At 61.1% G+C, this 43,117-nt stretch carries 36 protein-coding genes, 1 tRNA gene and 7 pseudogenes; 30 read left to right on the top strand and 14 right to left on the bottom strand.

Translation table 11 applies throughout. The annotated features are described in order from the left end of the window. The 6 genes and pseudogenes from NKI41_RS33385 to NKI41_RS28445 form a co-directional block, all read right to left on the bottom strand. On the bottom strand, nt 1-119 hold a 119-nt coding region (locus tag NKI41_RS33385; protein WP_502901252.1), incomplete at its 3' end, for a toxin-antitoxin system HicB family antitoxin. Continuing rightward, complete coding sequence (locus NKI41_RS28465) at nt 116-544, bottom strand: putative toxin-antitoxin system toxin component, PIN family (RefSeq protein ID WP_352686055.1); 429 nt, start codon at nt 542-544, stop codon at nt 116-118. The genes NKI41_RS33385 and NKI41_RS28465, both read right to left, overlap by 4 nt. A gap of 493 nt (nt 545-1,037) precedes the next feature. Continuing rightward, nucleotides 1,038-1,304: a hypothetical protein gene (locus NKI41_RS28460; RefSeq protein ID WP_352474562.1), complete on the bottom strand. Its 267-nt coding sequence runs from the start codon at nt 1,302-1,304 to the stop codon at nt 1,038-1,040. 121 nt (nt 1,305-1,425) lie between these two features. Then, nucleotides 1,426-1,677: a type II toxin-antitoxin system Phd/YefM family antitoxin gene (locus NKI41_RS28455; RefSeq protein ID WP_352474563.1), complete on the bottom strand. Its 252-nt coding sequence runs from the start codon at nt 1,675-1,677 to the stop codon at nt 1,426-1,428. A 245-nt stretch (nt 1,678-1,922) separates the two neighbouring features. After that, nucleotides 1,923-2,166, bottom strand: a pseudogene (locus tag NKI41_RS28450) (Tn3 family transposase); the annotation flags it as partial. Nucleotides 2,167-3,470: 1,304 nt separating this feature from the next. Further along, on the bottom strand, nt 3,471-3,752 hold the full coding sequence (locus NKI41_RS28445; protein WP_352503771.1) for a VanZ family protein: 282 nt from the start codon (nt 3,750-3,752) through the stop codon (nt 3,471-3,473). Between the two features lie 656 nt (nt 3,753-4,408). Between NKI41_RS28445 and NKI41_RS28440 the strand changes: the two genes are divergently transcribed. The 7 genes from NKI41_RS28440 (at nt 4,409) to NKI41_RS28410 (ending at nt 10,601) form a co-directional block, all read left to right on the top strand. Continuing rightward, on the top strand, nt 4,409-5,611 hold the full coding sequence (locus tag NKI41_RS28440) for an ABC transporter substrate-binding protein (RefSeq protein ID WP_352474565.1): 1,203 nt from the start codon (nt 4,409-4,411) through the stop codon (nt 5,609-5,611). 78 nt (nt 5,612-5,689) lie between these two features. After that, on the top strand, nt 5,690-6,556 hold the full coding sequence (locus NKI41_RS28435; RefSeq protein ID WP_352474566.1) for a branched-chain amino acid ABC transporter permease: 867 nt from the start codon (nt 5,690-5,692) through the stop codon (nt 6,554-6,556). A 5-nt stretch (nt 6,557-6,561) separates the two neighbouring features. Continuing rightward, the gene (locus NKI41_RS28430) at nt 6,562-7,536 is read left to right on the top strand and encodes a branched-chain amino acid ABC transporter permease (RefSeq protein WP_352618545.1); all 975 of its coding nucleotides are present in this window, start codon (nt 6,562-6,564) and stop codon (nt 7,534-7,536) included. A 4-nt stretch (nt 7,537-7,540) separates the two neighbouring features. Beyond that, complete coding sequence (locus NKI41_RS28425; RefSeq protein WP_352686053.1) at nt 7,541-8,320, top strand: ABC transporter ATP-binding protein; 780 nt, start codon at nt 7,541-7,543, stop codon at nt 8,318-8,320. 2 nt (nt 8,321-8,322) lie between these two features. Continuing rightward, entirely contained in the window at nt 8,323-9,045 is a 723-nt protein-coding gene (locus tag NKI41_RS28420; RefSeq protein WP_352686051.1) for an ABC transporter ATP-binding protein, read from the top strand. An 8-nt stretch (nt 9,046-9,053) separates the two neighbouring features. Next, nucleotides 9,054-9,794: an aspartate/glutamate racemase family protein gene (locus tag NKI41_RS28415; protein WP_352618539.1), complete on the top strand. Its 741-nt coding sequence runs from the start codon at nt 9,054-9,056 to the stop codon at nt 9,792-9,794. 102 nt (nt 9,795-9,896) lie between these two features. Further along, nucleotides 9,897-10,601, top strand: coding sequence for a GntR family transcriptional regulator (locus NKI41_RS28410; protein ID WP_352618571.1), 705 nt, complete (start codon nt 9,897-9,899; stop codon nt 10,599-10,601). A 221-nt stretch (nt 10,602-10,822) separates the two neighbouring features. Here the strand turns inward: NKI41_RS28410 and selD are convergent, their stop codons facing one another. Continuing rightward, on the bottom strand, nt 10,823-11,899 hold the full coding sequence (gene selD / locus NKI41_RS28405; RefSeq protein ID WP_352686049.1) for a selenide, water dikinase SelD: 1,077 nt from the start codon (nt 11,897-11,899) through the stop codon (nt 10,823-10,825). A 479-nt stretch (nt 11,900-12,378) separates the two neighbouring features. On the opposite strand from selD, the gene fdnG reads away from it, so the two are divergent. The 18 genes and pseudogenes from fdnG to NKI41_RS28315 all read left to right on the top strand — a co-directional run bounded on the left by fdnG (nt 12,379) and on the right by NKI41_RS28315 (nt 31,243). Next, on the top strand, nt 12,379-15,465 hold the full coding sequence (gene fdnG, locus NKI41_RS28400) for a formate dehydrogenase-N subunit alpha (protein ID WP_352686047.1): 3,087 nt from the start codon (nt 12,379-12,381) through the stop codon (nt 15,463-15,465). A gap of 12 nt (nt 15,466-15,477) precedes the next feature. After that, nucleotides 15,478-16,406, top strand: a pseudogene (gene fdxH / locus NKI41_RS28395) (formate dehydrogenase subunit beta). Next, entirely contained in the window at nt 16,393-17,091 is a 699-nt protein-coding gene (locus NKI41_RS28390) for a formate dehydrogenase subunit gamma (RefSeq protein ID WP_352451684.1), read from the top strand. Before fdxH ends, NKI41_RS28390 begins: the two are co-directional and overlap by 14 nt. Nucleotides 17,092-17,205: 114 nt before the next feature. Continuing rightward, the gene (gene fdhE, locus NKI41_RS28385) at nt 17,206-18,126 is read left to right on the top strand and encodes a formate dehydrogenase accessory protein FdhE (RefSeq protein WP_352686045.1); all 921 of its coding nucleotides are present in this window, start codon (nt 17,206-17,208) and stop codon (nt 18,124-18,126) included. A 4-nt stretch (nt 18,127-18,130) separates the two neighbouring features. Continuing rightward, nucleotides 18,131-19,552, top strand: coding sequence for an L-seryl-tRNA(Sec) selenium transferase (gene selA, locus NKI41_RS28380; RefSeq protein WP_352686043.1), 1,422 nt, complete (start codon nt 18,131-18,133; stop codon nt 19,550-19,552). Next, nucleotides 19,539-20,324: a tetratricopeptide repeat protein gene (locus tag NKI41_RS28375; protein ID WP_352686041.1), complete on the top strand. Its 786-nt coding sequence runs from the start codon at nt 19,539-19,541 to the stop codon at nt 20,322-20,324. The genes selA and NKI41_RS28375 overlap by 14 nt, the downstream gene beginning before the upstream one ends. After that, nucleotides 20,321-22,156, top strand: a pseudogene (gene selB / locus NKI41_RS28370) (selenocysteine-specific translation elongation factor); the annotation flags it as partial. The gene NKI41_RS28375 and the pseudogene selB, both read left to right, overlap by 4 nt. Nucleotides 22,157-22,279: 123 nt before the next feature. Then, nucleotides 22,280-22,375, top strand: a tRNA-Sec gene (locus NKI41_RS28365). Between the two features lie 15 nt (nt 22,376-22,390). Then, nucleotides 22,391-22,846 (top strand): hypothetical protein, encoded by a 456-nt coding sequence (locus tag NKI41_RS28360; protein WP_352686039.1) that lies wholly within the window; start codon nt 22,391-22,393, stop codon nt 22,844-22,846. A gap of 161 nt (nt 22,847-23,007) precedes the next feature. Then, nucleotides 23,008-23,232, top strand: a pseudogene (locus tag NKI41_RS28355) (aldo/keto reductase); the annotation flags it as partial. Nucleotides 23,233-23,273: 41 nt separating this feature from the next. Further along, nucleotides 23,274-23,483 carry an NADPH-dependent FMN reductase family protein gene (locus NKI41_RS28350; protein ID WP_352686038.1) on the top strand — a complete coding sequence of 70 codons (210 nt, stop codon included), beginning with the start codon at nt 23,274-23,276 and terminating at the stop codon, nt 23,481-23,483. Nucleotides 23,484-23,705: 222 nt separating this feature from the next. Then, nucleotides 23,706-24,668 (top strand): LysR family transcriptional regulator, encoded by a 963-nt coding sequence (locus NKI41_RS28345; RefSeq protein ID WP_352686037.1) that lies wholly within the window; start codon nt 23,706-23,708, stop codon nt 24,666-24,668. A 196-nt stretch (nt 24,669-24,864) separates the two neighbouring features. Then, nucleotides 24,865-25,878: an amino acid ABC transporter substrate-binding protein gene (locus tag NKI41_RS28340; protein ID WP_352686036.1), complete on the top strand. Its 1,014-nt coding sequence runs from the start codon at nt 24,865-24,867 to the stop codon at nt 25,876-25,878. Nucleotides 25,879-25,948: 70 nt separating this feature from the next. Then, nucleotides 25,949-27,136 (top strand): amino acid ABC transporter permease, encoded by a 1,188-nt coding sequence (locus NKI41_RS28335; protein WP_352686035.1) that lies wholly within the window; start codon nt 25,949-25,951, stop codon nt 27,134-27,136. A gap of 18 nt (nt 27,137-27,154) precedes the next feature. Then, the gene (locus NKI41_RS28330; RefSeq protein WP_502901251.1) at nt 27,155-28,279 is read left to right on the top strand and encodes an amino acid ABC transporter permease; all 1,125 of its coding nucleotides are present in this window, start codon (nt 27,155-27,157) and stop codon (nt 28,277-28,279) included. Nucleotides 28,280-28,342: 63 nt separating this feature from the next. Then, the gene (locus NKI41_RS28325; protein WP_502901250.1) at nt 28,343-29,071 is read left to right on the top strand and encodes an amino acid ABC transporter ATP-binding protein; all 729 of its coding nucleotides are present in this window, start codon (nt 28,343-28,345) and stop codon (nt 29,069-29,071) included. Between the two features lie 61 nt (nt 29,072-29,132). Beyond that, on the top strand, nt 29,133-30,365 hold the full coding sequence (locus NKI41_RS28320) for a MalY/PatB family protein (RefSeq protein WP_352686032.1): 1,233 nt from the start codon (nt 29,133-29,135) through the stop codon (nt 30,363-30,365). A 29-nt stretch (nt 30,366-30,394) separates the two neighbouring features. Beyond that, nucleotides 30,395-31,243 (top strand): annotated as a pseudogene (locus tag NKI41_RS28315) (aspartate/glutamate racemase family protein). 185 nt (nt 31,244-31,428) lie between these two features. Here NKI41_RS28315 and NKI41_RS28310 read toward each other — a convergent pair. Together NKI41_RS28310 and NKI41_RS28305 are read right to left on the bottom strand one after the other, a co-directional pair. After that, entirely contained in the window at nt 31,429-31,851 is a 423-nt protein-coding gene (locus NKI41_RS28310; protein WP_352686030.1) for a RidA family protein, read from the bottom strand. A 58-nt stretch (nt 31,852-31,909) separates the two neighbouring features. After that, on the bottom strand, nt 31,910-32,758 hold the full coding sequence (locus NKI41_RS28305; protein WP_352686028.1) for an SDR family oxidoreductase: 849 nt from the start codon (nt 32,756-32,758) through the stop codon (nt 31,910-31,912). Between the two features lie 97 nt (nt 32,759-32,855). Between NKI41_RS28305 and NKI41_RS28300 the strand changes: the two genes are divergently transcribed. After that, nucleotides 32,856-33,758 (top strand): LysR family transcriptional regulator, encoded by a 903-nt coding sequence (locus tag NKI41_RS28300; RefSeq protein WP_352686059.1) that lies wholly within the window; start codon nt 32,856-32,858, stop codon nt 33,756-33,758. Nucleotides 33,759-34,217: 459 nt separating this feature from the next. Here the strand turns inward: NKI41_RS28300 and NKI41_RS28295 are convergent, their stop codons facing one another. From NKI41_RS28295 to NKI41_RS28285, 3 genes are read right to left on the bottom strand one after another with little or no spacing between them, the layout of a single operon-like run. Then, nucleotides 34,218-35,090, bottom strand: coding sequence for a carbohydrate ABC transporter permease (locus tag NKI41_RS28295; protein ID WP_352686026.1), 873 nt, complete (start codon nt 35,088-35,090; stop codon nt 34,218-34,220). Next, nucleotides 35,087-35,977, bottom strand: a complete 891-nt coding sequence (locus tag NKI41_RS28290; RefSeq protein ID WP_352617927.1) for a carbohydrate ABC transporter permease — start codon at nt 35,975-35,977, stop codon at nt 35,087-35,089. The genes NKI41_RS28295 and NKI41_RS28290 overlap by 4 nt, the downstream gene beginning before the upstream one ends. A gap of 43 nt (nt 35,978-36,020) precedes the next feature. Next, nucleotides 36,021-37,313 carry an ABC transporter substrate-binding protein gene (locus NKI41_RS28285; protein WP_352686024.1) on the bottom strand — a complete coding sequence of 431 codons (1,293 nt, stop codon included), beginning with the start codon at nt 37,311-37,313 and terminating at the stop codon, nt 36,021-36,023. A 434-nt stretch (nt 37,314-37,747) separates the two neighbouring features. On the opposite strand from NKI41_RS28285, the gene NKI41_RS28280 reads away from it, so the two are divergent. From NKI41_RS28280 to NKI41_RS28270, 3 genes are read left to right on the top strand one after another with little or no spacing between them, the layout of a single operon-like run. After that, on the top strand, nt 37,748-38,623 hold the full coding sequence (locus NKI41_RS28280; protein ID WP_352686022.1) for an ROK family protein: 876 nt from the start codon (nt 37,748-37,750) through the stop codon (nt 38,621-38,623). Next, on the top strand, nt 38,620-39,390 hold the full coding sequence (locus NKI41_RS28275; RefSeq protein WP_352686020.1) for a GntR family transcriptional regulator: 771 nt from the start codon (nt 38,620-38,622) through the stop codon (nt 39,388-39,390). The genes NKI41_RS28280 and NKI41_RS28275 overlap by 4 nt, the downstream gene beginning before the upstream one ends. 37 nt (nt 39,391-39,427) lie before the next feature. Further along, nucleotides 39,428-40,219 (top strand): sugar isomerase domain-containing protein, encoded by a 792-nt coding sequence (locus NKI41_RS28270; protein WP_352617938.1) that lies wholly within the window; start codon nt 39,428-39,430, stop codon nt 40,217-40,219. A 258-nt stretch (nt 40,220-40,477) separates the two neighbouring features. On the opposite strand, the gene NKI41_RS28265 is transcribed toward NKI41_RS28270, so the two are convergent. Then, nucleotides 40,478-42,229, bottom strand: a complete 1,752-nt coding sequence (locus tag NKI41_RS28265; protein ID WP_352686018.1) for an adenylate/guanylate cyclase domain-containing protein — start codon at nt 42,227-42,229, stop codon at nt 40,478-40,480. A 138-nt stretch (nt 42,230-42,367) separates the two neighbouring features. Here NKI41_RS28265 and NKI41_RS28260 point away from each other — a divergent pair. After that, nucleotides 42,368-42,514, top strand: a pseudogene (locus NKI41_RS28260) (IS5/IS1182 family transposase); the annotation flags it as partial. 463 nt (nt 42,515-42,977) lie between these two features. On the opposite strand, the pseudogene NKI41_RS28255 reads toward NKI41_RS28260, so the two are convergent. Further along, nucleotides 42,978-43,117 (bottom strand): annotated as a pseudogene (locus NKI41_RS28255) (type II toxin-antitoxin system VapC family toxin); the annotation flags it as partial.

The raw sequence follows: 43,117 nt of genomic DNA, 5'->3' as shown, positions 1-43,117 counted from the left end.
TTTTCAGCGACTGCCACGTTAATGAACTGGTTGAGCGGCACGCCTTCGCTCTCCGCCACCTTGCGCGCCTCATCCAGAAGCGAGACCTGAAGTCGCAGTGCGAAATTGCTTCTTCTCATGTCTTTTTCTCCAATCCTCTCAGCGCCTCACTTGGCGACAGGACCATGATACCGAAGCGCTCGGCCAGCTTGCCGAAGTCGCGTAGGTTGAACGTCACTATAGCATCCGCCCGTCCGTTTACCGCCGCTTCCAGCACCATGTCGTCGTCAGGGTCGCGCACGGCGGGCCGCCAGAGAAAGAGAAGGCGAACCGGCTCGGCGACGGACGCCACGGCATCTAGCAACGCGTTCACATCCTCAGCCGACAGGCCGGAAGCCTCAAGGTGCTCGGGCCTCGTCATGACCGCCTCGTACTCGATCATCACCGGCACCGAAGCAATGAGCGTCAGCCGGCGTTCCAAAGCCGCCACCAACAGTTGGCGCGAGGCACCAGCGTCACTTCGGATCGCCGCCACCATGGTCGCCGTATCGACAAGCAGTCTCATGCAGGCATATTGGATATCGCGTGCGATATTGCAAGAGGACCGAGCTTTTGGTAATTTGGCCCGGCTTCGGGATCCCAAATCGCAGCGCGCAAGTATTTGCACGCCACACTACGGCCGCGCGGCAACTGAACTTGTCTTGCCGATCATCACGCCGCTCAATGCCCTCGATCTATACAGAAGAGCGGGCATGCCATGGTGGACGAGGCCAAACCTGGGAACGACAGCGCAAGTCACGATTACAGGGCTGACATGTCGGCACGAGATATGGTTGAACGAGCCGTCCTGTCGATCGCCCGTTTGTTGGGTCGGCGGGCTGCTCGGGAGCATTTCGAGGAATTGCAGGCGGCCAACGACAACAATGTCCACCTCTTGAGAAAACACCGTCAGAAGGGGAGGGTGGGGCGCGAGGAGAGGGCGTAGGGGCGCCCCGCGCTCCGGTGCTGGCCCGTTCGATGCGGGTAAGGACCGGAGGCCCGCCAAGAAATCAGTCCGGCTATTTGCGAACGATGCCGCGCAATCGACGCTGCGCCGCCGTCTCTTTGATCACGCCAGCAATTTTGCGGACAAATGCGGGGCTGAACGCGCCGATCGGCGTCGTCGTCACCAGATCATAGGCTTCATCGACCGGCACCCGGTTAAATTCGTCCAGGATCAGCCATGACGGATAGTCGAGGCCGCCGCGGCGGCATTCGATTTCGCTGATGGCGAGATGCGGGCGCGACCGGTCGGGTTTTTGCGAAGTCAGCGGAAAGAGAAACAAGGCTGCGGGCGTTGCTAGCGTCCGGACAACGATGCAAACCGGCCTCTCCTTGCGTCCGGATTCCTCGCCGGCGTCTGCTTCCCGCGCCCATAGGTAATAATATCGGAGCAGATCGCCAGCTTTAAGCATCGGGCGTGTCGCCGGAAATTATGGCATCCAGTCCTGTCATGAGTTCATTGTGGACATCATCCGGTGCGTCCTCGATCGTATAGGCGACCGAATGCGGCTGGCCGACGAGCTGGTGGTACTGAGCAGCGGACAGGATGACGAGCTTTTCCTTGCCGCGCTTGGTCAGGGCCACCGGCTCGATCAATGCCGTTTCGAGGATTTCGCCTGACACGCGATTCATGTCGGAGAATGTGAATTGCTTCATCGCCGTACTTCCTTTTAAAGTACCTATAATAGGTAATTCACGTAAGAAAAGCAAGAATGGTGGCGCCCACGCGCCACCTTTCCTATCAGCATCGACCCGCTCGAAAGAGCGGCATTGTCCGTTCATTGCTGAGTGCGGCGCGGTTGGTCTGGAACGTGTGGCCGTCCCAATCCTTCCATGCCTCCCAGCCTGGGGTCGGAGCAAGAACAGTTCCCAGCGACACGAGGTTGAACGGAGCATGAACGTCATGCGGCGTGGCGTAACCGAGCCGGAAGTCTGAGCGACCGGAAGCTTTCACGCATCTGATGTTCTGTATCCCAGGTATAGATGCCGGTCAGATTGATGTGTTCCCAGCTCAGCGGCGAGACGTGCTTGAGCGGATGATCCGGGATCTCGCGGTTGCATTTTGCGCAAGTGGGTGACGGCCCGTTCGATATAGACCGTATTCCAATGCACGATCGCGCTAACGATGAGGTTGAGGCCGGAGGCGCCGCCGTCGCCGCGCCGGTCGCGCCAGCCATCGATCGTATCGGAGCGGCTGACCGCCGTGACGTGCGCTGGCAGCGATGTAGATGAGCCTAAGGACCGATTAACCATAGACACAACTTCTGCTATTGCCGAACAAGAGGATATTCCTCCGGAAGCTCATCATCCATGGCTATCGTTCAGTGCACGGCAGCCGGGGCTTTAATACCTGCAGCGCATGGCCGAATCTGCTCGCGTTCGCCCTATTTCACGGCTTTCACTTCCACGCGCCGGTTGAGAGCGCGCCCCGAATCCGTGGCATTGTCAGCGGTCGGTCCATTAGCCCGCGGCCGTCACCACTATAAACGAGGTTGACAAAACAGATGGCTACACCGGGCTCAACGAGGCTATGTTGGGTCCCGCGGGCATGGTGGCTGATCAGGTACGCCATAGCTGCGAGTAAATGCGGCACCGCGGGCTCGGCCCGACCGGTGCAGGCCGATATTCCCAAAAACCTGCGTATGAAGTTACTCGGTCTTTCCACTTCCGCGCTGCTAACCACGATGAATTCCGCGGCCGCCCTGTCGTACTGCGCGCCAGATGACGAACCTTGTCGGCAATCTACCGATTTTCCGATTCTTATTCTATTCGGAGTTCTGGTTGTGATGGCGATGGTCTCCAAAGTCATCACATATTTCCGGCAGAAACAGGGGCGAAAATAACGGAGTGGGCGGCTGCGCATAACGGGCGGCGCGCTATAAACTTGGAGCCAATGTTTAATCACTGGGCTGCCTATGCAGCGTTTGAGGGCAACTGTGAAGCGGCTTTTTATCGCGGTTCTGGTCGCATCTGCGGTTCTTAGTTCTCAGGCTAGGTCCGCAGTCGATCCAATGATCAAGGCCGAACAGAGCGCGCTAATCAGATGTAATTTGGGGTGGGCCGCAAAACTAGCGGTCCAGCCTGGCGCCCCGAGTACCTTAGCAAGAAAAGCGCAGCAATTGTGCGCGGGAGAAGACGCAACGTACGACCGCGTGGTGCGATTGTCCCTTCGTTACAAGGTGATCGCCGACAGATACATGCGCAAAATACATGCCTCTCAATTGAGGTCTAATGCAGCGATGATTGTTAAAGTCCGCGCTCTGATGAAAAAGAGAAGGCCATAACTCCCCTCGGCTGCTATGCGCAGATCGGCTTGCGGATGATAGTCTCAGTGATCGCTGCGGCCTTACTCAATGCTCTCTGAAGTCCTGCAGCGAAGCGTGACGTAGATCCTCTTCGCCGCGCATATGCTTCACGCGGCCGATTAGCCCAGCTTGACGGGTCGTGACCTAGGAGAATCCGCTGACTAATTTCTTTGTCCAGCTTGCAATTGCGAGCCCGCAAGCGACGCCGACACAATCGGCAAACCAGTCGAACATATCCATGTCGCGGCCTATCATTTGCATGCCCTGGAGGATCTCGATCGCGGCGCCGGTAAGAGCAAGAAAAATGGTCAGTCTTGCCCTGTGCTCTGGCCAACCGAGACTGCCGATAGCCGTCAACACGACGAAAGCTGCGGCGTGATTGAGCTTGTCATCATGAGAGGTGAAGCCGAAGCCAAAATTCTGCAAAAGCCACTCCGGTGAGAGTGCGAGCACGAGGACACCGGCCAGTGTGACCAGAAAAGCAGTCCTTGCCGCGATGGGAAAAGATCTTGCACGCAAAAAAATGGGGTCACTCCTTTTCCGACGTTACAGGCCGGTACTTCGAACATAGCCGTCCGCACCTAGCGGCACATTGGAACAGAGTCCACTGCCGCGGGAGGGCTAGGCAAAAGCCATTAGCTGGCATTCCGCGTTCAATGCGGCAGGATCAGGGCGGGCGTCAACCACCCGAGAACCGAGCCGCTCATGCTTCAGCATTTTCGGCACGCGCCGTCTGCACCATTTGCGAAGTTCGTCGCGGGAGCCCGAGAGCTGCTCTCGTTGGCGACCGGGTGGGCATCATCGGCGGAATGAACTCGGGACGGCCGGCGCCGGTACTACAACTTTACGCACCCAGTCAATACTAGGCACAAAGCTTATATTAGCCAGAGCGAACGGAACGTGATTCTGGAAGGGAAGCCGCGATGCTGCGGACCGCGTCCTTCATCTACGACCGCACAAGATTGTCAACAATCTGTAAAAGTTTTGTTGACAGATAATAGATTTGAGCCCTCACTCACAAAACTCCGCGTATCGGTCGAGTTCTGTCGCAACAATGCGCGGCCTCCAAAGGGGAAAGAACAATGATCAATAGACGTTCAATAATCACATTCGCCGCGCTCGGCACCGTCTCTGCGCTGGCAATCATGGCCGGCGGCACAATCACGGTGCACGCCGCCAACAAGGAACTCAAGATCGGCTTTGTCGGCGTGACGAGTGGCGCGGCCGCTGCGTGGGGCACATCCAACGTCCGCTCGATGCAGACGCGCGCCGCCTGGATCAACGAAACCGGCGGTGTGAAGATTGGTGACGAGACCTATGACATCAAAATCGTCACCTTCGACGATCAGAAGGACCCCAAGCGGGCGATCGCCGGCATGGAGAAGATGGCCCAGGAGGGCATCCACTATGTCGTCGGTCCGAATGTTGACGATGGCGCGGCGGCGGTGCGTCCCGTGGCAGAATCCAAGGGCATCATCTATTTTCCCTACGCATTCCCGAAGGAACTCTACACCCCACCGGCGTCCAACGCTGTGCTCGGCATGATCGCCAACTACCAGTCAGCTCCGGCGATCTACAAATATCTCATGGAAAACAGGGGCGTGAGAAAAGTTGCCTTTGTCGCCGCCAACGAATCCGATCCGCTGAGCCAGCGGGATGGCGGTGTTGCCGCGGCAAAGGCGCTCGGACTTGAGGTTGTGGCTGCCACGGACGTCTACCAAAACGATACCCGCGATTTCACACCGGTACTGACGCCGATCGTTCTGCAAAAACCGGACCTGCTGGTGCTTTCGGGTGTCGCGCCCGGCAATGCGCCGCTGCTGATCCGCGCCGCGCGCGAGCTCGGCTACGAAGGTCTGATCTCCACCGAAACGGCCCAGGATGCCAAGGTGCTGGAAGAGGGCGCGGGTGAGTTGGCCAACGGCTTCATCTCAGTCGGCGGCGCATCGACGCCCGAAATCGCGTCCGACATGATGAAGGAGTTCGTCGACCGCTATACGAAAATGTTCGGTGAATACAATGACGAATCCAACACCAAGGTCTACGCGCTCGAATACATCATCGAGACGCTGAAGGCGAACCCGGCCGCGATCGACAATGTCGAGGAGTTCAAGAAGACGATCGACACTTTCTCGGCGCCCAATCCCTATCTGAAGGGCGATGCCAAGCTGACCTATGTCGGAATGACGTCGTTTGGCCAGAAGCGCCAGCTTTCGGTCCCGATGGTGGTCACGGAATACCGCGACGGCAAGTTCGAGACGCTCTTCGTCGCTCAAGTCGATTGACGCAACTGCACTGAAGCGGATTGCCGCAGAGGCTCGTGCATTCGTCTTGAGCCTCTGAATGGCCGGGGAACCATCCTGATGGAACAAGTCATCGCCAACGGGCTCTATCTTGGCGCGCAATACGCCTTGATCGCGCTCGGTCTGACCCTGATCTTCGCGCTGATGAACGTGCTTAACTTTGCCCATGGGCAGATGTACGTTCTCGGCGGCTTCATCACCTACACCGTCTATGGCCAGCTCGGCATGCCTTTCGTCGTCGCGCTCGTTGCGTCCGGGATCACGCTGCTGGTTATTGGAGCGCTGGTCGAGAAATTCCTTTTCAGAACGGTGATCAAGCGAAGCGTGCGGGAGGAAAGTACGATGCTTCTCGCGGCGGCGGTCGCATTCTTCCTCGACGCCGTGATCCTCCTCCTGTTCGGTGAAAAGCAGCGCGGCGTGCCGAAGATCGTCAAAGGCGTCTTCGTCTCCGACAGCCTCATAATGCCTTACGACCGGCTGCTGGTCGGCGCACTCGCCATACTGTTCATCGCCTCCTTCGTGCTTTTCATGCAGTACAGCAAGCCGGGACGCGCCATGCGGGCGCTGGCGCAGGACCGGGTCGCGGCGCAGCTTATGGGCGTCGAGGTCGACCGCTATTCGATGATCGGCTTTGCGCTCGGCGCCATGCTTGCCGGCATCGTCGGCGGGCTGCTGGTCGCCATCACCGGCGTCAATTCGGGCATCGGCGGGCCGATCTCGATCAAGGCGTTCTTGATGGTGATGATCGGCGGGGCCGGCGTGGTCAGCGGAGCGATCGCCGGCGGCTTCATCCTCGGCATGATGGAATCGGTCGGCCTGACGGTGCTACGCCAATATGGCGACGTCACTTATCTAGTCATCTTCGCCGCGCTGATGGTGTTCCTGAGCATCCGCCCGAACGGGCTCATGGGCAAGCCGTGGGGGTGATCGACATGAAGCGTACACGCAACATCCTCGGCGTCGCTGTCTTCCTGCTGGTCGTACTCATCGGCGTGCCCTGGCTGATCGAGGCGACCGGTCGGCTCGACCTCTACTACACGCTGACTTCGGTCGCGCTGCTCAGCATCGCCAGCGCCGGGGTGTGGGTGACTTTCTACATCGGCCGCATCAATATCGGCCAGGGCGCCTTCGCGCTTATGGGCGGCTATGTTTCGGCCATCCTTGTCGTCCAGTATGGTGTGTCGTTCTGGCTGACACTGCCGCTGGCTGGGCTGTTCTGCGCCGCTGCAAGCGTGCTGATCGGGCTGCCCATCCTCAGGCTTCGCGGCGTCTATTTCGCCATGGTCACGCTGGTTTTGACCGAAGTGGCGCGGCTGCTCGCGCTGGCACTGCCGATCACCAACGGAGCCAAGGGCATGGTCAGCATTCCGCTCCCCGGCGGCATCTCGATCTTCGGGCTGAGCATCCTTCCGGATTTCGCGACGCTCGCCAATCCGCGTCCCGCCTTCTATCTGGTGTCGGTTGCGCTGATGGTGCTGTGCTTTGCCGGGCTTTACCGCCTTGTCCATTCGCGCATCGGCAAACTCTGCCAGTCGTTGCAGCAGAACGAGGAACTGGCCTCCTCGATCGGCGTCAACATCGCCTATTTGCGCGTCATCGCCTATGCCATCTCCTCATTCCTCGGCGGTCTCGGCGGTGCGATGTTCGTCGCCATCTCGCAATCGATCTATCCGTCGAGCTTCACCGTCACCGACTCGGTGAACTTCATGCTGAACTGCTTCCTCGGCGGGCTCGGCCACGTCTTCGGGCCGATGATCGGCACCTTCGTGCTCTATTTCGGCTGGGATTTCCTGTTCGAGACCGGCGAGTTCCAGTTGCTGATCTTCTCTTCGGTGCTGATCGCGCTGATGCTGTTCCTTCCCAACGGCCTGCTCAGCCTCAGGCTGTTCGGCAAGAAGCAGGGCTAGGACCATGACTGAGCTTCTCCAGATCAAGGCAGTGATCAAACGCTTCGGCGGGCTGGTCGCGGTCAACAATGTTTCCTTCGCGGTCCGCGAACGCGAGATCCTTTCCGTCATCGGCCCCAACGGCGCCGGCAAGTCGACGCTGTTCAAGCTGATTTCCTCTTTCCTCAATCCGACCTCGGGCGAAGTGCTGTTCCGGGGAGAGCGGATTTCAGGCCTGGCGCCGCATATCGTCGCCCGGAAGGGCGTCGTGCGCACGTTCCAGGAGACGACGATCTTCAAGGGCATGACGGTGCGCGACAATGTCATAATCGCGCATCACCTGCGTTCCAATGCCAGCCTTGCCGGCTTCTATCTCGGCACGAATACCGCACGACGCGACGAGGATGAATTCGGCCGCTCGGCCGACGAGATCATCGACTTCCTCGGTCTCGGCGCGCAACGGCATGAGATCGCCAGCACGCTGCCGCACGGCCATCTGCGCGCCCTCGGGATTGCCATCGGGCTCGCCACGAACCCGACCGTGCTTCTGCTCGACGAGCCCTTCGCCGGCATGAACCATGACGAAACCGTGCGCGCGGTGGAGATGGTGCGCGGCGTGCGGAAGCGCGGCGTGACTGTCCTGCTGGTCGAGCACGATATGCCCGCCGTCATGAACATTTCCGACCGCATCGTCGTCCTGAACTTCGGTGTGAAAATCGCCGAGGGAACGCCGAAGGAAATCCAGGAGAACGAAAAGGTCATCGAGGCCTATCTCGGCGCCGAAGATGAGACGATCGGATTTTAGCCATGAGCGAACTGCTGAAGGTCTCGGACGTCGAACTCTACTACGAGCATGTCTATGCACTGAAGGGTGTGTCGCTGAGCGTCAACGAGGGCGAGACGGTAGCGCTGATCGGCGCGAACGGCGCGGGAAAATCTTCGATCCTGCGCGCCATCACCGGCCTGAAGAAGGTCCGCAGCGGCCAGATTGATTTCCAGGGCCACCGCATCGACGGAACGCGCCCGGACGAGCTGGTCAGGATGGGCATCGCCATGGTACCTGAGGGTCGGCGCGTCTTTTCCTACATGACGGTGCGCGACAATCTGATGATGGGCGCCTTCACCCGAACCGACAAGGCCGAAATCGCAAGGACGCTGGACATGGTGCTCGGGCGCTTCCCGCGCCTGAAGGAACGCTATTCCCAGACGGCGGGTACGATGAGCGGCGGCGAACAGCAGATGCTGGTGATCGGGCGGGCGCTGATGGCCAAACCGAAGCTTCTGCTGCTCGATGAACCCTCGCTCGGCGTCGCGCCGAAGCTCGTTCAGGACATCGCCCGCTCGATCGTCGCGATCAACCGCGATGAAAAGGTCAGCGTGCTGCTGGTCGAGCAGAATTCGCGCATGGCGCTGCGCATCTCGCAGCGTGCCTACGCACTGACCACCGGAAAGATCGCGCTGGCCGGACATTCGGCTGAGCTGCTTGGCGACGACCGGGTCAAGAAACTCTATCTCGGCGGCGAAATATGAAAGCGCAAATGGACGTACTCGTCGTCAATCCCAACACCACCGCGTCCATGACCGAAAAGATCGGCGAGGCGGCGCGCCGCGCGGCTTCGGCCGGCACCAGGATCATCGCCGTCAATCCGAAGGACGGGCCGCCGAGCGTCGAAGGCTATTTCGACGAGGTCTTCGCCATCCCGGGAATGATCGGCGAGATCCAAAAACATCCGGCGGCGAGCGCCTGCGTCATCGCCTGCTTCGACGACACCGGCCTCGACGCAGTACGCTGCGTCGGCGAGATGCCGGTGGTCGGTATCGGCGAAGCGGCGTTTCACATGGCGAGCTTGATTGCCGGCAAGTTCAGCGTGGTGACGACACTGTCGCGTTCGGTGCCGGCGATCGAGCACAATCTGGTGCGGTACGGCCTCGCCAGCCGCTGCGCCAGGGTGCGGGCCAGCGACGTTCCCGTTCTGGAGCTCGAAGTGCCTGGCTCCAACGCCCGCCATCGAATTTCGGAGGAGATCGAGCGCGCCATCCGCGACGACCGGGCCGAAGCGATTGTGCTGGGATGCGCCGGCATGGCCGACCTCGCCGCCGCGCTCAGCCGCGAACATAGGCTTCCCGTGCTCGACGGCGTCGCCTGCGCAGTAAAACTCTGTGAGAGCCTCGTCGGCCTTGGCCTGTCGACCTCAAAGCGCGGCGGCTACCAGGTTCCACTCGAAAAATCCTTCGCCGGAATCTTTGCGTCCTTTTCGCCCTCCGGCCGTGTATCCTGATGCGTGCAAAATTGTTGACATTCCCACACAGGATGTTCGATGTCCGGCCGGAAACGCGGTGTTCGCGCCGCTAAGCGATCCGGCCGCCGGGACAATGAGACGATGGACCTGCTTGGGCCAAAGCCACGGGATGGCGACAAGCCGACGATGCGCTGGTTTCCGGTCTATGCCGGCCTGCGCGACGCCATCGTCAGCCACCGCCTCGCACCGGGCACAAAACTACCCGAGGACGAACTCGCCTCGATTTATTCGGTGAGCCGCGCGGTGATACGCGCGGCGCTGCAGGCGCTGTCGCATGACCGCTTGGCTCGGCTCGAGCCGAACCGCGGCGCGTTCGTCGCCCAGCCGACCAAGCAGGAAGCGCGCGAGGTGTTCGAAGCGCGGGCGCTGATCGAGCCCAAGGTCGCCGCGCTTGCCGCCGAAGTGGCAAAGCCGGCCGAGATCGCGCAACTGCGGCTTCATCTCGAAAAAGAGCACGAGGCCCTGCATGCCGGCCGCGACAGCGACGCCATCATGCTGTCGGCAAAATTCCATGTCGGCATCGCCGAAATCGCCGGCCATTCTATCCTGACCGGTTTCGTCAAAGACCTGCTGTCGCGGTCGTCGCTGATCATCGCGCTCTACTGGCGCCGCCGCGACACCACCTGCGAAAGCCACGCCCATCACGCCCTCGTCGACGCCATCGAAAAGCACGACGCACAAAACGCGTCCGACCTGATGCAAAGCCACCTCGTCGAACTTCTGTCGGGCCTTGATCTGTCGCTTGGCGAGAAGAAGCCCGAGAGCCTGTCGGACATCTTGCGCTGATCTGCGCTGTCAAACTCTTCGCCAAGCTTCGCATTGCAGATGTCGTCGCGAGCTGGACGAATATCGGATCACCCGCAACCGACACCGGCCACGAAGCTCGCGCGTAAGTGGCTCTCAAAGCTAGGCGGCGTCTTGGCCTCCCGATCCAGTGGTGGCAGGAGGTGGAGTGCCGAGGACTGGAGGGCGCGCGCCGTCATCTGGCGGGGAAGCGGAGCGGCCGTTCAGGCCTCTACTACTATTGTCGGCGCGCCGGGTCTGGCATGGCCGATGATGCGAGCCAAAGGATAGCCGTCCGCGACGATCCTCTGGACGAGCGCCGCTGCGCGGTCGGTTTCGCAAGCAACCAGCAACCCGCCCGAAGTCTGTGGATCCGTGAGAAGATGGCGTCGCCACTCGGGCATGCCGGGAGGTAAGCTTACCGCGTCGCCATAGCTCGCCCAGTTGCGCCGCGATGCGCCGGTAACGTGGCCGTCGACTGCGAGCGAGGCAGCTTCGGAAAACAGCGGCACGTCGTGGCTGCAAATTATCAGCGCGCACCCGGAACCGCGTGCCATCTCGAGGGCATGTCCGAGCAAGCCAAATCCGGTCACGTCGGTGACGGCGTGGACGCTCGCGTCCTGCGCCAGCTCCGATCCGATCCGGTTGAGAAGGGTGGTGGAGGCGATCATTTCGCGATAGCCGCTCTCGGAAAGCGCCTGCTTCTTGATGGCGGCGGAATAGATGCCGACGCCGAGCCCTTTCGTCAGGATCAAGGCGTCACCCGGCTTGGCGTCAGAATTGCGTCGGATATCTCCGGGTCGGCATGTGCCGATGACTGCGAGGCCATAAATCGGCTCCGGCGAGTCGATCGAGTGGCCACCTGCAACCGGGATTCCGGCGTCGGCGCAGACAGCTTCGCCACCTTTCAGGATTTCGCGGACCATGAGCGTCGGGATCTTGTCGAGAGGCATCCCGAGGATCGCCAGCGCCATGATCGGCCGGCCACCCATCGCATAGATATCGGACAGGGCGTTGGTTGCGGCAATCCGGCCGAAATCGTAGGGGTCATCTACCATAGGCATGAAGAAGTCGGTGGTCGCGATGACGCAAGTCGCGCCGTCGAGTTGCCAGACTGCCGCATCGTCGCCGGTCTCCGTGCCGACGAGAAGCTGATGATAGGGACTGGCAGCCGCCGGATCAGCGAGAAGCTGCTGCAGCACTGACGGTGCCAGCTTACAGCCGCAACCGCCGCCATGGGCGAGGCTGGTCAGGCGCACAACGGGCGCATCGGTTATTTCGGGCGAGAGGGCGATTGCCATGGTCGTCGAGCCTCCTCTGCTGGCACCCTTTAGTAGGGATCAAGGTCAACCGGAATGGAAAATACGATCGCGCCAACGCACGGCGCGTTTGGAGCACGCTTGCTCTCAGCGGATTTCGTTAAGTTGGGAAAGGCAAGCACCGTATCCGGCGTGCGAGGCATCGCCGTCATTGGGTATCGATCGAAAGGCGCCCCGACCCGCGGGAGCTGTTTCATCACCACGCTTTACTGTATGGTAATGCGTTCGTTTTCGTCAATCGCAGTCGCGGTCACGAAAAGATGACAAGAATATTCAACAATAATACACAATGCCGATTTGCGGGCACAAACCTGTTGCAGGAAGGCGGTTCGGAGGGGCACTTTTGCTGCACCGTACGCACCTCGTTCTTTGGCATTGATTTTATTTGGTCCGAGACTAGTTACCCGGATTAAACCGTTGGTTCGAGTTGCCTTGTGGGGCACCGGCTTCGGGAGGAACCCATGAACATCGAACTTTCTCGACGCGCGTTCCTGCAAACAGCAGGCGCGGGTCTCGCCGGTACTACGCTTGGAGCCCTCGGCTTCGGCGATAGCGAGGCCGCACACGCGGCGGCTATACGGCCCTTCAAGCTCGCGAACACCACCGAAACACGCAACACCTGTCCATACTGCTCGGTGGCTTGCGGCATAATCTTGTATTCGAAGGGCGATCTCAGAAAGGGCGAGCCGGCCGAGATAACCCATATCGAGGGTGACACTGATCATCCGACCAATCGCGGCACCTTGTGCCCCAAAGGGTCGGCCCTGCTCGGATTTGTCAAGTCGCCGACCCGTCTGCAACATCCGATGATCCGCAAACCGGGCTCGGACAAGTTCGAGCCGATAAGCTGGGAAGACGCGCTCGGCCGCATCGCCCGCCTGATGAAGGACGATCGCGACAAGAACTTCGTCGCGACGAACAATGACGGCGTGACGGTCAACCGGTGGATCACCACCGGCTTCCTCGCCGCCTCGGCTTCGACCAATGAAACCGCGTTCGCGACCTACAAGGTGGTCCGCAGCGCGGGCATGCTGGTGTTCGACAACCAGGCACGTGTCTGACACGGCCCGACGGTGGCGAGTCTCGCCCCAACATTCGGCCGCGGTGCAATGACCAATTCCTGGACCGACATCAAGAACACGGATCTCGTCGTCATCATGGGCGGCAATGCCGCGGAAGCGCATCCTTGCGGCTTCAAATGGGTCACAGAGGCGAAGGCCAACCGCGGCGCCAAGCTCATCGTCATCGACCCGCGCTTTACGCGCTCGGCTTCGGTGTCGGATCTTTACGCGCCGATCCGCCAGGGAACGGACATCGCCTTCCTGCTCGGGCTGATCAACTACTGCATCCAGAACGATAAGGTGCAATGGGACTATCTGAAGGCCTTCACCAACGCGACGTATGACGTCAAGGAGGGCTTCACCTATCAGGACGGCCTCTTCTCCGGCTATAACGAGGCGAAGCGAGACTATGACAAGTCCAGTTGGGACTATGACATAGGCACGGACGGCTTTGCCGTTGTCGACGCGACATTGGCCAATCCGCGCTGCGTCTGGAATCTGCTCAAGAAGCATGTCGCGGTCTACACGCCGGAGATGGTCGAGCGCATCTGCGGCACACCGAAGGACCGGTTCCTGAAGGTGGCCGCGATGGTCGCCGAGACATCGTCTCCGACCAAGGCGATGACCTCGATGTACGCGCTCGGCTGGACCCAGCACTCGAAGGGCTCGCAGAACATCCGCGCCATGGCGATGCTGCAGCTTGTTCTCGGCAATATCGGCATACGCGGCGGCGGCATGAACGCGCTTCGCGGTCACTCCAACATCCAGGGGCTGACCGACCTCGGGCTGATGTCGAACCTGCTGCCTGGTTATCTGACGCTGCCGACTGAGAAGGAGGTCGATCTGGCAGCCTACATGTCGACCCGAGGCTTCAAGCCGCTCCGGCCGAACCAGATGAGCTACTGGCAGAACTACAGGAAGTTCTTCGTAAGCTTCCAGAAGTCAATGTGGGGCAACGCGGCAACGCCGGAGAACGGCTTCGCCTATGACTACCTGCCGAAGCTCGACCTGCCGGGCTACGATCTGCTGCGGGCTTTCGAGCTGATGCACCAGGGCAAGATGAACGGCTATTTCTGCCAGGGCTTCAACCCGCTACAGGCAGCTCCGAACAAGAAGAAGGTGATCGAGTCCCTCTCGAAGCTCAAATACCTCGTCATCATGGATCCGTTGGACACGGAGACGGGCCGGTTCTGGGAGAACCACGGGCCGTATAACGATGTCGATCCGTCGCAGATTCAGACGGAAGTCTACCAGCTTCCCTCCACCTGCTTCGCCGAGGACGACGGCTCGCTGGTCAATTCGGGGCGCTGGCTGCAGTGGCATTGGGCCGGCGGCACGCCCCCCGGTGAGGCCAAACGCGATACCTGGATCATGGCGCAGCTCTATCTGCGCCTGAAAGAGCTCCACAGCAAGGAAGGTGGCGCCTTCGCGGATCCGATCGTCAAGCTCAACTGGCCTTATGCCGATCCCGGCGATCCGAAGGCCGAGGAGCTTGCCCAGGAGATCAATGGTAGGGCGCTCGCCAGGGTAACCGACACGGCCGACCCGACAAAGGTGCTGGCCGAGGCCGGAAAGCTCTTGCCGGGCTTCGCCGCGCTGCGCGACGACGGCTCCACCTCCTGCGGCTGCTGGATCTATTCCGGCTGCTTCAACGAAAACGGCAACAACATGGCCAGGCGGGACACCACCGATCCTGACGAAACCGGCGCCTATTCCAAATGGGCGTTCTCATGGCCCGCCAACCGCCGCATTCTCTACAACAGGGCGTCGGCTGACCTCACCGGAAAGCCTTGGGATCCAAGCCGCAAGGTGATTGAATGGGACGGCACGAAATGGTCGGGCTACGATGTCCCCGACATCTTGCCAACGGCAAAGCCCGATCAAGTAGGCCCGTTCATCATGAATCCGGAAGGCGTCTCGCGCCTCTTCACCCGGGGCATGATGCGCGACGGACCATTCCCTGCGCATTACGAGCCATTCGAGTCGCCCATCGCGAACCCGATAGCTCCCAAAGTTCGCGGCAACCCCGCAGCGCGGGTGTTCGAAGGCGATATGGCCCAGTTCGCCGAATCGGCTTCGCAGGAGTTCCCCTACGCGGCGACCTCCTACCGGCTGACCGAGCATTTCCACTTCTGGACCAAGCACGTCATCACCAATGCGGCGATGCAGCCGGAGTTTTTCGTGGAAATTTCGGAACAGCTTGCGGCCGAGAAGGGCATCACCAAAGGCGGCTGGGTGCGCGTCTGGTCGAAGCGCGGTTCAGTTGTGGCGAAGGCCATGGTGACCAAGCGGATCAGGCCGCTCACCTGCGATGGCAAGACCGTCCACATCGTCGGAATACCATTGCACTGGGGCTTCACGGGAGCGGCGAAGAAAGGCTTTGGCCCGAACATGCTCACCCCCTTTGTCGGTGACGCCAACATCGAGACGCCGGAATACAAGGCGTTCCTTGTCAATATCGAGCCCATCGCCGGGCCGGTAGCGTAGGAGGAGTAAGCGATGTTTCCTCCACTTCCAAATCCTTCGACGACGGATACCGCACCGCGATTTTCCGACAAGGACCTCATCCGCCGCTCTGCCTCGACGGTTCCCGCGCCCGAGCAGCAATTGACGGAAGTCGCCAAGCTCATCGATGTTTCGAAATGCATCGGCTGCAAGGCGTGCCAGACGGCCTGCATCGAGTGGAACGACACGCATCCGGAGATCGGCTTCAATACCGGCGTCTATGAGAATCCTGCCGATCTGACGCCGGATATGTTCACGCTGATGCGCTACAGCGAATGGGACAATCCCGAGACGAACGAACTCGAATGGCTGATCCGCAAGGATGGGTGTATGCACTGCGCTGACCCGGGCTGCCTCAAGGCTTGTCCGGCACCAGGCGCCATAGTGCAGTATTCGAACGGCATCGTCGATTTCGTCCATGAGAACTGCATTGGCTGCGGCTATTGCATCAAGGGTTGCCCGTTCAACATTCCGCGCATCTCCAATGCACGCTCTGTTCCGACCGCGTGGCTGTCGGCCAGGGACCAGCCTGCGCCAAGGCCTGCCCGACCCAGGCGATCGTGTTCGGTACAAAAGACGAGATGAAACAGCACGCCGACGGCCGCATCAAGGACCTGAAATCGCGCGGCTATTCGAATGCCGGCCTCTACGATCCGCCCGGCGTCGGAGGGACGCATGTGATGTATGTGCTGCACCATGCCGACCAGCCGGAACTCTATTCTGGTCTGCCGAAGGAGCCGAAGATCAGTCCGCTCGTGGAGGCGTGGAAGGGCGTGACCAAATATGCCGGCCTCACCATTCTCGGCGTGGCGGCCGGCGTCGGCCTGCTTCACCATCTGGTGATGGGACCGAACAGGGTGTCCGAGGCGGATGAGGAGCATGCCGAAGAGCTGACGGAAGGCGACAACGATGGCCGCATATGACGTGAAGCCGAACGAGCAGGTACATCCCGGCAAGCCAGTCATCGTGGACCGCTACACGGTGAGCGCGCGGATCAACCATTGGATCACGGCGGCCAGCCTGATCCTGCTCGCCTTGTCCGGCCTTGCCATGTTTCACCCGAGCCTGTTCTTCCTCTCGGGGCTGTTTGGCGGCGGCCAGTTCACGCGCTTCATTCACCCATGGATCGGCGTCTTGCTCTTCTTCAGCTTCCTTGGGCTTTTCCTTCGGTTCTGGAAGGCCAATTTGTGGAGGCCCGAGGACGGAACATGGCTCGCCCGTTTCCGTGACGTATTGTCCAATCACGAGGACAACGTCCCCGACGTCGGCAAGTACAATGCCGGCCAGAAGCTCGTCTTCTGGTCAATGTCGATCCTAATCATCATCCTGATTTCGAGCGGCATCGTCATCTGGCAACAATATTTCGCCGCTTACACCACGATCGGCCAGCAGCGGGTGGCGCTGCTTGTTCATTCGATCGCTGCCGTGGCGATCATCGGCGTCTGGATTATCCATTTCTACTCGGCCATCTGGGTACGCGGCACCATTCCCGCCATGACGCGCGGACGGGTGACCGGCGGCTGGGCTTGGCGGCATCATCGCAAATGGCTGCGTGAACTGATCGCAGGCAAACCGGACGGACGTTCGGGATCGAATCCTGCCGAATGAGCGAGTATTTGTTTTTACGCAATTCCGGACGGAAAACCGCTATACACGTTTCGTGGAATTGCTCTGGAGCAGTATCAAGCCGACCACGTGGCCCGTGAGGTTCGTGAGGTTGAAATGCCAAGGCAACAAGATCCGTCACGCCCTGACCCGACTGTAATCGGCGAGGTCTCGGCCCCACCCTTTGCGCGCCTGCCTGATCCGCGGACCTTGTTCATTCGCCGCTCCGAGCGATTGAATGTGTTGGCGGATGACCACCAGCTCGGCCCCTATCTCCGCTTCCTCGCTGCACTGACGGATGCGCAGCACCGCATCCAGGACGGCTTGCCGGATGTCAAATTGCCGACCGCGGAGGCGCGCGAGCGCGCACGAACCTTCGGTATGCCGCCGCTCGATCGCAACCAATTCACTTCGGAAGCTGCCCTTGGAATGACGCTCGGCCGCCTGTTCGAAGTGGCAGCCACGATCGAAAAGCCCGAGGCAGCCGCAGCCGCCTTGGACAGGCTGGCGAATATCGATGCGTCCGGGGTCGACTCCATGGCGCGCAATGTGCTCACCGATGCGATTCCAATGAACGCGCTTGCCGAGCATGTCTATGTCGCGGCCGCGCTGCAGGTTCACTTCGCCCGCCTCGCGGCATGTCTCGACAGCTCGAAGCTGGTTCCGGTTGCCGATGGCGCCTGTCCGGCCTGCGGTGGGCCGCCCGTATCCTCGATCGTCGTCGGTTGGCACGGCGCACACGGGGCGCGGTTCTGCGTCTGCGCGCTGTGTGGAACATTGTGGAACCACGTCCGTATCAAATGTACGCTGTGCGGCTCGACCAAGGGAATAGGCTATCAGGAAATCGAGGGAGGCCCTGGCACGGTCAAAGCCGAGATCTGCGATGCATGCGGCTGCTATGTAAAGATCCTGTACCAGCACAAGGATCCGGCTCTCGATCCGGTCGCCGACGACGTGGCGACGCTCGGCCTCGACCTGCTCGTCCGCCAGGGTGGCCATCGCCGCGGATCGTTCAATCCGTTCCTTGTTGGCTATTGATACGATGACCCCTTCATCCGCAAACCCTTTGCGCAATCTTCCGTCGGTCGACCAAGTGCTGAGGACCCCGCTGGCGGCGGCCGCAATCGAGCGCTTCGGACGGCAGGCCGCGACGGAGGCCATTCGCCGAGCCGTCGCCGATGCACGAGTGGCCTCCCGCAATGCCGGAGCCATCTTGCCGGAGGCAAACGATCTTGCCGGCGACGCGCTCGTGCAGCTCAAGGACGGCGAACGCTCTTCCCTGCGCCCCGTTTTCAACCTGACCGGAACGGTGCTGCATACCAATCTCGGACGAGCCCTCCTCGCGAAAGAGGCGGTCGAGGCTGTTCGGCTGGCGATGCGCGAAGCGGTGGCTCTCGAATTCGATGTCGAGAAAGGCGAGCGCGGCGAACGGGACGATCATCTTCGATCGCTCGTTTGCGAGCTGACCGGAGCCGAGGATGCAACCGTCGTCAACAACAACGCGGCTGCCGTCCTTCTCGTCCTCAACACGCTGGCGCTCGGTCGCGAAGCGATCGTTTCGCGAGGCGAGTTGATCGAGATCGGCGGCTCTTTCCGGATGCCCGAGATCATGACGCGCGCCGGCGCCAGGCTTGTCGAGGTCGGCACCACCAACCGCACGCATCGCAAAGACTATGTCGCGGCGATCGGCCCGGAGACCGGGCTCATCCTCAAGGTGCACACATCGAACTACCGGGTCGAAGGATTCACGGCCGAGATCAGGGCACCCGAGCTCGCTTCAATCGCCAAGGCGCATGGGATACCGCTGGTCCATGATCTCGGTTCGGGCACGCTGGTCGATCTAGCCCGCTACGGTCTTGGGCGCGAGCCGACCGTGCGCGAGGCGGTGGCCGACGGCGCCGATCTCGTCACATTCTCCGGCGACAAGCTGCTTGGCGGTCCGCAGGCGGGGTTCATCGTCGGTCGCAGGGACCTGCTCGCAGCGATCCGCCGCAACCCGATGAAGCGGGCGCTCAGGGTCGACAAGCTTCGTTTGGCAGCGCTCGAGGCGACGTTGAAGCTCTACCGCGACCCCGACCGCCTGGCCGAGCGCCTGCCGACGCTAAGGCTGCTCTCGCGCTCGGTGAGGGAGATTGCAGCGCAGGCAAAGCGCCTTGCTCCCCTGGTTGCTGACGCCGTGGGCGAAGCCTTTGCGGTCGACACGGTGGAGTGCCGGAGCCAAGTCGGATCCGGCGCGCTGCCGCTCGAAACTATGCCAAGCGCCGGGCTTGCACTCAAGCCGCGCTCAGGGAGCGGCCGGTCGCTCGTAGCGCTTGCGGCTGCGCTGCGTGGGCTGGACGTCCCCGTGATCGGGCGCATCGAAAACCAGGCGCTCGTGCTCGATTTCCGCTGCCTGGAAGACGAGGCGAACTTCGTCGCCAATCTAGCCGGCTTAAATCCGGGAGGAACCGATGCGCTGGCTTGACCGGCGCCGCCCAGCCGAGACGCCTGTGGCCGCACGCATGACCGAGGCCCTCGAAGCCGCGCGGCGAGGCGATCATGCCGTGGCTCTCTCCATATGGGAGCCGCTGGCTCACCGGGGCGTTGCCCGCGCCCAGAACAATATCGGTGCCTGCTTCGCCGCAGGGCTCGGCGTCGAGCGTGATGCGGAAATGGCCTTTCGCTGGCTGGCGCTCGCCGCCGGGGCAGGGGATCCTGTCGGACAAAGGAACTTGGCGTCGCTCTATTTCCGCGGCGAAGGAGTTGAGCAGGACTTTCGCCGGGCGGCCGAGCTCTATCGGGCCGCAGCGGAAACCGGCGACGGACCGGCGCAGGATATGCTGAGCTGGATGCTGCTGGAGGGCGAAGTGATGGCTCCCGATGTCGGCGAGGCGCGACGTTGGGCGCTTGCCGCGGCCGATCAAGGCATCGCATCCGCGATGACCCGGATCGGCATGCTTTATCACAATGCGCTCGGCGTGCCGCGCGATCCGGACGAGGCTGTCCGCTGGTGGCGCCGTGCTGCCATGCGTGGAGACGCCGAAGGGCAGGCAATGCTCGGTGCCGCCTGCCATCTTGGCACGGGCGTGCCGGCTGACGCGGTCGAGGCGCTCGTTTGGCTCCTGCGTGCCCAGGCAGGCGGCAGCGCCCTCGCCAGCCGCTATCTGGCTGCGGTGCGCGCCGAATTGAGCGCGGGCGATGCGGCCGAGGCCGAGCGTCGCGCCGCCGCGCCGTGGCCGGAGGCCGCATCATCATGATCGTAGGCACGGCGGGACATGTCGACCATGGCAAAACTGCGCTGGTGCATGCGCTGACCGGTATAGACACCGATCGTTTGCAGGAGGAAAAGTCACGCGGCATGACGATCGATCTCGGCTTCGCCTATTTGCCGGTGCCGGGTGGCGATAGCATCGGTTTCGTCGATGTTCCCGGGCACGAGCGTTTCGTACACACGATGCTCGCCGGCGCCAGCGGCATCGACTTCGTGTTGCTCGTGGTGGCCGCCGACGACGGCGTCATGCCGCAAACCCGGGAGCATCTCGCCATCGTCGATCTGCTCGGCGTCAAGCGCGGCGCCGTCCTGCTCACGAAATGCGACCTGGCCGATCCAGAGCGCCGCACTGCGGTGGCGAACGATATCCGCTCGGTGCTTTCCGGGACGATGCTTGCCGAGGCCCGCCTGATTCCCGTCTCGGTCGTTACAGGCGAAGGTATCGATGAACTCAGGTATCTCTTGTTCGAGGAGGCGTCTCATCTTGTCCGGCGTGCAGTTTCGGGCCGTTTTCGACTAGCGGTGGACCGCTCGTTCACGCTGCGCGGCGTGGGCACCGTCGTGACGGGCACCGTGCTTTCGGGTTCTCTCGGTACTGGGGACAACGTGGTCGTAAGCCCGTCGGGATTGCTTGCGCGGGTCCGATCGATCCACGCCCAGAACCGGCCGGCTGAACGTGGTCGGGCGGGAGACCGCTGCGCGCTCAATCTGACCGGCGAAAGGGTTTTCAAGGAGGCGATCCGGCGCGGCGACGTAATTGTCGATCCGAAGCTTCACGCGCCGTCGGACCGGATCGATGCAAGCCTTCGCGTTCTGCCGGGTGAACGCAAGCCGATCGGCCAATGGTTTCCGGTGCGGCTCCACCATGCCGCGACGGAGGTGGGGGCACGCATTGTACTCCTCGGAGACGAACCGATCGGGCCTGGCGGCACGGCCAATGTTCAATTGGTGCTGGACAGTCCGATCGCGGCCGCTGCCGGCGACGTTTACGTGGTGCGCGACACCTCCGCGCAGCGAACCATCGGCGGCGGACATTTTCTCGATCTGCGGGCGCCCAGCCGCAAACGCCGCGCGCAGGAACGGCTGGTCCAACTCGATGCCCATGCGCTTTTGGCGCCCGAACTGGCCGCCGCCGCACTCCTTGATGCGCCGCCCCACTATTTCGACCTGAAGGCTTTCGCGCGCGACAGGGCGCTCAGTGACTGCGAGACGGGAGGCCTGATCGATCAACTCGGGCTTGTCCGTTTTGCCGTCGGAGAAATGCTTCTCGTGCTGTCGCCAGAGCGCTGGTTGCGATTCAAGCGCGACTTGGCCGCGACCCTGGAGACCTTCCATGCCGACAATCCGGATTTGCCGGGCGTAGGAGTGGAGAGACTGCGTATTGGGCTTGATCCACGTCTGCCGGCCCCCTCTTTCATAGCAGTTCTGCGGAGCCTTTCGCACGCTGGAGAAGTTGCCTTGGACGGCGCCTGGGTGCGGCTGCCCGGTCATGAGGCGCACCTGACGGCAAAGGATGAAACTCTCTGGCTGCAGATCCAGCCTCTCATCGGCGGACCCGAACGATTCCATCCGCCGAGAGTGTGGGACATTGCCGAGGTGCTGGCCGCGCCGGAGACGGAAATCCGGCGGCTTCTGAAGCTTGCCGGCCGCATGGGGAAGGTCCACGAGGTCGCTCATGATCACTTCTTCCAGCGCCAGGCGTTGGCGCAGATCGTCGAGATCGCGCGCGACCTCGCTGCGTCGATGCCCACAGGCGAGTTCACCGCTGCTCAATTTCGCGATCGCGTGGGCAGCGGACGCAAGGTCGCCATCCATATCCTCGAATTTCTCGATCGGCACGGCGTGACGCTGCGGCGGGGAGACTTGCGCCGTCTGAACAGGCGCAGGCTGGACCTGTTCCGCCTGACAGGCGAGGGTGAGCCGCCGATGGCGCAAATTTCTGGAGGAGCATCGTCCCCGGTGGGGCGTCCGGACTTCAAATCCGGGAGGGGCCGCGAGTCGGTCTCTGGTGGGTTCGACTCCCACTCTCTTCCGCCATCCTAGTGAGCCAAGATGAACCCGACGGCTTCCTTTCTCAATGACCTGAAGACGACGGCTGAGACCGCCAGGACAACCGAGGCAAGCTTCAGGCGACAAGCGGCCAATCAGATCGCGGTTCTGGAACAGGAGCGCGCTTTCGCCTTCAGGCGGCTCAACCTCATGCAGGCGATCTCGGACGCCGTGGCCTCAGCCGAAAGTGAGGAGATCGCCGTGGCCAGCGCTTTGGCCGTCCTGCGCTTGCGACTCGGCTGGAATGCGGACAGCGAGGCGCGCACGGAAGCGATCACGCATTTTGGCCCCGTCGCGCTTGCGTTGTTCCAGGCTGCGAAGCTGCCCGAGCACGAACCCGCCACCAATATCGGCGAGGCCCTTGCGATTTTTGAGCATTGGTACTCCGAATCCCGGGGATCGTCGTTCTGGTTGCTATTCGAGCACCAGATCGTGGACACGCCGCTGGTCGACTTTTGACCGACGGACTTTTCGGCATACCCGGATGTGAAAGCAGAGAGCGCAACGTCGCTTTATTACCGACGACACGATGCGGTAACCGGCGCCTCGGTCACCGCCGCAAGCAGCTGCTTTTTGGGGGCGGACGCCGGAAGCCGTTCACTCCCATGACATAGGAGCCATATCGCATCATCGACAAGGCGCGCGAGCAAGGCATCAACTTCATTGACACCGCCGAAGTCTACCACAACGGCAAGTCCGAGGAAGTCGTCGGTCGCTGCATCAAGGCGACGCGCGATCATTGGGTCGTGGCGACCAAGTTCGTCAACTCGCACGACAAGGGGCCTAATCTCGGCGGCCATTCGCGCAAATGGGTGATCCAGACGGTCGAGAACAGCCTGCGGCGCCCCTGATCGGCGCAACAGGCGGCGGTCAATGCCACGCTCTGGTGATCGAGCATCAGCTTCGCCCCCTGTTCGGCTTTTACTTGGCACTGACGGTGCCAAGCGCCGTCTATGGCAATGACAGCGACTTTTCCGACGGGAAGCTCACGGACCCGCAGGTTCTAGCACGGGCCGGGCAGGCGGTGGACCAGTTCGCCACCCTGGTTTCGGCACGGCAGCCGAAGCGCCAACAGGTCAGTCTGGCCTCAGCCTAAGGGGCAGCGAGTCGTAGACGTCCCTGGTCCTTAGGTTCGCCAGACCATACGAGAGAATGCGAAGGAAATGGGTTGGCGAACCCTCCAGTAACGTATTGATTTCCCAATAGGGAACGTTGACCCCGCAGGTCGAAGGGTCGCATTTGTTCGCCATGGCATCGTTCGCGCGTTGGAAGCGATGTTAGCATGCAGGCGAGGCATGACGAAAACGGGGGAGGTCTCATGAGTTTCGATGATATCGATCTCAATTTGCTGAGAGTGTTCGACGTGATGATGCGTGAAAGGAGCGTAACGCGCGCAGCTGCCGAATTGGGAAGAACACAATCAGCTGTAAGTCATTCCCTATCAAAACTTCGGTATTTATTGCAGGACGAATTGTTCACGAGAGACGGGGGCGAGATGCGGCCAACCCCTCGGGCAGTGGAGTTGCTGTCAGATATTTCTGCTGCGCTGGCTACGATCCGCGCGTCGATCGACCGGCATCAGATCTTCAATCCAGCAACGACGCGACGCAACTTTCGCGTGGGACTCACTGACTATCACGCCATGATATTCATCCCAGGGCTCATACGGGAATTTTCGAGGCAAGCGCCTGGCGCGACGCTGAACGTCATTCCCGCAAACGGACCCGAAATCGGTTCATCGGTCTATTTGAGACAAGTCGACTGTGCACTGACGGGAGCGGCAATACGCGACGACCCAGGTCTCTTGAAGGTGGAGCTTGGCCAGGATCAATTGTTTTGCGCGGTGTGGAGTGGAAGCAAGATCGCCAGGAACGCAATGACACTGGAAACATATTTGGCCAGTTCTCACCTGCAGATTTCCGCAGATGGTCTGGCAGAAGGCCTCGCGGATGCCGCCCTCAAGCAGCATGGTCTCCGGCGCAATGTCGTTGCGACCATCTCGAATTATCTGGTGCTGCCCTGGGCGCTTCGCGGCACTGAATTGATTACCCATTGCGGCGATGCCATCCTGCAAATTCTGGACGAGAGGAGTGAGGTGACGTTGGTCCCGCCGCCCCTTGCCATATCGAATGTGAATGCCTGGCTCATTGTTCACCGCCAGATGGCGAATGACCCGGGTACCAAATGGCTCCGGGAAATAATCATGAGCATCTACAACGAGTCGCGGATCGAGAGAGACCAAGGGTCAACCGTCGGAGCACCGGGGTTGGCTGCACCATAGGTCGCGCGCGCCGTCGCTCATTCGATTAGCCCGCCCCAAGCAAACTAGCCCGATCAGCACTCAAGCTCCCTTTCACCCGAGAGCGAGCGCCTCCTCAATTATGAATGACGCTCATTTTCGCAATGAGAACAGTCAATTTGACGAATAGTCATACTTGAGGCCACATTCCCTTCAACAAAAACAGGGGAATACCGAAATGAGATCGATGTTCAAGGGCTTTCTTGCCCTCGCTATCGCGTGCACTGCCTCCTCGGCGTGGTCCGCAACGCCCGACAATGTCAAAAAGAATGGAGTGCTGACGTGTGGCACAAATTCGGCCACGGCTGGCTTCAGCCTTCCCGATAGCGAAGGCAAATGGACAGGATTTGTGGTCGACTATTGTCGCGCCGTGGCCGCTGCCGTGCTCGGGGATGCGCAAAAGGTTAAGTTCATCCCATTGACGCCAAAAGATCGCTTCACCGCCTTGCAGTCGGGGGAGATCGACATTCTTGCACACAACGCAACATGGACATCGTCGCGCGATACGTCTCTCGGCATACTTTTTGCGGGGACGTACTTCTATGACGGTCAGGGATTTATGGTGCGCAAGGCGGACAACATCACATCAGCCAAGGGGCTCGAGGGCGCATCGATTTGCGTCACCCAAGGCACCACGACCGAGTTGAACCTTGCCGACTATTTTCGCTCGCAGTCGATCAAGTACACCACGGTTGGTTTCGCCGACGAGGAAGCTGTCGTGAAGGCTTACGAGGAGGGGCGTTGCGACGTCCTGTCGGCGGACACCTCTACCTTGAACGCATCGCGGCTTCGCATGGCCAAGCCGGACGACAGCATCGTTCTTCCCGAACTGATCTCCAAGGAGCCGCTTGGCCCGGCAGTGCGGCAGGGAGACGACCAGTGGTTCAATGTAGCGAAGTGGACGCTTTACGTCATGGTGGCCTCCGAAGAATACGGGGTCACCTCCAAAAACGTTGATGCGATGAAGTCGTCGGACAATCCCAGCATCCGCCGTCTGCTTGGCGTGGAAGGCAGCATCGGCAAGGACATCGGGCTCGGCGACGACTGGCCGGTCGAGGTGATCAAACAGGTCGGTAACTACGGCGAAGTGTTTGATCGGAATGTCGGCACGGACTCCCCACTGAAAATGGAGCGCGGCATGAATGCGCTCTGGAACAAAGGCGGCGTTCAGTACGCTCCGCCGATTCGCTAGGCAAAGCATGGTTGCAAGGCGCTGGCGCGTTACCGCCAGCGCCTTGCACAGATCCCGCTAGGAACACGCCATGTCCGATTTGTCGCTTCCAGCGCCCTCGCGCAGGAGCCTATCGCTGCACGATACGAAAGTGCGCGGCGTTTTCTACCAGCTCTTGCTCGCAGGTTGCCTGTTGGCTTTGGCCCTGGGCATCGGCATGCAGACCGCATCGAATATGCGGGTCCGGGGGATTCCGCTCTCATTCGATTTTTGGGGTGAGGCTGCCGGCTTCGACATCAATCAAACCCTGATACGGTACGATGCACTATCCACCTACGGTCAGGCGTTCTGGGTGGGAGTGGTCAATACCCTCTACGTCAGCTTCCTCGCAATCTTGCTGGCCACCTTGCTTGGCTTCGTCATCGGCGTTGCCCGCCTCTCGCCGAACTGGATCGTTTCGAAGGTGGCGACCGCCTATGTCGAGCTTGTGCGCAATGTCCCGTTATTGCTGCAGCTGCTGTTCTGGTACAACGCCGTCCTCAAGCCGTTGCCTTCCCCGAAGGCGTCCATCGCCATCCCCGGCGGCATCTACCTCAACAATCGCGGCCTCATCATTCCGGAGATCCAGTGGCATCCGAGGGCGGGGCTTGTGGGCCTGGCATTGGTAGCGGCCGTTTTCTGCTGCATTGCATTCTGGTTCCGCGCCAAGAGTGTCCAGAAACGAACTGGCAAGCAGCTGCCGGTATTTTTGGTCAGCCTGGCGACCTTGATAGGATTTCCGCTGATCGTGTTCCTGGCGGCTGGCGAGCCGGTCTCGTTTGTCGCGCCGCAGCTGCGGGGTTTCAACTTTCAAGGCGGACATCAACTCTATCCAGAGCTTGCCGCTCTCCTGATCGGTCTGTCGGTCTACACCGGATCCTACATCGCCGAGATCGTCCGGAGTGGAATCCAGGCAGTGCCAAAGGGCCAGAGCGAGGCTGCGTATGCGCTGGGGCTGGCGCCGGGCAAGACGCTTCGCCTTGTCGTTGTTCCGCAGGCGCTGCGTATTATCATCCCGCCTTTGACAAGCCAGTATCTCAATCTAATCAAGAACTCGTCGCTTGCGGTGTTCATCGGCTATCCCGACCTCGTTCAGATCTTTGCCGGGACGGTACTCAACCAGACCGGCGCCGCCGTCCAGGTCATGGCGATCACCTTGTCCGTCTATCTCGTTATCTCCCTTGCCACGTCGTTGGCCATGAACGCGTGTAACCGACATTTTGCGATCGTCGAGAGGTGACGCATGAGCGATCAGTCCATGCATTCGCCAGTTGTCAGCAGCGCGCTCATACCAGCGATGGCGCCCCCCGCTGACGTTTGGCCGGGTCCAGTGACCTGGATGAAAAAGAATCTGTTTTCGACGCCGTCTTCAGGCGCGCTGACAATATGCTTTCTCCTCTTCGCCGTGTGGCTGCTGCGTCACTTTCTGAGCTTTGCGATCTTCGACGCGGTCTGGAGCGGCGGTCGCGAGGCTTGCCGCACGAACAGCCAAGGAGCCTGCTGGCCTTTCATTGCCGAGAAGTTCGACTACCTGCGATACGGCGCGTACCCGGCTTCCGAGCGGTGGCGCGTTGATCTCGCACAGGCTATCGGCGCCATCCTCATCGTATGGCTCCTGTGGACAAAGGCTCCGCGGCGCAAAGTGGCGGCGTTGCTATTCTTCCTTGTCTACCCCGTTGCCGCATTCGTTCTCGTGCGCGGGGTCGCCTGGCTCCATTTGTCTGTCATCGATACGACGCTCTGGGGCGGTCTGCTGATCACGCTGCTGATGTCGATTGTGGGCATCGTCTTCTCGCTTCCGATCGGGGTTATCCTGGCGCTTGGACGCAGGTCCGAACTCCCTTTCGTCAAGGCGGTCTGCGTCACATTCATCGAAGTCGTCCGGGGGGTGCCGTTTATCACGGTGCTGTTCATGGCGAACTTCATGATGCCGCTCTTCGTCCCGGACTATCTGACGCCTGATCGTCTCCTGCGCCCGCTCATGGCGATAGCGCTGTTCTCGTCCGCCTATATGGCCGAGGTTGTGAGGGCCGGCCTTCAGGCGATCCCGAAAGGCCAATACGAAGCAGCGAACGCGCTCGGGATCAGCTACTTCAACGTGATGCGCTTGATCGTGCTTCCCCAGGCGTTGACGATCGTTATTCCGAGCATCGTCTCGACCTTCATCGGCCTGTTCAAAGACACGACGCTGGTCGCGATAGTCGGCATAGCGGATTTCCTGAGGGCCGTCGAAACGGCGCGCGTCGATCCGAACTGGGCAGGCCCGACGATCTCCTCAACCGGCTACCTCTTTGCGGGACTGGTCTACTGGGGATTTTGCTTCGGCATGTCCCGTTACTCGCAAGCGATGGAGCGCCAGTTGGCGCGCGGCCATAAATCTTAGGAAGCGACGATGATGCCACCAGCAATGTACGCATCGACGAAGGGACAGCCCTTCTACAAGGCGATGGCCATTGAACTGCGTGACGTCAACAAATGGTTCGGTTCATACCACGCGCTCAGGAACATCAACCTGTCGGTGCCACAGGGGCAGCGCATTGTGATCTGCGGCCCCTCGGGGTCGGGCAAATCGACGATGATCCGGTGCGTCAACCATCTCGAGGAGCATCAGTCGGGCGAGATCATCGTCGACGGCAAAGCGGTAACCGGGGATCTGCGCAAGATCGACGAAGTTCGCAGCAACGTCGGCATGGTTTTCCAGAACTTCAATTTGTTTCCCCACCTCACGGTGCTTGAGAATTTCACGCTTGCGCCTGTTTGGGTGAGGAAGATGCCGCGGACGGCAGCTGAGGAATTGGCGCGCCATTATCTGGAGCGCGTCAGAATTGCGGAAAAGGCGGACAGCTACCCGGGTCAGCTGTCGGGTGGCCAGCAGCAACGTGCTGCAATTGCCCGGGCTCTCTGCATGAACCCGAAGATCATGCTCTTCGACGAGCCAACCTCTGCCCTCGATCCGGAGATGGTCAAGGAGGTGCTCGACACGATGGTGTCGCTCGCCGGTGAAGGTATGACGATGCTGTGCGTGACGCATGAAATGGGCTTCGCGCGGGAGGTGGCCGATCGCGTGGTGTTCATGGACCGCGGGGAGATCGTCGAGATCAATACGCCCCATCAGTTCTTCACCAACTCCCGGTCGGAACGGGCGCGGCAGTTTCTGGCGCAAATCCTCAAATAGGGAAGCCGCAGACGCAAAGCGGCCCGTAACCGTGGCAGTAGATTTTCCAGGTGAGTATCAAATGGCTTGTGCAGACACGCCCGCATCGGCGGTTGGGCAACAAAATATTGTGGGAATAGATTTCGACCAAATCCACGACCGCCAGCAATTCGGATCCGTCAAATGGGCCAACCAGTGGGACGAGTTCTCTCCTCAGGTCGAAGGCCAGGACCTGCTCTCCCTATGGACAGCGGATATGGATTTCCGTGCTCCGGAAACCGTCATCGCGCGGCTGCGCGAGGCCGCCGACCATGGCATTTACGGCTACACACGCCGTGATCCGCGCCACTATGAGATCGTGCAATCGTGGTTCACACGCCGGCACAACTGGTCGCCGATGCTGGAGGCCCTGCTTCCCGCGCCGGCGATCATGCCGTCTGTGGCTGCGATACTGCGAACCTTTACGAAGCCTGGTGACGGCGTCATCGTTCAGTCACCCGTGTACTCGCCCTATTTCGAAGTGGTTCAGGGAAACGGGCGGGCTCTGCTCACGAACCAGCTGAGGCTGCAGAACAACAGGTATGAGCTCGATCTGGAGGACTTCGAGAAACTGGCGGCCGGCGGCGCCAAGGTGTTCCTGCTGTGCAATCCTCACAATCCTGCCGGAATGGCCTGGACACTCGAAGAATTGACAGCGCTGAACGACATTTGTGAGCGCCATGGGATTTTGGTCATATCCGACGACATTCACTGCGACATAAGGTTGTCGGACCACCCGCACATCGTCTTCTCCTCCATCTCGGACGATGCCGCGGAGAAGTCGTTCATCTGCACCGCTCCGACGAAGACTTTCAACCTCGCCGGGGTGCCTTCGGCAACCATTGCGGTGGCGAGCAAAAAGCGCCGCGAGCAGCTTCTTGCCGCGATGCAGGCCTCATTCATGGTAAATGCAAACTTTTTCGGCCGCCTGGCCCTGGAGGTTGCCTACAGCACCGGCGCGCCCTGGCTCGATCAACTCACACCCTACATCGCCAGCAACATTGATCTGGTTTGTGACTTCGCCGGCGAATACCTTCCAGGCATTACGCCCATGCGGCCCGACGCATCGTTTCTGGTGTGGTTGGACGCGTGCGCGCTCGATCGTAGAGTGGGTGGAATTCAGAAGTTCTTTGTCGATCAGGCCGGCGTCAATCTGTATGACGGCCGCGTCTATGGGCCTGGCGGCGAAGGTTTCATCCGCCTGAATGTCGGCTGCCCGCGTCCCCTGCTGCGCCGAGGGCTGGAGCGGATGTCCAGCGCGCTGGCATCCTTGTGACTGAGCGGAACCAAGCCAGGATGCCCCGAATGCGAATTGCCATCATCAATCCCAACACGACTGCTTCGATGACCAGCGGGATCGTCGCAGCCGCCATGGCGGTGGCAGGCCCAGGGACGAGATAGTGGGCATGCATGCCAACGGCTGGACCTGAAGCGATCGAAGGGCCATTGACGGTGCACTCTCCGTACCGGGCCTGCTCAAGCAGGTGGTCGCGGCGGAAATGGACAATGTCGACGCCCATATCATTGCCTGCTTAGACGATACGGGTGTCGACGCGGCAAGCGCCATCGCTACCAAGCCCGTCATCGGTATAGGCAAGGCTTCGCTTCATCCGTCAGCCTTGTCGCTCACAGCTTCTGTGTCGTGACCACTCTGTCGCGTTCCGCGCGACTGATTGAAGACAACATTCGCCGTTACGGGTTCTCCCGTCGCTTCCGGCGCGTGCTTGCCTCCGACATCCCGGTCCTCGAGTTGGAGAGATCTGAAAGTGGTGCCTCCGAACGAATTTCGGAGCTCATACGCGAAGGTGGAGGCATAGGCTGCTTTGGCGCCGAGCTGGAGGTGGTCTCCGACCGGTCGCCGAACTGATCACCCGGAATACAGATGATCATGCTCGGCATGAGCGCCGGCCCAAATGCCGACGCGCAGTATTTGTTCAGCGAGGACATGCCTGGCCACACCGCTGGCCACAGGCCGCGCCACGCCAAGACCTATCGCAATTTCGCCGCCGAATATGAGCGGCTGCAAGGCGAGCGTATTGCCGCCTATCGCGAGCTCGTATCCGACGTGCAGACGGGCGCTTACCCGAGCCGCAGCACGCGGTCCCGATCACAGATGAAGAGTTCTCGACCTTCAGCACCTCTCTCGAACTTTAGAAAGCGAAGATACACAACAGGCTGCGAGATTCCCTTGCGGTACGCTGACCGAACGAACCTAATCTGTTTGGCCAGTTCACGACCTCGTTCTGGCAGGTGGAGGTCAGCTATCTCCGCTCCGGACACCAGAGCTGACAGGCTGCCTTCGGCCCCCAATAGCCAATACAGAACTGCAGGGCGAGCGATCAGCGCTTGTCCGCCGGCTGGCTGCTCGTCGTCGAAGGGATGCGGGCGATGACCTTGATCTCGAAATCGAAGCCCGCAAGCCAATTGACGCCCAATGCGGTCCAGTTCGGGTAGGGAGGTGCACCGATTTCTTCCGCTCGGACGGCCAGAACTGTCTCGATCTGTTCGTCCGGGTTAGTGTGGAACGTTGTGACGTCGACGACGTCGTCGAAGCTGCACTCGGCGGCCGCCAAGACCGCGCGCAAATTGGCGAAGGCCCGTCGAACCTGATCCTCGAATACGGGCTCGGGCGAGCCGTCCTCACAGCTCCCGACCTGACCCGACACGAAGAGAAGATCGCCGGACCGAATGGCTGCGGAATAGCGGTGGATATCGTATAACGTGTGCCGGTTGGCCGGGTAGACGGCGTCACGTGTAGGCATCTCATGTTCCTTTCTGTCTTGAAAGAGGTGGGCACGAGCAGCGGGCCGGAGCCGGGGGTCACAGCCGCGCCAACTCCTCGTCTGTGAAATCCGCCGCAACCGCGATGTCATTCTGCCGGTCGAGCTCCTCGATGCGTCCGCCGAGTGCCTTGCGGATGCCGGCATAGGCCTCGGCACCGAGCACCAGCCGTTTCGGGAGCGGACCATCCTGATCGGCAAGCCTGATCATTGCATCCGTCATGCGGTCGGGGTCGCCCTTGATCACCCAAGACCCATGGAGCGCCTCGCGGACCTGATCGGCGGGGGTTCCCTCATAGGCCGCAAGCGGCTTGGTCCGCGCGAGATTGCCGCCGAACCCGGTCCGCGCCGGCCCGGGTTCCACAAGGCTGAATTCGATGCCGAAGGGAGCAGCCTCCTGCGCCACGGATTCGACGAACCCCTCGATCCCCCACTTGGTCGCGTGATAGAGGCTGAAAGCCGGATAGGCGATCTGGCCTCCCTCGCTCGATACCTGTAGAATCCGACCACCACCCTGGCTGCGCAGATGCGGCAACGCCGCCTGGATGAGCGTGATCGAGCCGATGAGATTGGTGTCGATGATGTCCCGAACCTGCACATCGCCAGCCTCTTCAGCCGCGCCGAGCAGGCCATAGCCAGCATTGCTGACGACGATGTCGATCCGAGCGGATGCCGCGAAGGCGCGGTCGACCGCGGCGCGGACCGAGCTCTGGTCCTTGAGGTCCATTGCGACGATGCGGAGCCGTTCGGGGTAACTTGCACGCAGGTCGGGAAGTGCGTCCTCGCTGCGACTGGCACCGACGACGCGGTCTCCCCTGATCAGGGTCTTCTCCGCCAGCAGCCGGCCTAGACCAGAAGACACACCCGTTATGAGCCAGGTCTTTTCCATTTCTCATTTCTCCAATTGATCCAGGCAGGAGATAGGGCAATCGCATTGCGCGCATTAGCCGTTGAAATCGGCATGGGACAATGCAAAATCCCCATCAATGCCCCGCCCGTCGCTCAACGATCTCACCGCCTTCGTCGCCGTTGCCACACACCGTAGCTTCCGCCGAGCAGCGGACGAGATAGGCACGGCACCTTCCACATTGAGCCATGCGATGCGTGCGCTCGAGGAACGCATGGGCGTGCGACTTCTGAACCGCACCACACGCAGCGTCTCGCCGACAGAAGCCGGGTTCCGGCTGCTCGACCGTCTTCAGCCGGCGCTCGCCTCGCTGGACGAGGCGCTCGACAGCGTCGCGGGGTTCCGGGGCAATGTCGCAGGAATGGTCCGCATCAACGCACCGCGATTGGTGGCCGGGCTTCTCGTTCGCTGGGTCCTTCCGCAGATGGCGAAGCGCCATCCGGACGTGACCGTGGACATCGTCGTCGAGGGGCGGCTCATCGATATCGTGTCCAGCGGGTTCGATGCCGGCGTGCGCCTCATCACATCAATTCCCAAAGACATGATCGCCGTGCCGTTTGCACGCGCGTTGACGTTCATCTGTATCGCGTCGCCCGCCTATCTCGATCGCTTCGGGGAGCCGGGAACGCCCGAGGAATTGCAACGCCACCATTGCATCGGCCACCGTATGCCCAGCGGCAAGCTCTATCGATGGGAGTTCGAACGCGCAGGCCAGGAACTGGTGATCGGGGCAAACGGCCCCATCGTCCTTGATGACGAGGAACTGATGGTCGAAGCCGCAATAGAGGGTCTGGGCATCGCCTATGTGGCGGATTGGGCCGCCGAAGCGGCGTCGTCCGATGGCCGGCTACGCAAGGTCCTGACCGCGTGGACGCCAGCACCGGAAAAAGTTGCGGTCTACTACCCCGGACATCGAGCCGTGCCGCCCGCCCTGCGGGCTTTTCTCGATGTTGTAAAGGACCTGCGGAAGAAAGAACCCTAACCAGATCAACGAAGCCGACGCCCTCGCGCGGAACAGCCGCAGCGGGGCGAAGCGAACAGCTGAAGATCGCGGTCCTGCTCTGAGCCAGCTCGCGTCGCATGACTTCGAGCAACTATTCGAGCGAGAGCTTCTCGCGGGGGCGCAAATTCCTCGATCGGGGCTAGTTTCCCGAGATGAGGCAGGTCACCGTTAAACGCAGGGTCCAATCACTACCTTCCCGTGACCTTCCGAACGTCTGCAAACGAGCAGGGCCGCGCCGCTTTTCTTGGAGCTGTGAAAACGGCCTGGGGCGGGTACTAAGCGTGCGATTCACTAGTTGCAGCTAACGTGGTGGAGGCATTCGCGGCCAGTTGTACTGATGAACTGATGGCTCTCAGAACGCGGTCATCTGCTTAGCTCCGTTCAGCGCACCAGCGCGTCCCGATGACAGCCAGACGGATGCCGGCAGTGCCGCCGATGCTACCCCTTGATCGCCGAGCCGACGATCGAATCCACAAAGAAGCGCTGCAGGAAGACGAAGAGCACCAGTGGCGGGAGCACGGCAAGCGTCGCGCCAGCCATCACCAGTCCCGTGTTGAGAGCGCCTCGATTGTAGCTGAGCAGGCGACTAAGGCTGATGACGATCGGATATTCGTGTGCATTGCCCTGTAGAACGGTCAGCGGCCAGAGATAGCTATTCCAGTGATAGACGAAGGCAAACAGCGCCAGTGCTGCGATTGCCGGCGCCACGCTCGGCGCGACGATCTTGAACAGGATCAGGAGTTCCGACGCCCCATCCATCCGCGCTGCGTCGATCAGATCGTCGGGCACGCCGGCTATAAACTGGCGCATCAGGAAAATGCCAAACGCATTGGCGAGATTGGGCACGATAATACCGGCAAGGCTGGCGTTCAGGCCGATTGATCCGACGAGACGGTAAAGCGGGATCAGCGTGACGATCGGCGGCAGGAACATGGTGGCGATCAGCACCGAAAACAGCAGTGAGCGGCCGGGAAAGTGATGCTTGGCGAAGGCGTAGCCAGCCATCATGCTGGTGACCAGAATGCCGGCGGTGGTGATCGTGGCGATCACCAGCGAATTCCACATCGAGCGACCGACATTGATGACGCCGGACACTTTCTCGTACGCTTCGAGGGTCGGCGTGCGCGGTATCCACACCGGCGGCACCTGCATGGTTTCGGCCGGCGTTTTCAGGCTGGAGAGCACCATCCACAACAGCGGGAAGGCGGAGGCCACGGCAACCAGCAGCATCAGCGTGGCGAGCAGTGCTCTGCGGCCCGCCAGGCGTTTGCGCGCCAACCGGCTCGATGCTGAGCGGCCCGGCGCGCTCATTCGTCATCCTTCCGGTTGGCGAATGCAAACAGCGCACACACAATGACGATCAGCGACAGCATCAGCATCACTGCCATGGCCGAGCCCAGCCCGCCTTGTGCCCGCTCGATGCCGACTCGGCGGATATGGTAGGTCAGCACGTTGGTCGAGCCGACCGGCCCGCCTTGGGTGATCAGCGCCACCGGCTCGAACACTTGCACGGCGTTGATGATGGCAATGACGGCGCTGAACAAGAGCGTGCGGCTCAACAGCGGCAAGGTGATGAAGCGGAACTGTTCGCGCCGGTTGGCGCCGTCAAGCGTCGCCGCCTCGTAAAGACTGCCCGGGATCTGGGTCAGCCCGGCAACGGCCAGCACCGTAAAATAGCCGATCTGCTGCCAGACATTGAGGACGACGATCGAGATCAACGCCGATCTTGGCGAGGACAACCAGAGTTGCGGGCCGATGCCGGCGAGACCGAGCACCTGGTTGAGCGGCCCCTCGCTCGGCGAATAGAGCTTCGACCAGACCAGCGTCACGGCGATCATCGGCACCATGTAGGTGGAAAACAACACGGTCCGCAGCGCCGTACCGCCTGCGACATCGCGCTGGTGGACCATCAAGCCGAACACTACCGAAAGGGGCAGGATGAGGATCACCGACAATGCCGTGTAGATGGCGGTGTTGAGCAGCGCTCGCTTGAAATCCCGCCCGACCGAGGTCGGCCCGAATATTTCGCGAAAATTGTCGAAGCCGATGAAGCTCGCATTGGAAAAAGGCGTCTGCGTCGACCAGTCCTGGAATGACAGCCAGATGGTGAGCAGCATCGGCAGCAGGATGAAAACGCCGATCAGTGTCACGGCAGGCGCCAGCATGATGCCCGCCGAGGCACGATAGGTCTTGATCATCGCTCTGCTTCCAAAGCGTCGGGCTCTCGAAACAGCGCCTTCGCTATTTGGCGGCACGCTCCAGGATCGAGACGGCATCGGCCTGCGCGTTCGCCTGCGCATCCTTGGCCGAGAGCTGCCCATACTGCAACGCCTCGAGCGTCTGCTGCAGCGATTCGCTGAATTCCTGGCCGCCCGGGACGACAGGGAAGGGCTTGGCGTCGGCAAGCACGCTGACATAGCCGGACAGGAACTCGGAACCGAGCTTGTCCTTATGGGCTTCGATGTCGGAGGTCCGCGTCGGCAGGATGCCCATCGACATCAGAATATCCGACATTGCCGATGCGCCGTTCTTGCCGGACTTCGGACTGTTCAGCCACACCAGGAAATCCCATGCCGCTTTTTGTTCGGCCTGACCGGCATTGGCGTTGACGACGGTCATCCATGAATAGGAGATCGAGTGCGGCTTGTCGCCGCTCGGACCGACCGGGATGGGTGCGGTGGCGATATTGGAGAACTTGTCGCCCATGCCGCTCTTCAATGCGCTTTCCCACCAGTTGGCCATGATGATCATGCCGGTCTTGCCGGACACGAAGTTGTCTAGGAAGGGGCCGGTTGTGTTGGCGTCGGCCGTGGCCATCGCCGGATCGCTGGCGCCGGACTTGATCAGGTCCTCGTAAAGCTGGAAAGTCTCACCGGCTTGAGGACTGTCGAGCATCGGTTTGCCGTCCTTGACCAGCTCGCCGCCATTGGAGACCAGCAGCGAGGCGAAGGGATGGACGACGCCCGCCGCCCAGGAATTGATCAGGCCGAAGCCTTGCTGGCCGGCATCTTTCCTGGTCAGCTTCTGGGCCGCATCCTTCAATTCGGACCAGGTCTTCGGCGCGGCTGTAATGCCTGCCCGTTTGAACAGCTCCTTGTTGTAGTTCAGCGCGTAGACGTCGATCTCGTTTGGAATGCCGTAAAGCGTGGCGCCAACAGAGGCCGCACTGACGACACCGGCCAGCCACGCACTCTTGACCTCGCCGGCAACTGCATCGGGGGCCGGCGCGACCAGCTTGTCTCGCGCCAGTTCGGGCAGCCACAAATCATAGATGCCGCCGATCGTCGGCCCGTCCGAGCTGCCGCCCTGGGAACGCAATGTCGTGAGGAGATCGCCGAAGGGGACGGCGCGCACAGTGACGGTCACATCCGGATTGCTCTTGGCGTAGTCCTTGGCCGCGGCGTCCAGCAAAGCGACCGTTTCGGGCGACCAGTGGGTCAGATAGGAGATGTTGACCGATTGCGCCCAACCAATGGTGGGCGAGGCCAACAACCCTGCAGCAAGTGCCAGTTTCGAAATCCAAGCCAAAGACATCCGACCCTCCGCATAGCCACACAGCGATGTCCATGACGTTATGACAACCAGAAGCAACGATGCAAGCGCTATCTTCGTGGAGAGCTCCTGCCGGCGTTGCGGCGTTTTTCTTACTCCGGTTTTGTGAAGGGAGATCACAGATAATAAACAGGAGTTTAGATACGATGGCTCGAGCTGTTTCTAACTGCTGGCTATCCCCAAAACCTCTTGCGATCGAAGTCATGTCGTTATAATGACACTGAACCGCTGCAAAGGATGCCGATGTCGAATGGGAGACGGAGCATGGTTCATCGACACGCTGCGCTCAGCCCGATCGGCTTTCGCGCCGCGTGCACCGGAGTCTGTACTGCACTGCCGACCAGAGCCGACGGCGCCGTGGCGTCGTGGAGCTGGCGCTTCGAGGACCGGGCGGCAGCCAGTCGGAGTCGCTCTCGATGACACGCGTTCTGGCCATCGATCTTGGCGGCACCAACTTGCGCGCCGCTATCCATACCGGCGATGTTCGCTGGCTGGAGATGCTCAGCCGCGAGCCCGCACCAGCAAGTCTTGATGCCTTCGTCGCCCGAATCGGTGCCTTGCGCGCCGAGGCCGGTCTGGTCGAGGCACTTGGCTTAGCGGTGCCGGGGCTTGTCGAGGGCTCGGTCTGCCGCTGGATTCCGAACCTGCCCTATCTCGACGGCATCGACATCGCGGCCTTGTTTCCTCGTCTGCGCGTTGCCGTTGGCAATGACGCGCAGGTCGCCATGCTGGCCGAAGCGGTCGAAGGTGCCGCAAAAGGCCTGTCCGATGCCATCCTGCTGGCGATCGGCACCGGTATCGGCTCCGCCGTTCTGGTCAATAACCACATCGTCGCCGGCGTACGTGGCGGCGCCTGCTCATTCGGCTGGGCCTGCGCCGACATCGAGGATGAAGGCGAGGACCGCAGCGGCTGGCTGGAGCGCTTCGCTTCCGGGCGGGCATTCGACGCCGCGGCGCGCCAGATCGGGCTCGCCAATGGCGGCAGGCTGGTCGAGGCGGCCCGGGGTGGCAAGACGGCCGCCCTTGACGCATTGGAGCTGCCGGCGCGCCGGCTGGGCACTGCCTTGGCGGGTGCGGTCGCGCTGCTTGACACCCAGGCGGTCCTGATTTCCGGCGGGCTTGCCGATGCGCTGGACGTGATAGGGCCGCCGCTGCTTTCGGCTCTGCAGCGTCATCTGCCGCCGCATCTGCGCGATGTCGTGCTGCGGTCCGGCGAATTTGGCTCCCGCGCCGGTCTCGTCGGCGCCTCGCTGGCCGGTCTCGCTGGTGCACAGTGGAGGCAGATAAGATGAGCCAAGTCAGCTTTCAGCTGCCCGACCGCCGAAGGCCCGAGCCGCTCTGGTATCAGGTGGAAGAGGCCATCCGCGCCATCGTAAAGAGTGGCGAGTGGGCGACCGGCGACCAGATTCCGGCCGAAGACAGACTGTGCGCCCTGTTCGGGGTGAGCCGCATCACGCTGCGTCACGCGCTGCGCAATCTGGAAGAGCACGGGCTGCTCAGGCGCGAACATGGTCGTGGCACCTTCGTGCGCTCCACCACGCTGGTCGCCGGCACCCGCGAACTCACCAGCTTCACCCAGGAAATGGGCAATATGGGCGTGGTCGCCGGCTCGCGCTTGCTCGACTGCAGCCTGACCACCGCCAATGCCGCCGCGGCCGGAGCGCTGGAGATCGAAGAGGGCGACCCGGTGGTGCGCATCCGGCGGCTCAGGCTTGGCAACAACGAACCGATCGGTATTCAGACTGCGCAACTCTCGGCCGCGCGCGTGCCCGGCTTTCTCGATGCCGGCCTGCTGCAGGGCTCGCTCTACGAAGCGTTGGAACGCCATTACGGCATCGTGCCGGTCGCGGCGCGCGAAAACTACCGTGTTGGCGCGGTCGGGACGGCGGATGCGCAGTTGCTCGATCTGCCTGCGGGGAGCCCCGCTTTCGTGGTCGAGCGCATCACCACCGACGAGCGTGGCCCGTTCGAATTCACCGTCTCGGTGATGCGCGGCGACCGCTACGAAATCCGCTCGACGCTGCGTGCCGGTCGCGCCGCGCCAACCGCAAAAAGCTGAGCCATTACCGAAGCCGACCCATAACAGGAGTACCGACGTGTCCGATCTTTACATACCCCGCCTTGCCGCCCTCATCGAACAGGCCTCGAAAGCCAATGCCGAAGCCTTTGGCGAGGCGGCCAGCCGCTTTGCCGACACGCTCGAGAGCGGCGGGTTGGTTCATCTTTACGGCTCGGGCCACTCGGTGTTGCCGGTCCAGGAAGTGTTTCCGCGCTACGGCAGCTATGTCGGCTTCAATCCGCTGACCGACCCGCGTGTCATGTGGCATAACGTGCTCGGCGCCGGCGGCGTGCGCGAACTTCTGTGGCTGGAGCGGACCGAGAAATACGCCGAGAAATTCCTCGATCACCAGCCGCTGAACAAAGGCGATTCGATCATCATCTTTGGCCACAGCGGCCGCAATTCGTCCGGCATCGACACCGCGCTCTATGCGAAAAAACGCGGCATCTTCGTCGTTGCGATAACCAGCAAGAACAATCTCGACAAGCCGGCGACGCACTCTTCCGGCAAACGGCTTGCCGATGCCGCCGACCTTGTCATCGACACCTGCTCGCCGATCGAGGATGCCATCGTGCCGGTCGAGGGCTGGAGCCGGCCGGTCTCCGGTTCGTCGACCGTGCTTGCCATGATCCTGGCGCATGAGCTGATCGCCCGCACCGCCGAGGCGCTTTCGAAACGCGGCATCGAACTGCCGGTTTTTGCCTCGCCGACAATTGCCGGCGTCACACTGCACGACACCGACGTCATCTATGGCGTCTATCGCGAGAAAATGCTCGAGGCACAAAGGAAGCATCTGCCGACGTTCCAGGCGACCATGCGCGGCGACTGACAACCGGGGAGGGCACGCAAAACACTAGGACGTAGTGTTCTAGGCAAGCCGCTTGAATGGTTTGGCCGAGGACGTTTTCGACAAATCCGCCAGCAGCCGACCTTCAGGTCGTCGCGTATCCTTCGACCGGCCGCGGCCGGAACCGAGACGGCAACTTGCAGGGATGGAGCGGTCGATAGCGCTTTCGCGGACTCGCGCCGGTGCCGCTACGTCCGCCACCTGATGGCGTGCGGGGGTTTCACCAACGCCGAAATACGCCTAGTCCGGCAAGCCCGCCAGACGCCAGCCATCGACAAAGGGCTGGGCAGCACTCATGCTCCTAAATGGCAAGTTCGCTACTAGTTCGCCGATCGTCCAACCTGGATTGCCCGCAAGAAATAGGCGGGCTTCCTCCTGTGCCTCAGGCAAGCGGCCGGCAAGGGCAAGCGCGGCAATCAGGTGCTCCCTCGAACCTGTCCCGTAGGTTTCTTCCCGGCTCAAGGACACGACCGCTTCTTCGTACTGACCGGTGGAAATCTGCGCCATTCCCACGATCCAGAAATACCAACCGGGTGGACGAGGATTTAAACGCAGCGCCTCCGCGCAAGCTATCAGCGCCGCTTGCGGCTTGCCCAAGTAGATTTGAAGCTCACCAATCCATGCAACCGCATCTGCATTGTTGGGATTTATCCGAATGGCAGCATCGAATTGAGATTTTGCTTCATCCCAATTGCGCTCAAAAAGCTGAACGCAGCCTAGGATCCTGCGAACGTTGGAATCGCCGGGATCGATTTCCACGGCCCGTTGTGCGTGCATCAGAGCCTTTGCGCGGCCGGGTACCTGTGGTTCTCCCCAAATAATCCAGCCAAACAGCAGTGAGATGGCAAGATTGCTGTGCGCTTCACAGTAGTTTGGATCGAGTGCAACGGCACGTTCCAAAGCTGAACGCGCCTCGCTGTTGTCTGATCTGGAAATGTTCCATTTGCCTCGCGACCTAACACAAAGATCATAGGCTTCGAGATTTGACGGTCGAAAACGGCTAACGATGTTCCTTTCACTGAGCTTGCCAGAAATCGCTTCAACAACGCGTCGCGTGACCTCGTCCTGAACGTCGAAGATGTCGGCGATTTCGCGGTCGAAACGCTCGGCCCAGACATGATTGCCGCCTTCCGCCGCGTTGATCAGCTGCACATTTACACGCAAACGCTTGACGGACCGCCTCGCGCTGCCCTCAAGTATGTACTTGACCCCTAGATCGCGAGCGATCTGACGGACATCACTAGGCTTGCCCTTGTAGGCGAAGGTGGAGTTACGGGCGATTACGAAGAAGCCCGGTACATTGGAGAGATCGGTGATGATGTCCTCTGTCAGGCCGTCGGTAAAGAACTCCTGTTCGGCGTCGCCGCTCATGTTGATGAAGGGCAGCACGGCGATGGACGGCTTGTCGAGAAGGGCGAGCGGAGCCGGTGTGGCGCCGGTTAAGACAGGTGGCTCGCGACGGGCAGACGTACCGACCTCCAGCGCATAAACACGCATCGGCTCAGCAATGTTCTTAAGGACTCTCTCGCCGAGATCACAAATCGCGAGGTCGTGCCGGCTCCGCACCTGACGGTAGGCATCTTCAGACAGGCAGATGGTTCCTGGCTTCGCTATGCCCTCCAGACGAGCAGCGATATTGACGCCATCGCCCATCAGGTCGCCATCCGCTTCCTCGACAACATCGCCGATATGAATACCGATGCGCAGTTCAATTCGACGCTCTGCCGGCAATCCGGAATTGCGCTCGAGCATCCCTACCTGCAGCTCCATAGCGCAGCGGATCGCGTCAACGCCGCTCCGAAACTCGGACAGCACGCCATCGCCGGTGCTCTTCACGACCCGACCCCGATGAACTGCGATGGTCGGGTCGACGAGGTCGCTTCGCAGCGTGCGGATGCGAGCGAGCGTACGATCCTCGTCACTCGCCGTCAGACGGCTGAAGCCGACGATGTCCGCCACCAGGATTGCCGCGAGCTTGCGTACTTCGGTCATTGCATGCCCATACCCGAACCTATCACAGCTGCGGACGGATGCCGCGCAGTTTGTGGCCAGCGAGATACCCTCCAATCAGTTCCGCATACGGACGAAGAAGCACAGCTTTGGGTAGTGAACGGAGTGACCGCTCAACGCGTCACCCTGGACGTCGAGGCGACCCGCGCGATCCGGCAGGCTGAGGTGGGAGCCGCGCGCACCAGGATTGACAGGACCGCGGACCGCTTCGGCCTGAAGCCGGAGTATTTGGCTGCCGACAGCGCCTATGGATCGGCGGCGAACCTCAGGCGCGCGACGAGTTCCTCCTCGCCGCTACCACTGTTCACCCTGAGCCGAGAAGGTCGCAATCGGCTGGAGAACCGACCCGCAGTTTTGGACAGCTCGATCAGCCGACGTCAGCCGTCTGGTTTGAGCGGTTCGTGCTCAATTACCTGGACCATGTCGGTAAGCTCGATTTCCGGTAATGCTCGCGTATCCCACGCAGCATCATGTCATCCGGCCACTAGGCCGATTTTCTGAGACAGGCAGCTCCGATGCAAGCTGAGTATCCGCGCATTTTAAGACGTTAACGACAGCGGATTTTGCTCGCGTCATCATCGCAGACATACCGCATCGGACCGGAAACGATGCGGACCTCGCGAAACCGGATGGTCGACGTCTTTCATCGCTCGTAGTCAGCGGGAATAGTCGGCTTACGACATCGAGCGTCTGCATGGCTCTCGCGCCGCGATGGAAGGCCAGGAAAGCCTTACGCCAGATCAGTTTGTGAAAAGTCATTGCCCTTATAAAGCAGGGCAAGCCGATGAGCCTTCGCGCAGGCGTAGGCAAAACAATCGCCGAAATTGAGATCGGCTTTGTGCCCGACTGCTTTGCCGTATTTCATGCTGG

Origin of the sequence: Mesorhizobium sp. M0601 (genome assembly GCF_040320845.1) — a bacterium.
Classification (GTDB): domain Bacteria; phylum Pseudomonadota; class Alphaproteobacteria; order Rhizobiales; family Rhizobiaceae; genus Mesorhizobium.
The sequence above is the reverse complement of the archived record's forward strand: the minus strand, read 5'-3'. Positions and strand labels throughout refer to the sequence as shown.

Excerpts from the sequence above, each read along its gene's own strand:
- selD (WP_352686049.1), bottom strand. The coding sequence starts at position 11,899 with ATGGCAATCGCCCTCTCGCCCGAAATAACCGATGCGCCCGTTGTGCGC.
- NKI41_RS28360 (WP_352686039.1), top strand. The coding sequence starts at position 22,391 with ATGAACCCGACGGCTTCCTTTCTCAATGACCTGAAGACGACGGCTGAG.
- NKI41_RS28295 (WP_352686026.1), bottom strand. The coding sequence starts at position 35,090 with ATGAGCGCGCCGGGCCGCTCAGCATCGAGCCGGTTGGCGCGCAAACGC.
- NKI41_RS28415 (WP_352618539.1), top strand. The coding sequence starts at position 9,054 with ATGGACGTACTCGTCGTCAATCCCAACACCACCGCGTCCATGACCGAA.
- selA (WP_352686043.1), top strand. The coding sequence starts at position 18,131 with ATGACCCCTTCATCCGCAAACCCTTTGCGCAATCTTCCGTCGGTCGAC.
- NKI41_RS28425 (WP_352686053.1), top strand. The coding sequence starts at position 7,541 with ATGACTGAGCTTCTCCAGATCAAGGCAGTGATCAAACGCTTCGGCGGG.
- NKI41_RS28325 (WP_502901250.1), top strand. The coding sequence starts at position 28,343 with ATGGCCATTGAACTGCGTGACGTCAACAAATGGTTCGGTTCATACCAC.
- NKI41_RS28275 (WP_352686020.1), top strand. The coding sequence starts at position 38,620 with ATGAGCCAAGTCAGCTTTCAGCTGCCCGACCGCCGAAGGCCCGAGCCG.
- NKI41_RS28410 (WP_352618571.1), top strand. The coding sequence starts at position 9,897 with ATGGACCTGCTTGGGCCAAAGCCACGGGATGGCGACAAGCCGACGATG.
- NKI41_RS28320 (WP_352686032.1), top strand. The coding sequence starts at position 29,133 with ATGGCTTGTGCAGACACGCCCGCATCGGCGGTTGGGCAACAAAATATT.
- NKI41_RS28420 (WP_352686051.1), top strand. The coding sequence starts at position 8,323 with ATGAGCGAACTGCTGAAGGTCTCGGACGTCGAACTCTACTACGAGCAT.
- NKI41_RS28375 (WP_352686041.1), top strand. The coding sequence starts at position 19,539 with ATGCGCTGGCTTGACCGGCGCCGCCCAGCCGAGACGCCTGTGGCCGCA.
- NKI41_RS28345 (WP_352686037.1), top strand. The coding sequence starts at position 23,706 with ATGAGTTTCGATGATATCGATCTCAATTTGCTGAGAGTGTTCGACGTG.
- NKI41_RS28455 (WP_352474563.1), bottom strand. The coding sequence starts at position 1,677 with ATGAAGCAATTCACATTCTCCGACATGAATCGCGTGTCAGGCGAAATC.
- NKI41_RS28310 (WP_352686030.1), bottom strand. The coding sequence starts at position 31,851 with ATGCCTACACGTGACGCCGTCTACCCGGCCAACCGGCACACGTTATAC.
- NKI41_RS28465 (WP_352686055.1), bottom strand. The coding sequence starts at position 544 with ATGAGACTGCTTGTCGATACGGCGACCATGGTGGCGGCGATCCGAAGT.
- NKI41_RS28340 (WP_352686036.1), top strand. The coding sequence starts at position 24,865 with ATGAGATCGATGTTCAAGGGCTTTCTTGCCCTCGCTATCGCGTGCACT.
- NKI41_RS28280 (WP_352686022.1), top strand. The coding sequence starts at position 37,748 with ATGACACGCGTTCTGGCCATCGATCTTGGCGGCACCAACTTGCGCGCC.
- NKI41_RS28305 (WP_352686028.1), bottom strand. The coding sequence starts at position 32,758 with ATGGAAAAGACCTGGCTCATAACGGGTGTGTCTTCTGGTCTAGGCCGG.
- NKI41_RS28435 (WP_352474566.1), top strand. The coding sequence starts at position 5,690 with ATGGAACAAGTCATCGCCAACGGGCTCTATCTTGGCGCGCAATACGCC.
- NKI41_RS28265 (WP_352686018.1), bottom strand. The coding sequence starts at position 42,229 with ATGACCGAAGTACGCAAGCTCGCGGCAATCCTGGTGGCGGACATCGTC.
- NKI41_RS28390 (WP_352451684.1), top strand. The coding sequence starts at position 16,393 with ATGGCCGCATATGACGTGAAGCCGAACGAGCAGGTACATCCCGGCAAG.
- NKI41_RS28300 (WP_352686059.1), top strand. The coding sequence starts at position 32,856 with ATGCCCCGCCCGTCGCTCAACGATCTCACCGCCTTCGTCGCCGTTGCC.
- NKI41_RS28290 (WP_352617927.1), bottom strand. The coding sequence starts at position 35,977 with ATGATCAAGACCTATCGTGCCTCGGCGGGCATCATGCTGGCGCCTGCC.
- NKI41_RS28335 (WP_352686035.1), top strand. The coding sequence starts at position 25,949 with ATGTCCGATTTGTCGCTTCCAGCGCCCTCGCGCAGGAGCCTATCGCTG.
- NKI41_RS28440 (WP_352474565.1), top strand. The coding sequence starts at position 4,409 with ATGATCAATAGACGTTCAATAATCACATTCGCCGCGCTCGGCACCGTC.
- NKI41_RS28430 (WP_352618545.1), top strand. The coding sequence starts at position 6,562 with ATGAAGCGTACACGCAACATCCTCGGCGTCGCTGTCTTCCTGCTGGTC.
- NKI41_RS28285 (WP_352686024.1), bottom strand. The coding sequence starts at position 37,313 with ATGTCTTTGGCTTGGATTTCGAAACTGGCACTTGCTGCAGGGTTGTTG.
- fdhE (WP_352686045.1), top strand. The coding sequence starts at position 17,206 with ATGCCAAGGCAACAAGATCCGTCACGCCCTGACCCGACTGTAATCGGC.
- NKI41_RS28330 (WP_502901251.1), top strand. The coding sequence starts at position 27,155 with ATGCATTCGCCAGTTGTCAGCAGCGCGCTCATACCAGCGATGGCGCCC.